Raw genomic sequence first — 57,671 nt, forward strand, 5'->3', positions numbered from 1 at the left:
CGGTCCAACTCTCGATGAGCCACCACTGCGCCGGTGCTCTAACAGCCGCCGTCCAAGTCTCGATGAGATGCCACTCAGCAGGTGCTTGGACAGTTCCACTCCAAGTTTCGATCAGGTTCCAGGCGGTCGGGGCTCGAACCGTCCCCGTCCACGATTCGATTAAGTTCCACTGCGCTGGAGCACGGACCGTTCCGGTCCAACTCTCGATGAGCCACCACTGCGCCGGTGCCTGCACAGTAGCCATCCATGTTTCAATTAGATGCCACTGGGCTGTGGCCCGTGCTGTCCCCGTCCACGATTCGATTAAGTTCCACTGCGCTGGAGCACGGACCGTTCCGGTCCAACTCTCGATGAGCCACCACTGCGCCGGTGCTCTAACAGCCGCCGTCCAAGTCTCGATGAGTTGCCACTGTGTCAGTATGTATTGTATTTGCACGTTTTCTATTTTAGGTCCGTTTCCCCCGCTCAGGATCTCATTCTCGCTCCAAAGGTAGACCACGTATCTGATGTATTGGCCTTCGGGTATGTTTTCGAGGCTGGCTGGTGATGAGGTGAAATAAGTGTTTGGGGTGCCATCCGGACCTAAGTTGTCCGTCCAAGTTAAGTTATCTTGGCTCACCCGGATCTGAAGCTTGATCTCAGAATTGAAGAAGATGTTTTCTTCGATAACCACCCAATCTAAATGCAAAGTTGTTTGATCTTTGTCCGTGTTATCCCAGTCTTGATACTTTATATACACGCAGTTTCCGACGACATAGTTTCCAATGTTCTCTAGGATCTTGGTTATGGTTCTTTCGGTTGAGGTCAGATTTTCAACAAACTCCCAAGTGTTGTTTGAGTTTTTCCATACATAAACTCCGATATTTTCGAGGTCTCCGCTTGTTTTGCCTTTTATTTTCAGCGTGTAGTTGTCATTATTGTTGTCATATGTTGTACGCACGTTTTCGATGTTTTGCTGCCATGCTAGGGAGTATCTAGGCCTCGAACCCGCGGTGAACTGTACTAAGTCGACCTTCAGGTCAAACGGAGTGCTGGTGGCCTTCACCCCCGTTATCCTAACCTTCCAGTTGTTATCGGCGTCGCGGAAGTTTTCTGGGTTGACCGTTACGGACAGGATTTTGTTTTCGTCGGTGTTGGCAGCGCCGGAAGTGTAGCTCAGGTAGCCGTTCTCACCGCTGAGCGCATACCTTCCAAGCGCATAGTTGTAGAGCTGGATGGTGACGTTCACGTTTGCTTGCGTCCACTGGCTGTCGACGTTCACGTCGACGTAGTCCCAAATTTCAGCGTTCGCCTTGCCGGTGAACTCCACAATTTGCGTGAACTCGGTTGGGGCACCGAACAGGTTGTACCTCAAGAAGCTCGGTTGCCAAGTTGCACTTAAGGTGTTGTTGGAAAAGGTATTGTCGCCTATCACAACGGGTGCTCCAGTTGTGCCCGCCCTTACTGCCCCGAGCTTATAGCTAGCGTCCTCAGCGACGGAGGCCAAGAACATATTATCGTCGGTGATGTTTCTGGGATTGCCCATCATGACAAACCAGGGGTGAGTGTAGGTGCCCATCACCACTGAGGATGCGGTGCCCCATGCGCCTGCGGAGAATTGTTTATAACTAATCTGGCCGGCAGTGGTCCCCCAGAGAAGCAGTCCACTTTGTCCCGTTGGATTCCAAGCGAAATAAGCACAGCGGAAGGTCGAATAGTCAATGGCTGCGTCATGCGATGTGTACGGTCCCCAAGCTGTACCGCTCCAAAGCATGGTGTCGAGGCCGGGGCGGGTATCAATTATCGTGAGCATAATTGCGTCAGATGTAGGGTTGGAATTGAGAAGAATGTATCTGGCCTGTACATTTCCAGTAGCTACGAAAGCCGTGGTTGTTGGCGCGCTCCAAGAAACACCATTGAACTCGGTCCAGATCATCGATTTGTTTGTTGTAACTCCGGAAACCGCTAGCACGTGTTTGGAGTTAGTCTCGTAAGCGATGCCTATCGCTTCGTAAGTGCCTGTCGAGTTAGTTTGCGTGAGAACGTTAAAGTTACCCCAACTTGAACCGTTCCAGATGGCTACGAGGGAGTCAGAGTTTGTTTCGTCTAAGACAATCATCGCGATGTTGTCAGATGTGTTATCAGGGAAGCTGGCTAACCTGATAAAGGAGAAGTTCGGGTTTGTCGAAGCCAGCCCGGTCAGGTCGATGTAATATTCTTCGGACCAGCTCGAGCCGTTCCATATTCTGTACGCTAGGTCTTTTGTGGCGTCGTTTATGTTGACATCGTACACCAGCAATGCGCGACCGCTTTTCATCTCATAGGCGATGTCAAATGGCCTTATGTTTACGGTGGGGTAGCTGGCCCTCACCGGCGATGAGTTTATGTTGTGGTTCTCCACCCAGGTACTGCCGTTCCACACATACACGTCCAAGTAGAGGTCGGCGCTGAGGGTGACCACGATGTTCTCGTACGACAATTTGCTCACTGGGTTTACCGCGACCCTGATCTCCCTGATTTCGGAGCCAGCTGAGGGCAGCTCAACCTCCGCGCCCCACGCGTAGCCGTCCCAAGACCTAACCTTTGGTGATTGGATTCCAAATGTGCCCGTGTTCGAGCGGTACGCGATGAAAGCGCGGCTGCGGCTGCTGGTGTTTTCTCCGGAGATAAAGCTTCTCAAGCTCAGGTAAAGATCATCATTGCTGATCACATTTTGAATGGTCCCGCTCACGTATCTGGTGTTATCTATCAGGGTGAAAGCGGTTGGTGTGTAAGAGTTGGAGGTGGCACCCGCGGAAAATTCCGCAATGTTTTCATAAATACTATCAGCGGCTCGTGTATTGGTAAGTGAGCCTCCGGTGACGGTACCTTTTCTGGAGCTGCCATCAGCCAACGTCGTCGGCTCGCTCCCCACATTGTCGTATTTCTGCAGGAGAAGTGTTGGAGCAGTGGGTGTCCAGATGAGATTTTCTAAGATGGAAGTGCTTTCTAGGTCAAAGACTCGAGAGGTAAAGCGACCTCGGGTATAGCCCGCGATCAACCTCACGGCGTTGCCCACGTTTTCCGTGTTTTCATGAATTCCTTGCGCGAAGTCAGCGTCGATGGTATCCGAGACGGTGGGGTCAGCGACTATTACCCTCCAGCCCTCCCCCACAGCGTCCCCACCGCTGTAGCGTAGCTCAGAATAAAAGTAATAATCTGTCGGAGGCGTCGTCAGCTGGGGTGATTTTAACACATACGATACGGACGCAGAGTCAGTGATGGGGCCGATGCTCCATTCAATTTTGTTGTACCGCTCGTCATGGGTGGTCACGCTGCCGCCGTTTGCATCAAGCACCATCCAATCGGAGGGGAAATAATCGACGAGAACAGCGTTTTCAACGGTTGAGGAAACGCTGGCAGTGATTTGAATATTAACCGGGGAAATAGGCGGCACCTTGTGCTGACCAACGCGGTCCCCTGATAAGCGCCGATCGAAGGCCACGCTGGTGCCATTGATGGTTATTTGAAAAGGTGCAGCCGCGGCAAGGAGTCCACCAATGATTTCACACAAGAAAAATAATGAGATTAATTTGAGTACGGTGTGTTTGGATCTCGTTAGGTCTCTAAAATCCACCCGCAGTTTTAGTTTTTGGGAAATTTTTGCCTTGTTTTTTCGTGCCTTTCGAATTTTCTTCTTCAAAACAACTCTGGCACAAAGGGGTTTGGATCTGGTGAAAATTTTCATTGATCTTTTGGTTCCCCAGCGGAAACAATTTGAAAGTTGTGTAGGAAGGAGTCCCCAGGCTAGAGATGGCTTTGTCACTAAAAGCCTTCCCTCCAATGGGGACTCCCCGATTGCCTCGGACGGTCTATGCAAGGGTGCGCACCCTGAGATCCGCTTCCTACACAGAAACTCTGTAGTGGTTTTTCTCGACGGAATCGGAGAACGAAGTTCTTTCGAGTATAAACGAAAGGATAATAAAGAAGCCATATCATGGGCTTAAATTTTTTCTTTCATTTCTTGAAACTCGAATCGGCTTCGAAAGCGATATATCTTGGCCAATGAAACCTTTAATGGTTTCGATTCAGTAGCACGGGGGATGTTGGGATGGGTGGAAAGCAAGCGGGAAAAAAGCCGATTGGGCCCTTTCAAGAAACAGAGTGGTTAAAGTTAGGAATTCCTGGATTCAATGATTTGCTTGAGGAGGGGATTCCAAAAGGCATCAACATCTTGGTTTCAGGTGGCCCGGGAACAGGAAAGACCATTTTCTGTCTTCAGTCTCTTTACCATGCCGCTAGAGAGGGGCGTGACTGTCTTTACATCACCTTTGAAGAGAGCCCTAGAAAGTTGCAGCGGCATATGCAGCGCTTCGGTTGGGATACCCAGGTGGTTGAGGAAAAGGAAGGTCTTCTTCACCTGAGGGCGGGAGGGACAGAAAAAGGAGGTTCTATTTTCATCCGAATGGTCGACCCATTTAGGATTACTCGAGCAGTCGAGGGGCTGGTGGAAAAAGCCGCAGGCAGGATTTCTATTGAAATGAAGGGGATACCCGATCTTATCCCAGCAAACCTATCACCATACTTCATTGCTATAGACTCCCTTTCCGCCTTAGAGTCGGCTTTCATTCATAAGCCGGAGGGTTATCGTATCTACGTGGAGCAGATTTTCAGGGCCTTTGAGAAGTCGGGCGCGACCACATTTCTGATAACCGAGACTGAAGAATCCCCCACAAGGTTCTCTCGGTCTGGCATTGAAGAGTTCCTTGCCGATGGGGTCATCGTGCTTTACAATACTAAGGTGAGAGGCCAGCGGGTTCAGGGAATTGAGATTCTCAAGATGAGAGGGGTTAAGCACGAGAGGAAGATCGCTCCTATTCAGATTACCGCCGAGGGTATCAAGGTATTCCCGAGAGAAACTATTTATGGGACGGATGAACTGAAATGAAAGGCGCAGTGCTGAAAAAACCAATGGTTAAAGCTGGCTGGGATGAATGTGTTTCGACATTTTAGGGACCTAGGCACGATTAGGTGGGCAAGTTGAAGCTGGCGATGTTCACAGTAGGTTTATTAGTGATCCTAATCTTCTTGAGTACAGTTCCTCTGGTGTCAGCGGGATCGTTCACGAAATATGCCACGACCGCAGATGGTGAGGGCTTTGCCAGTCCGGTAAACGCTATTGGACCGCCAAATGAGGCCCGCTCGGAGAGCTGGATGGGTAACGAGGGCTATCTCTGGGGCGGTGGTTTTGCTGCCGAAAGTGGGACCATTATAAAAGTTGTGATCAATGTGGTTTACAAAGTGGATAAGCCGGCGGTGGACGACATCACGACGTTGAAATATTCACTTGATGGTGGCGCTTCCTTTGGCGTTGCTCAACTCACTTGGGTTCCGCAGGACACTTATTGGACTTTGAAATCTCTGGATATAACCTCAGATACCTCGGTCAATGGTGGCTCTTGGGACTGGACGGATATCAGCAATCTTAGAATATACGTGCAGAATACGGTGAAGGGTGAAGGGGATTGGCCCGTAGATGACACAACGGTAATGGTGGATGCTTTTTATGTGGAGATAATTACTTCAGAGACAACCTCACCAACCACACCGTTAACACCACTACCTCAAGCATTTGACTTTTCGATGAGCGCGTCTCCAGAAACTCTAACTGTCCAGCGGTCGGATTCGGTTTCGACCACGGTGAGCGTTAAGCTGGTTTCAGGTCTTCCTCAAGCAGTATTGCTCAGCGGTCTCTGGGTTGGCACTTCTCCTTCTGGGGTTACTCCTTTTATGGGCCCGCTTTCAGGCACCCCCAGCTTCAACAGCACTCTGACTTTTACCGCCGATCTCAGTGCAACCACGGGGACATTTACCTATCAAGTGAAGGGCATCAGCGGTAACCTCGCCCGCACCGTCAATGTCCAGATAACGGTAGCAGAACTGAAGCTTCCGTCTGCCCCGCTGCCGCTGTTTCCAGACGATGGAGCAGTACTTGACACCATCACTCCGACTTTTGATTGGACTGATGTCGTCGCCTCGACCTACACGCTAGAGATAGCCACCGACAATAACTTTTACCACGTTGTACTCACCAAGACCACCGTTGAGTCGATCGCGTCCCTTTCTCAGCTCGAGGCTCTCACGTACGGCACCAAATACTATTGGAGGGTCAGGGGAACCAATTCTGCCGGGGCAGGGGAGTGGTCCTTGGTTAGATCGTTTACCGCCAAGGTTGGAGCCCCAAAGGTGACTGAGTTACTAATCAACTGGGGTGCCAACTATGTGAATTCAATAAATGTTCTGCTGTCGATAAGTGCCATCAACGCGGTGCAGATGTCCTTTTCCACAGACGGAATAAATTGGAGCAGCTGGGAAGAATTTCAACCCACAAAGACGTTCGAGCTGCCGCCCCCTGATGGACCTAAAAATGTTTACGTTCGTGTGAGGGATGCCGCCGGAGATGTTGGACAATCTGTATTGGCGACGGTGGTGATGGACAGCACACCTCCGACCACGAGGCACTTCATCACTGGAAATCTACAGGGTGATGTCTATCAAGGTTCAGTGGTGGTCACGTTGGTTGCGGAGGATCAGACCTCAGGGGTCTTAGAGACAAGGTACCGGGTTGACAACGGTCTTTGGAACTCTGGGAATACCTTGGTTATAATTAAGGAGGGTGAGCACAGGGTGGAATACTACTCCACTGATCGGGCAGGTAATATCGAGGCCACCAAATTCTTTGATGTCATCATCGCTACACCTTCAACCATACCGCCGTTTATCCTGCAGTACTGGTGGGTAATGTTGTCCACCGCCGCGGCTGTGGTGATTGCTGCGGTTTTAGTTCATCGGAGGTTGAAGATAACCAGTCGGCTCAAGCAGATAAGGAGGGAGAAGGCAGAGCTGCCCAAGCTGAAGCGGAAGGCGGAGATCGAGTACTTCAAGGAAGGCAAGATTTCTAGGGAGGCTTACGATAAGCTGGTCGAGGAGTACGAGCGACGCAAAGTAGAACTCGAAAAGGAGGAGAAAATGCTGCTGGCGAAGCTGAGGAAACAGAAAAATACGGGTTAAGTTAATGAAAAATGTGAGACCTTGTGGTCATGATGAAATTTTAGTTTCAGCTTTCCCCATTAACATTTTTTAAATGAGGTGGTTAAAACATGCTCGAGGGGCTGCGGGAGGAATTTGAAAAGATTGGGTTAGAAGAACATCTGTGTTGTAATTATCAGAGTAAAAAGGAGCGGAATGTGGCCGTGGTTTCTTTTTTCAGCGCCGGGATCAAAAATAACGAGAAGTGTTTATTCGTGATGGACGAGAGCACCGAGGAGGAAGTCGTGCGAGCATTTGAAAGGGCAGGTGTCGATGTCAAGGAATACCTTAGGACGAGACAGCTGGAATTGCTGAAGTTTGAGGAGATGTACCTTAAGGATGGCTATTTCGATCCTGATAGGATTTTGGAGAGAATAAGAGGAGCTGTGAAGGCAGCGATTAAGGATGGTTACCGGGGCCTCAGGTTTGCTGTCGAGGTGAGCTGTTCGCTCAGGAAACTGCCCGACTGTGAAAGGCTTATAGAGTATGAGACTAAGATAAATAAACTCCTGTCGCAGAGCCGGATTTCCGCGCTTTGCCTTTACAACGAGAGAAAGTTTCCACCCAAGACCTTGATCGATGTTTTTTACACGCACCCCAAGGTCATTCTTCACGGTTCCGTCTACGATAACCCAGAGTTCCTTCGGCCAGAGGATTTTCTGGCGAAAGGGGAGGTAACTCAGGCGATTTATGAAAGAGTTAAGGAAACCGTTATCGAACGAATAAAACTGGAGAAGAAGCACAAGCTGGCTCAAGAGCAGACAAAACGGGATCAGGAGTATCTCCAGCTGCTCATCAACCGAATGCCCATCGGGCTGATCGTTTTGGATCGCGATTTCAAGGTCAGAACTTGGAACCCAGCGGCGACGAAGATACTGGGTTTCACACCTGAGGAGACGTTGGGAAAGCATCCCTACAACTTCTTGGTGCCAAAGGAGGTTCAGCCGCGGACAGACGAGATCTGGCGCCGGCTTCTTGCGGGGGACTTAACCGCACACAGCATCAACGAGAACATAACTAAAGATGGCCGGAGAATCGTTTGCGAATGGATGAACACGCCGCTGAGGGGTCCCGACGGCGGGATTTTAGGCGTTCTTTCCATGTTTCAGGATATAACCGAGCGCCAGCGGGCTGAGGAGGCTCTCAGGTCAAGCGAGGAACGTTACCGGACGCTGGTCGAGACGATGAATGAAGGGTTGGGTTACTTGGACGAAAACGGCGTCATCCTGCATGTCAATCAGAAGTACTGCGAGATGGTGGGGTACTCAAGGGATGAGATAATTGGCCGGCGCTTGACCGACTTTCTCGACGATGAAAATAGAAAGATCTTTGAAGAAAACTTCAAAAAGGCGCTGAGGGGGGAGAGGTGCGTTTACGAGCTCGTGAGGCTCAGAAAGGACGGAGGGAAGGTGTACACCCTTACCTCCACAGCACCTATGATTATTGACGGCAAGATTAAGGGCACGTTCGCCGTTATCACGGACATCACCCGGCTGAAAAAGATTGAATCGAGTTTAAGGGAAAGTGAATTGAAATACTCAACCATCGTGGAAAAGGGGCCAGAGGGCGTTGTTATCATCCAGGATGGAATAATAAAATTTGTCAACAGAAGGTTGTCCGAGATCACTGGAATAAAAGTGGAGGAGTATCTTGGCAATTCATATCTTAATTTTATCGCCCCGGAATACCAGGAACTCGCCGCTGAGCGATACACAAAGAGAATGTCCGGAGTTAAAGTTCCAGATCGTTATGAGATCGAGCTCATTGGCCGAGACGGTCGCCGCATCCCATTTGAGATAATAGCCACGGTGATAGACTACGAGGGTCGGCCCGCGGACATGGTGATACTTCGAGACATCACCGAGCGCAAAAACATGGAGAAAAAGGCGAGGGAAATGATATATGCGCTGTACGGAATTTCTATTGGAGAGTGCTACCTCGTTCCATCTATTGATATGGCTGTTAGGATTTTTGTCCAATTAGTGATTCATGACGTCCCCGGATTGTGCATTTCTCGTGAAAAGCCGGAGAATTTGATTCAAAAAGGTGTTCCTGAGGATAAAATATTGGTCCTCTCTTCAGTGCCGGTAAAGGGATTTGAAAGCATTGACGGTCTGCAGGAGGTCAGCATGAAGATATCTGACTTCATTCAGAAAAATCTTAGATCAGTGGTCCTGCTAGGTGGACTGGAATATCTGATTAGCCGCTCGGGTTTTGACGCCGTTTACAGATTCCTCCAAGAGAAACGCTTTAGTTTCATGGAGGCCAGCGCAAATCTTTTGATACCTCTGGACCTGAACACGTTGTCGGAGAAAGAGCGGGCTCAGTTGACCGCCGAGATCAAACTGTTGGGTCGCTAGTTATTTTAATCATGTGTTCGTCAAGCTTTCGAGATGTACCCCATGACAAAGGGACAAGTTGGAGATCTGGCCGTGGATTAAGATACGTTCGGTTCAGATGTCCGATGATTTGTATTGTTTTGATAACTTGATCAACGTTTTCTGGATCTGAGAGTCAGTTTACTATTGGCGGAGACATCTAGGATGTTCGCGGGCTGTAATCCCATTCGTTTTTAACATGGCTTGGGCTCGACCCTTTTCGCCAATCTTCGAAAGTCTATTTAAAAACGGCTGCCTTAGTTTTCTCTGGACCGGCATGAGAAAGATCGACCGCGTTTACCGGGAAATTCTAAACCGCTTTTACGCTAAGGGGGAACGCTTCTTCAACCAGAAGCAGCTTTCTCAGACCTGCAGGATCTCGCTTGGCACGATAAATCCGTTCATCAACAAGCTCGAGACCTTTGGAGCGATCGAGCGCAAGCCGCAGGGATTTCGCCTCATCGACCCCAAACGGGCCCTGATCAGCTGGGCTGTCACCCGTGACTTGGCCAAGGACATCACCTACGCTACTTTCGTCCCGACCAGCCACATAGAGCTGGAGACCAAGCTGCCGCGCGGCTCGATCCTTACAGCCTATTCCGGTTTCCGTGCTAGGATTGGCTCGGTCCCAGGAGAGTACAACCAAGTCTTCGTCTACGCGGACGAGGAGGAGATGCGGCGGGCCTTCAAGCCCACGATGAGGGAGCGGAAGAACTTAGTTGTGCTACAACCGGACGAGCACCTGAAGCGGCTGAGCAGCGACGGCGTGGCGCCCCTGGTTCAGATCTATGTTGACCTCTGGCAACTGGGGAAGCCGGCGAGCCGGTTTGTGGAGGAGCTGGAGAAGGAACTTTCACCAGCGCCCACCCGAGCGTTGGGTGAGGTGGCTAAGGCGCTCAGAATCAAATAGAATCAATAGCCAATGAACCCCAAGGAGGCTAGATTTTTTCCAATCTATTGATATCACGAACCGTGTCGAAACCTCTATCAAAGGAAATTATTTGCCGGATATCGCGGTCCTTCATCACGGCCACGCTCGTTGCGTCAGCGAAGCTAAGTTCTGGATATTTCTCAAACATGTGATATGCGGCGTTGAAAATATTCTCGTCGATGAAGATGATTTTAACATGCTCTGAATCCATGATTAATCTTGCCGCTTCCACAGATTGTTTCTTGCCGATTTTTTTCCTGATATAGGTGGTTACCTCGCTGAAGATCAGATCAGTAATAATGGCTTTCCCGTGAGCGCCAGACAATATTGATTTTAATATCGGCACCGCCTCTCGATGGTGTTTGTCCTTAGGATTGGAGGCCGCAATCCAGACACCAGAATCAACGAGATACATTATGTTCCTCCATAAACGACAGTATCTATCTCGGCGGTTGCGTCTGTTTTCGTCCTTGTCGGAAAAGCGCCAATTAGTTTCAATAGCGGGTCGGGGCCACCTTTTTTCCGGACTCTCACGTAAATTTCATCACCGATTAGAGTCCAGATAACAGTATCTCCAGGGCCGATACCAAACTTTTCGCGTATTTCTGCAGGCAAAACTGTTTGAAAACCGCTTGATATTTTAGTCTCTATTTTCGCGGCCATATCCATTCCTCAAAATGAATTAGCATTTTTCAAAGTATTTATACTTTTTTCATATTTTTAGCCAATACCGCTAGTACATCGTCGGCGATTGTTTTGGGCAGCTTCTCCCTGTTCTTTGGAGATATCTCGTAAATTTTGACATCGGCGCGCCCCTTGACTTCACCGATGAAGCCCGTTGTGGTTCTCTGGTGGATTACAGCTAGCAGAGGCTTCAGCGAGTCCAGCGCGCAGAGAACCGCCCGCTTAAAATCCACACTGTAGAGCTCCATCGGCGCGATCTCGTCGATCACAACGAAGTCGGCCTCCTTTAGGGCTCGCTCGATTGCCGCCTGGCTCAGCGCATCCACGTTGTCCACGTTGACTCGGTATTTACTGACTTGTGGGCCGTGGGGCTGATTCACGTGCGCCAGGATGCGCTCCTCTCCCGTCATCAGGTCGATTATCTTGAAGCCGACCCTAGTGCCCCTTTCCCTAATTTCTGGGCAGTAGATACCACCTGCTTTGAAGCCGCGCTCGCGCAAGATCGACACGGTCCGCTCCAGAACGGTGGTCTTGCCGCTGCCGGGAGGCCCGGTGATGAGAAAGTTGTTAGGCATGGGTGTATCAATTCTAGTTGAGGTAGAACTTAGTTAACACGGTTGCGGTTTGTTTGTTGTGCCCGGCTGTGAATAGTGTCGTCATGTAATTAAAGTGATTATTTGCGCGTTGACCATCATCTTGCTTTTTCGTTTTTTATGCGGCCTCAGTCCCAACTCTCTTGGGTGACATAGGTATGTCATACCTTATTGTTTACGACATAGTGGAGCTGGAAAACGCTATTAGGCTGAGGGTAAGCCGGCGACTGCGGAAGCTGCGGGCCTCGAGATTACAGCAGTCAGTATGGGAACTTGATGGATTAGCAGATCTCTAAGACCTCGCTATCTTGATAAAGTCAGCGGGTAAGTCCTTGTTGTAGAAAAGAGAATCGCGTATGAATGACACAGCTATGTCAAACTAATTAAAGCGACAGAATTCTGTCTGCGAGCGACCATGCCGCTCAATCTGTGCATGTGATATAGCTATGTCATGCCAAAACTGAGTTCTATACAAAACAATTTTTCTTTTTCGGCAAGCGAGCGCTGACAAACTCTAGCCACAGCAGATTAAGCCTTCCGTAGACAAATGACTTCCAGCGCAATTGTTTTTTGAATGCACGACCGTGAACTGTTTAGAGCAGTTGGTTTTGGGAACGGCACGAAAGAGTTCTGACCGACTAAACTCTGGCCACCAGAATGACGTCCTTCACTGAACTCTCCTGGAACTCATACTGCGCAATCAGCCGCCCGATCTCGTCAGGGACTTCGATCACATAGATCACCTGAAGGGGGTAGTGGCCGAGGTTGGCTTCGAGGCCGCGCTGCACGACCTCAGCCCCGTAGTCCTCCAAGTCGATGTTTTCCACCCCCTCGCTACCTGCGGAGAGCGCCTTCAGCGCCTCCCACACGTCGGTCGAGTAGGACTCCATCGTCGCCCCCTCAGAAAGTACCCAGGCGATGCGGGCGATGTCGGTCTGCGAGTAAATCACGGCGCGAACCACCGCGTTGAACCAAAGGTTCTCCATGATCCCGGTGGCAACATCATACACGTAGATGTTGACCTTCATCCCGGCTCTGAGCGTCGGCGTCCTCTGAAAGACATCCAGAACGGGTACCTCAACCGTGCCAAGCTCTTCAAACTTCAGCTCTCGCAGTCCCTCCCAGCCCAGCCCGGCGATATAGCTCCGCGCCTCCTCCTTGGTCAGGTAGCCGCCGGAGGTCGCCCCGCCGCTGAACATGGCTAAGTTGTCACCGAGTTGGCTCAGCTCCGCGCTGTGCAGGCTTCTCCAGACCACCGTTGCCTTTTCGTTGATCTCCGCTCGGCAGGCCTCAAGCTGGGTCAGGGTGGTCTTGGAGTTGACCTCAGCCACCATCGTTTGCCTGAACTCGGCCAGCTCCGCTGCGGCCATCTTCCCGGCACCCCCGTCCGCCGAGTAGTAGTTGCCCTCAGCGGCAGTGGCTACCAGATCCAAGAGCTCCCTCCTGAGCTGCTCCACCTGAATGGCCGCGTTCACCTCGACTAGGGTAGCCTGCACTTCCGCGACCGAGCCCGCCCTCTGAACCCGTGAGGAGCAGTCGAGGGCCTTGGTGGTTGCCGCCTCTGTCCCGATGGACATCAGCCCGTTGATTCGGTCGAAGGCTGCCAGCTTGACAGCGTTCAGCTCCTCGGCGGCGGGTTTGGCGATGAAAAAGTAGTAGATTCCGAGGGCTACCAGCCCTATTATCAGGAAGACCACCGCGGCCCCAACGATGGGTCTGGCATCGATTTTTCTCACGATGGAACCACCAACCAAAGGTAGTTGAAGAGAGAGGGTTATTTAAAATCTGAGTTTCAGATGGACAAACAATTCCTGCGCGAAAAGATCTGGCGGGAGCTGGAGGCCAGCGGGGCAGCGGCTTTTCCCAAGCCAATCAGGGGCCGAATTCCCAACTTCGTGGGCAGTTCGGAGGCAGCCCGCAGGCTGGGCTCGTTGCCGGCCTATCTCTCAGCCAAGTCCATTTTTGTGAACCCCGACGCCGCGCAGCTGGCCGTCAGGGAGATGGCACTGCGCGGGGGAAAACAGCTGCTGATGGCAACACCGAGGTTGAGACATGGTTTCGTCCTGATCGACCCGGCCAAGGTCGTCGATTTCAGGCAGGCAGCCAGCATCGGCGGCGCCTTCAGACACGGCAGAAAGGTGAGCCCCCGCGGTCTTAAGGTGGATTTGGTCGTGGAAGGCTCGGTGGCGGTGGACAGGATGGGTGGCAGGGTGGGAAAGGGAGGAGGTTATGGTGATTTGGAGTTCGCCATTCTGTGTGAGCTGGGCACAGTCACTGAGGAAACACCGGTGGTGACCACGGTCCACCCGCTGCAGATAGTTGCTCGGGTGCCGATGGAGGAGCATGATGTCCCCGTCGACTACATCGTGACCCCAGATCAGATCATCAAAACATCGCGCCATTATCCCAGGCCTTCTGGAATCGATTGGGATCTCCTCCCCGCCGATGCCCTTAAGCAGATACCGCTCCTTGCTGAATTGAGGAAAGAACATGATCATGGGTGCCGATGAGTCGGGCCGAGGTCCGGTGCTCGGCAACATGGTGCTCTGCGGGGCACTCTTTGACCAGAGGACTTTGGAGGAGCTCAAGGCCATCGGGGTCAGGGATTCAAAGCAGCTCAGCCCCGGCAGACGGGAAATTCTCGCCAAGGTCATCGTTGAGAAAGCTGGAGGGCTGGAAGTAGTCGAATTTACACCTGGCGAGATAGATGATTATCGCCTGGTGAAAAAGGTCAACCTTAATGAACTTGAGGCGAGGACATTTGCCGGGATGATCAACCGCCTCAAGCCAGAGCTCGTTTACTTAGACTCACCCGACCCCAACCCAAAGCTGTTCGAGCGAAGGGTCAGAAAATACCTCAATTATACTCCGAGGATAGTGGCCGAGAACTTCGCCGACCGCAAGTACACCGCCGTGGCCGCCGCCTCGATCGTCGCCAAGGTGAGACGGGACCAGCGCCTCGCCGAGCTGCGCCAGCGCTACGGGGATCTAGGTTCAGGATACCCCGCCGACCCTGTCACCATCTCCTTCCTGAAGAGGTGGGTCCAAGAGCACGGTAGCCTTCCTGATTTTGCCCGAAGATCTTGGGAAACCGCGAGGAGAATCGAGGAAGAGGTAAAGCGGGGAAAGAGCTAATATTCAATGCCCTTTCTGGCGGGTATTCCCTCTCTGGCCGGATGTTTGACGTCCTCAATCACCGAGACAAAGTCGGCCCGGTCGATCAGCGCTCTTGGTGCCCTCCTCCCGGTCAACATGACGACGGTGGACGGCGGCACTTTATCCAGCAGCTTGAGCACATCCTTGACCTTGATCAGCCCGAAGGCGGCGGCTAGGTTTATCTCATCCAGCACCAGCAGCCTTGGCTTTTTCTTCAGGGCCTTTCTCGCAAATGCCAGCCCCTTTTCCGCCAGCCGGTAATCCTCAGGGGATGGGTTCTTTGGGTCAACAAATTCCTTGCGCCCGAACTGGTAGATCTCACATTCTGGAGCCAGTCTCCGGCAGGCCTTCACCTCCCCGATATCATCCCAGCCCTTCATGAACTGAATGATGATGACCTTGTAGCCATGCCCGATGGCCCTGAGGGCAAACCCGAAGGCGTTGGTGGTCTTGCCACCGCCTTCACCCGTGTAGAGGTAGATCAAACCCCGCTTCTTTTTAGTAGCTTTCCTCGCCACCGGGATGTCCCCCTGAATAATTCAGCTCAGCTTTAACGAACTTCTCCTCAGGTGGAATCAGCGCCGATTGTGGAGAGATCGAGAGCACCTGCCTCGCCTTGCTCCCGTACCTGTAGACGGTAATTCCCTTGCACCTCAACTCGTGGGCTAGGAGGAAGGCCCGCCTCACCTCCTCAGGCGTGGCCTCAGGGGGCAGGTTTATCGTCTTTGAGACTGCGTTGTCCGTGTACTTTTGAAACACCGCCTGCATCCTCACGTGCCACTCGGGTGAAACATCGAAGGCGGTGACGAAGACCTTTCTGACATCTTCCGGGATCTCCTCAACTCCCTTTATCGAGGCCACCCGGGACAGCTTCACCATGAGCTCTCGGCTGTAGAATCCCCTCCTCGTGGCAATCCTCTGGAAGGTCTGGTTGACTTCGATCAGCTGAATGCCACTCATGACGTTCCTGATGTAGGCGACGGCGAAGAGGGGCTCGATGCCGCTGGTGGTGCCGGCGATGATGCTGATGGTTCCTGTGGGAGCGATCGTCGTCACGGTGGCGTTTCTCAGGCATTTGTAGCCGCGCTTCTCCCAGATGCTGCCGGGGAAGGCAGGGAATGAGCCCCTCTGTTCAGCCAGCTCGACGGACATCCGGCGCCCCTCCTCAGAGATGAACTTCATCACCTCGTCGGCCTTCTGCAGCGCCTCCTCAGAATTGTAGGGGATGCCCAGCTCGAGTAACATCTCGGCAAAGCCCATCACCCCTAGGCCGATCTTTCTGGTCAGCTTGGTCGCCCTTTCAATCTCCAGGATGGGATACCTGTTGACGTCAATGACATTGTCCAGAAAATGCACGGCGTTTCGAACAGTGCTTCTCAGCTTTTCCCAGTCTATTTTCCCATCCTTTATCATCTTGGAGAGGTTGATTGACCCTAGGACGCAAGACTCGTAGGGCAAGAGGGGCTGCTCCCCGCAAGGATTGGTGGCTTCGATCTGCCCTAAGTGCGGCGTCGGGTTGTGCCGGTTAATTTCATCCAGAAAGATCAGCCCCGGGTCTCCAGTTTTCCAAGCCATGTTGACGATCAGGTCAAAGACTTCTCTTGCCCTCAGCCGCCTCTCCGCAATTCCCGTTCTTGGATTGATCAGATCGTATTCCTCGTCTTTCTTGACAGCATCCATAAAGGCATCTGTTACCCCGACTGAGATGTTGAAGTTGACCAAGGCATTCTCCTTGACCTTCGCCGTGATGAACTCGAGGATGTCCGGATGGTCGACCCGCAGTATTCCCATGTTGGCACCCCGGCGTTTTCCACCCTGCTTGATCACATCGGTGGCCACGTCGAAGACCCTCATGAAGGAAACCGGACCGCTGGCTACCCCCTTGGTCGACCTGACGATGTCGCCAGCGGGCCTCAGCCTAGAGAAGGAGAAGCCGGTGCCGCCGCCCGATTGATGGATGAGCGCCATTGTTTTCAGGGAATCAAAAATTCCAGCCATAGAATCCTCAACCGGGATGACAAAGCAGGCAGCCAGTTGCCCCAGTGGCGTTCCAGCGTTCATTAGGGTTGGGCTGTTGGGGAGAAACTCCAAGTTGACCATCATACGGTAAAACTTCTCCTCGGTTTCAGCCAGAGTGGTTGAACCATAGAGTCCATCGGCCGAGGCCACTGCCTTCGCCACCCTGCGGAAGAGCTGCGAAGGAGTTTCGGTGATGTTGCCCTGCTCGTCGCGCAACAGATAGCGGCGCTGAAGGACCCGGATGGCGTTGAGGTTCAGCTTCAGGTCGTCACTCACGCCCAGCAGCGCCTTGGCGGCCCTCAGCTCCGCCCTCTGCTGCCGGTAGAGGATGTAGGCCCTGGCGACCTCAGCGTAACCGTTCTTGATCAGGACCTCCTCAACGATGTCTTGTATATCCTCAACACCCGGTATCCTGCCGGCGAACTTTCTCTCCAGGATCTGCGTTACCTGCCCAGTAAGCTGTTTGGCGATTTCTCCATCTCCGGTGCCGGTAGCGTTGAAAGCCTTGAATATGGCGTTGGCAATCTTCTCACCCTCAAAGGGAACCACCCGACCGTCCCTCTTCCTGATTTTCTCAATTCCCGCCATCAAAACAGCCTCGGAAGCCCCACACCAGATTTATCATTACTTAGCTATTAAATCCAACACCGATTGGCCCGAGAAGTTGGCCCCCGATGTCCCTGGCACAACTAACCAGCGAGCTTCATCAACTGTCGTCCCGACGCGCTTCGCTCGCCAACCCTCGATGGCAGGTTTTTCTCGGGGGCCGTGTCCACCTGTTCCGCACCAGGGTTGGCTTCAAGATCATCGCGTTAGACGATCCCGCCAATAGCTCTCTTAAGGACCCAATTTGGCGCGTCTGTCGGTGGACCCGCTCGAGTGTTGCCGCGATGATGCACCGGCGATCACGGTCTCACGCCAGCTCTCGATTCCCGCGGTCTATCCCTTCATTGCAGTTAAATATCGTCTCTCGAGGTTAAAAATTTACGTGGCGCAGAAAAGCCCATTTTTTTCGACGGGAGTTTAAAAAGATGGGTTTTTATTCGGGCTGAAGTAGAGTTAAGGGATGATAAAATATGGCGAAGAAGGCTCAGTATGTGATCATCGCCGGTGGAGGCAGGGTGGGTTCACATCTAGCCAAAATACTCGAGCCCAGCGGCAGGGACATCGTGATCATTGAAAAGAACCCTGAGATCTGCGAGAAGCTGTCCTCCGAGCTCAACGCCCTAGTCATTTGCGGTGACGCCACCGACAAGAAGACTCTGGAGGACGCCAAGATCCAGATGGCAGACGTCTTCGTTGCCACCACGGGAAGCGATAACGAGAACATAGTCGCCAGCCAGCTCGCCAAGTACACCTACAAGGTCCCTCTGGTCATGGCACGCGTGGAGGACATGGATCGGGCGAAGATGTTGCGTGGCATGGGGATAGATCTTATCGTGAGCCCCTCCCACGTTGCTTCACTTGTCTTTGAAAACGCGATAGCTCTGCCCAACACAACTTCGATACTGGTCTCGGAGACCATCACCAGAGCGGTTGAGGTCACCATTCCCGGCGACTCAAAAATTCTGGGTAAGAGGATCAGGGACCTCAATCTGCCGCTGGAATGTGTCATTGCTGTCATCTACCGGGCGGGCAAGCTGATACTGCCACATGGGGACACGGTGATGAAACCCGGTGACATCGTCGCGCTAATAGGTAAGGAGGACGCCATCAGGAAGACAGTAGAGATTTTGAAGGGATGATCGTGGGGCTGAGGGAAGTTAGCCTTCGAGAATTCTTGAAGAAGAACTTTGATTTTATCACAGGTCTGCTCAGTGAAATCGGTTTAATCGTTCTGGTTCTGCTGCTGTCCTTCGCCTTGTGCCTGCTCGCCTTCACCCTTTGGCCTTGAGGGGTGTGTGATGGTGCTAACCCCGCTGACGAAGCAGGACCTGAGGATAATCGGCTTCAACTTGAGTAAGATAAGTTATGTCACCGGCTTTGTCCTCTTCTTACCCATAATCGTGGCGGTTTCTTACAATGAGTTCGATACTATTCCTTACTTCCTCATCGGCTCCGCGGTCTCCTTCATCTTAGGCAGCGTTTTGTATCATTTTCTCTATACCCGGGAGGAAATGGAGCTTAAGCACGCCTTGGTCATGGCCGCCCTCGCTTGGCTTTTTGCACCACTTCTGGCCAGCATTTCCATCTGGCTTTCCGGCAGCATGATTTCAATACTGGACGCCTGCTTTGAGGGCATCAGCGGCTTCACCGGAACTGGCCTCACCTTGGTGCCGGACGTCGATCACATGTCCCGCAGCATCAACTTCCTTAGGCATTTCCTTCAGTTCATGGGTGATGGCATCGGAATCATCGTCATTTCGCTTTCGATCTTGGGTCGAACGGAGATGAGTTCGGTACTCGCCTTCAGGGGAGAGGCCAAGGAGGTCGGGATTAGGCCCAGCATCGTTCGCACCTCAAGAATAATCATCGGTATCGGTGTGATGTTTCTGGCGTTTGGCACGGCTTTGTTCACCATCGCCGGCATTCAAGAGGGTCTGGATCCCGGCCAAGCCTTCTTCGACGGCCTCAACCATGCCATGACAGGTTATGCCACCGGCGGCTTTACCGTTCATTCCCAGAGCCTGCTTTTTTATCACAGCCTTTGGATCGAGGTGGCCGCCATTGTGATCATGATTATCGGGGCGCTCAACTTCAACCTGCACTATGCCGTTTTGGGTGGTAAGAGAAGCGAGATTCTGAGGAATATGGAGGTTCGCATCCTCATGTTTGTGATGCTAACCTTTGGTTTCCTTGTTTCGGCGAATCTGATGACAGTTAAATTGTACCCCACAGTTGAGGCTCTGTTTAGGAAGGGATTCTTTCAGGTAATCTCCGCTCAGACCACCACTGGTTTTCAGACGGTTTCTCCCGTGCACCTGATGTTGGTTTGGCCCGTTTTTTCAATAGTGGTTCTGTCGATGGCGATGTTGCTTGGAGGTTCAGCCAACTCCACCTCAGGGGGCATTAAGATGCTCCGGCTGGGCGTGCTGTTGAAATCGTTAGTAAATGAGATCAAGCGCTCGCTGCTCCCGCGCACCGCGGTTGTGGGTGGTTCATTTCACCATGTGGAGGAAACGCCGCTCACAGACAAGATCATCCGTGGTGCAGCGGTTATCTCAATGGGCTACCTAATCCTCTTCTCTTTCGGCACGATGATCACGGTCCTTCATGGGTATAGCCTAGAGGACTCAATGTTTGAAACCGCCTCGGCGCTGGGGAATGTTGGGCTGAGTTCTGGAATAACCTCACCATCCATGCCCGCGCTGCTCAAGGTGACCTACATGTTCCTGATGTGGGCGGGTAAGCTCGAGGTGATCGCGGTGTTCGTCCTCATTGGTTTTATCCTGTTGGGGCTCAGGAGAGGCATTAAATGAAAAGGATTGTTCTTCTCATCCTCCTGCTGTTTCTGCTGGCGCCAACAGCCAGAGCGGAGACGCTGATGGAGCTCACCAATGAACCGGTTAAATTTGATGGTAGACAGGTCTCGTTCAGGGGTGAGGTCATCGGTGTGTTGATCAAGGGAGAACAAGCTTGGGTGAATGTGTACGACAACGGTTTCGCCATCGGAGTCTGGTGTAAAGCGGATGAGGCAAGGAACATTTTCTTCGTTGGCGATTACACACACCGAGGAGACACAGTCGAGGGGGTTGGGATTTATCATATGGCATGCCCAGAACATGGAGGTGACATGGATATTCACGCCATTTCTTTTCAGATAGTAGAAAAAGGTTACACGATAGAAAGACCGTTGAACATGTTGCTGGTTTTCCTCAGCGTCGTAATCACCTTGGCGGCCGTGATATTGTCTTATTATCTTTGGCACATCCGGAAAGAATTGGGGAAAAGGACGCCTTGGCCCTTTTATTAAATTTCAAAATCTTGGTTTGGTGAGCTGGGTTGGTCAAGACGCTGATAGTCTGTGAAAAGCCTGCCGCAGCGGCCAAGATAGCTGAGGCGCTGGCGAAAGGTAAAGCTAGGTCAGGTCAGCTCAACGGAGTTCCTTATTATGATTTTGAGGTTGATGGCAGACCCGTGACCGTGGTCCCGGCGCTGGGCCACCTCTTCGTTCTCAAGAACCTGAGACCGCTGCGTGAGTATCCCTTTTATGAAGTTGGCTGGGTGCCTGCCTATCTCGCCGACCGCAGGGCCAAGAGAACCAAGGCTTTCATCGAGGCCATCTGCGAGCTGGCTAAGGGAGCCACTGAGTTCATCAGTGCCTGCGACTATGATGTCGAGGGCAGCGTCATCGGGGCCAACGTTTTGAGATACATCTGCGGGGAGGAGGCGCTGAAAAGAGCGAGACGGATGAAGTTCTCAACGCTCACGGCAGAGGATCTGCGCCGGGCCTACGAGCAGCTGATGCCGCGGCTGGATTATGAGCAGATTGAGGCAGGAGAAACCAGACATATTCTTGATTGGTTCTGGGGGATGAATCTCTCGCTGGCGATGAGCATGGCGGTTAAGCTTGCCGGGCAGGGCTATGTCAAGCTGTCAGCCGGGCGCGTGCAGACGCCAACTTTAAGGATTCTGGTAGATCGCGAACGAGAGATTAAGGCCTTCAGACCTGAAACCTTCTGGGTAGTCGATCTCGTCATCAAGTTAGACGGAGCTGAAGCGGTCGCTGAACATGCCAGTGGGCGCTTCTTCGACAGGTTAGATGCCGAGCGGGTGCTGTCGGTAAGCCGCGGCAAACCAGCGAGGGTTTCTTCCGTCCAAGTGCACCGTCACCGGCGTTCACCTCCCGTTCCCTTCAGCTTGGGTGACCTGCAGTTAGAGGCCCACCGCTGTTTTGGTTTTTCCCCGCTGCGCACCCAGCAGATTGCCCAGGAGCTTTATCTGGCCGCCTTGATAAGCTACCCGAGGACGGACAGTCAGAAGCTGCCTCCTTCGATAGATTACCGGCGGATAATGGAGCAGCTCGGTTCAATCTCTGAAGATTACAAAAAGATGGCCGAGGAAATATTTTCCCTGCCTGAGCTGAAGCCAAACGAGGGCAAAAAAACCGATCCAGCCCATCCGGCTATTTATCCCACCGGGCAGAGGCCGGAGAACCTCACGGCACCGCAGCGAAAGCTCTACGATCTGATTGTGCGGAGATTCTTCTCCGTGTTTGGAATGCCATCGCTGGTGGAGAGCCTGAGGGTTGAGGTTGAAGTCGGTGGGGAGAAGTTTATCCTGCGCGGGCGCAGAGTTCTGGAGGAGGGGTGGCTGAAATTTTACGGTGGTTACAGTCCCGCTGAGGAAATCATGCTTCCTGAATTGCGGGAGGGCCAGCTCTTGGAGGTCAAGGAGGTGAGATTGGAGGAAGGACAGACCCAACCCCCTCCCAGGTACAACCCGGCATCAATAGTGAAGAAGATGGAGGAAATCGGAATTGGAACCAAAGGCACCCGTGCGCAGATAGTTCAAAGCCTCTACGAGCGTGGATACATTACCGGCAGACAGATTACCGTCACTGATCTTGGGATGCAGGTGATAGATTCTCTCACCGAGTATTGTCCTGAGATTACCAGCGAGGAACTCACCGCAGAATTCGAACGAGAGATGGATGCCATTCTGGAAGGAAAGAGAACTAAAGAGGAGGTCGCTAAAAGGGCGCGCGCTGAACTCGATCGGATCCTTTCCAAATTCAAGCAGCATCAGTTGGAGATAGGAAAGAAGCTGGCTGAGGCTTATCATGCTGCCCGCCTAAAGCAGCGAAAGCTGGGCAGGTGCCCCAGCTGCGGCGGTGATCTGATGGTGGTGGTTTCGCGTGCCACTCATAAGCGATTTGTCGGTTGCTCCAATTACCCCAAGTGTCTCAATTCGTTTCCACTACCGCAGGTCGGGACGATCCTCCCGCTGGGAGAAACCTGTAAAATCTGCGGGGCTCCTATGGCTCAGGTCGATCGTACCGGATCCAAGTCTTACCGGATATGCTTGAATCCAAAGTGTCCATCAAAGGTAGTCAAGTAATTTGGATTATTACTCCTGGTTTTCCCGTTTCTCGCGAGCCCGAGTTGCGGAAAGTTTTTGTTGAAAGAGAACAAAATACTAAACAATGAATGAAATTTCATTGTGCGTGAGCTCTCAGACCCCCTTGGTGAGGTTCAGCACCGATTACGAGGAAATTCTGAGAAAGCGCGGCCTTAAAGGTGGACCGTTAGATATTTCCAACTTTACCGAAGGCGAGGATTACACCTTCACAGCCGGTGGAGTGACTAGAATGGTCTTCCCGCTGCTCAGACAGATGGTTGGTCAGGGTCTTCTAAGGGACCCACATTGGATTTCTCTCAATCCAATAGCTCCAGAAACGCTCACCGTGGGCAAGATAACGCTGAAACACGTGCGAATTGAAAGGGAAAGAATGAGCGGTTATAGTCAAGCGAAAGAAATTATCTGGAAGGCTCTGCACGGTATCCAGAGGGAACCGGTAAATTCGCTCTTCTGGCAGGAGGAATTTGTTGATTACAACTACTACAACAGGGTCTGCAGTGAACTCATCAACAAGCTGGATGAAAAAAATGATTTTGACCTGTTTTACATTCATGATTTTCAACAACTCCCCTTGGCCCAAATGCTTCACACACTGAAGCCGAAGATTTTTAGATGGCATGTGCCCTTTGATGAGTCTTTGATCCCTGAAGCTTGGAGGCAGTCGCTGGCATCATGGTTTAACGAGTACGATGTGGTGGTTGTTAGCTGCAAAAGATATCTGGAGTCGCTGAGAAAGTTTGGATACGGTGGAGAGGCACATTATATCTATCCCTATCTTGACCTCAGCGCCTACAGGAAGCCAAGCCCTGAGGAGGTTGAGAACTTTGATAAAAAGTATGGGATAAATCGGGAGGACAGGGTCTTACTGGTGGTAGCTAGGATGGACCCCATGAAAGGTCAGGACCGTGCGATATCAGGATTTGCTGAGGTGGCAAGATGTTATCCTAACTTGAAGCTGGTTTTAGTTGGCGATGGAAGTTTCTCCAGTTCCAAGCAGGGACTCGGGCTTTCCAAGGCGGAGAAGTGGCTGGCTGAGCTGAGGGAATTGGCCAAGAGCTTGGGTCTGGAGAATAGAGTTATCTTCACCGGCCATTTGACCCATGCTGAGCTTCAGGCAGCTTATGAGAGATGTGAGCTGACTATTTTGCCATCAGTTCTAGAGGGATTTGGTTTAGTGGTCATCGAGAGCTGGCTCTACAAGAAACCACCGATCGTCAGCGCTAATGCAGGAATTTCCGAGCTGATAAAACACGGAGAAAATGGTTTGCTCTTTAATCCAAATGATCCAGCAGATCTCGCAGATAAGCTTTTTTACTTGCTATCAGACCAGAACCTTTCGCGAATTCTCGGCGAAAATGGTTATAATTCTTCAAGAAAATGTTCTCTTGAGGAAGGGGTAAAAGCAGAGTTTGAGTTGATGCGAAAATTGGTTGGATTTGAGGAAAATATGGTGCTTGGAAATGAACCTAAATGACCTGATATTGGAGTTAGCTATTTTTGTTGCCATCTTGCTGGGTACCTTTTTGGCCGCTAAAATTTTCAGCCTAGTGGTCCGTGGCGTGTTTAGAAATTGGGTGCCAGCAGTGAGGTCCCATTTTCAAAGGTTGGTCTCCATCACCATCTGGGTCATCGGCCTGATCTTCGCCTTCCAGCAGCTGGGTCTTCGGCTGGATTTTCTGCTTTTAATCCTAGGATTGATCGGAATTGGCGTGCTGATAGCGGTTAAGGACACTCTTATGAATATCGGTGCTAAATATTTTTCTGACGTCTATGTGCCGTTTAAGGTTGGGGACATCATCAAAGTTGCTGGTAGCACCGGAAAGGTCATTGAAATAAATCCAATAACGACAGTTCTGTTGACAAAAAATGAAGAGCTGGTGTCCATCCCTAATTCACTTTTTCTCAAGGAAAAAATGAGGAACATCACACCCCACGTCTGGAAGGAGATATTGGTTCCGATAACTATCGGCAGCGGCATCGATTTGCCCCAGTTCGAAAGCGAGGTGCTGAAGGCATGTAATAAAATCAGAAAATATCTTGATGAACGCTTTCCACCGGTTTTAACGGTTAAGAGCAGGAACCAAAGATCGGTGAGCTTAGTTTTGGCCTTGATGGTGAAGGAACCAGATAAGAAGAACGAGATCATCGATGAGATCAACAGGAAAATTTCCGAGATAGAACAGAAAATGGCACGAAAAACATAACCTTTGTCCAAAAAACATCGATTAATATAGCTGGCCGAGTTGGGCTCAGCCCTGTGTTTTATCCTTCAAGTATACTGTCCTTATTGGGAAAGGTATCACGATGCCCTCTTCTCGATATCTTTTGTGAAGGGCCTTGATGAACTCGTGTGTTATCAAGTGTCTATCCGTGTATTCCTTGGCCCGAAGTATCACCGTGAAGTTTATGCTGAAGTCGCTGAAGGTGTGGTATCGAATAAAAGGTTCGAATTCAGGCACTCCTCCCTTTACGTTTTTCATGATTTCCCTGGCTACCTCGATAGTTACCCTTTCCACTTTTTCTAGATCGCTGTTATAGCTCACCCCCACCTGAACTAGGACCGACATTTCCGGTGTTGGTTGATAATAATCGACGACAATGGATCCTGCCATTTTAGAGTTGGGCACGGTGATAATGTTGTTCGAGAGTTCCCTGATCTTGGTGCTTCTCCAGCCGATGTCGACCACGTAGCCCTCTTGACCGGTTTCAAGCTTGACGTAATCTCCGGCCCTGAAGGGTTTATCCGTCATCAGGTACATCCCGGAGAAAAATTGTGACAGGGTTTCTTGGAGAGCAAAGGCGATTGCTATGCCGCCAATGCCCAAGCCAGCAACAAGGGCGGTAACGTCTATGCCCAGCCCGTTAAGGATGAGGATGAAGGCGATAAAGTATACCACGGCGGCCGCTGTTTTTGACAGAATTGGAACCAAGCTTTTCAAGTTGGGTCGGGTTACCCCATAATGCTTCATTATCCCGGTTATTACTCTAACAGCCGCAATTGTCGCGATTAGTACTATGAGCACGTAGCTGATGATCGGAAGATACTGCTCGATCGTTTCTCGATAAAATGGAACCCGAGTTGAGGCGAACCTTATCCCGACAATCAGAAATATCAGGACGATGGGCGTTTTGATGGCGCCGAGGATAATATCATCCAACTCAGTCTTTGTTCTCCGCGCCAACCTAGCAATATAGAAGCTGAGAATGATTCTCAAGACATATCCGCAGGCGAACACGCCCACTAAAATCAGGAGGGGTTCCAGAATCTGCCAGATTTCTTCCAAGGCCATCGAGGCACCTTTTTCACCGATGCAAAATAAATTATAGTTTGCAAGATATAATCTTAATGGCGTGCTGTTCGATATGAGACATCTATGGAATATTTTGGACTCTTTGAAGAAAAATTCTGACTTGTTTTGGTTTCTGGACTACGATGGTGTCTTAACTCCGATTGTTTCGGAGCCGGAAAAGGCGATCCTAGATCTGGAGATGAGAAAGTTTTTGGAAGCCTTGGCTGAGAAATTCAAAGTCGTGGTTATAAGCGGCAGAAGGCTTCAGGAGTTAAAGAAACTGGTCTCGGTTGGAAAGATATGTTACGCAGGCAATCATGGCCTTGAGATAAGCGGGCTGGGGGTAAGTTTAGTTTTGCCCAGGGCCAAACGTGTTCGCCCCGTAGTTTTAAAAATGTGTCGGGAACTTCAGAAAAGGCTGCAAGGCACAGCCGGCGTGATCGTCGAAAACAAGGGATTAACGGCTAGCCTCCATTACCGTAATGTGGCACCAAAGGAGTTTGCCAAGGTTAAGAAAATTTTTGAAAGCGTCGTCCATTCCTATGTTAAATCCGGTTCGTTCAGGATAACCAAGGGTAAAAAGGTCTGGGAAATAAGGCCTAATCTCGATTGGAATAAGGGGATGGCGGTTGATTGGATAATTAAAAATTTTGATCCAGAAGGGAAACTTTTACCCATCTATCTCGGTGATGATAAGACCGATGAGGATGCATTCCGGACGCTCAGGGGAAGGGGAATAACCGTTATGGTGGGGAAATGTTGTCAGAGGTCAAATGCTGAATTTTATTTGCGGGGAGTCCAAGAGGTTAAAATTCTTTTGAGAAATTTCGCCCGCGGCAACTCGAAATTTGCGTCGGTTTTCACGCGTTTGTAGCCTTCCAGCAGTAGAGTTTATTTCATTTTTTCACCGATGAGACCGAAGTGCGCCAGCATCGCCTCAAGCTGAATCCTCTCGTTGGCCCCTTGCACCAGTCTGAAGGAGAACTCCCCGATCTTGTCCAGAATTTCCACCTTGATGTTCTCTGGCAGCTTTAGATTGAAGACCTCCCGATGAACCTGTTCAATGACATCCTCGCCGGCCAGCCCCCTGTCGATGAGCAGCTCCTGCAGCTTTGTTCTAGCCTCTTCAAATTTTCCAGAGAGAGCCAGCTCCAGCATCTGTCTGACTTCCTCGGGCTTCGCTGCCGCGCTGACCTCATAGACGGTCTTCTCAGTTACCTTCTTGCTCAATGCCGCGGCAGCCTGGAGGATGTTTATGGCTTTCCTGAGATCACCCTCGCTCAGGTAAGCTATCGCTTGGACGGCCTCCGGTGCTATCGTGAGCTTTTCCTCTTTGGCTATTCGCTTGAACATCTGCTCGATATCCTTTTCTGTGAGGCGCCTGAACCTGAAGACGGCGCAGCGGGATTGTATGGGCTCGATGATACGGCTGGAGTAATTGCAGTCTAGGATGAAGCGCGTCGTTTGGGTGAACATCTCCATCGTTCGGCGCAGGGCATTCTGGGCATCGGCCGTGAGGGCATCGCTTTCATCCAGCAGGATTATCTTGTAGGGGAAGTCGCCGATGGGCCTCGTTCTGGCATAATCTTTTACTTTGGTTCGAATGGTGTCAATCCCGCGTTCATCACTAGCATTAAGCTCCAACATGTTCTGGCGCCAGCCATCACCAAAAAGTTCCCGGGCAATGCAGAGGGCAGCCGTAGTTTTTCCGGTGCCAGCAGGACCGGCAAAAAGCAAGTTGGGCAGCGACTTTTTTTCCACAAAGCTCTTCAACCTAGTGACTATTTCCTCCTGCCCCACGATTTCATCAAGCTTTTTCGGTCGATATTTTTCCACCCAGATCTCGTCCACCTCAGCCATAAGAGTCATCCCGGTTTGATTTTTTCACCTTTTTCGTTAAATCACTTTGGGGAAGGGACAAAGAAAAAGATTTTTACCATGGCTAAACAAAACCATAACTTTCAGCGAGATTTTTAGGACCCAATCATAATTACTTTCAGGTTGATGGCATGATTCAGCCGGCAGCAAAGGTCTATGATGCCAAGAAGGCCGAGCGCGAGGTGCGAGAGTGGTGGCTTTCTGCAGGGATCTATGACAAGGTGAAGAAGTCGCGAGATGGGGCAAACCTTTGGTACTTCTTGGATGGTCCCCCCTACGCCAGCGGTAGCATCCACTTAGGGACAGCCTGGAACAAGATAATCAAGGACGCGGTCATCAGGTACAAGACCATGTGCGGCCTGAACGTCCGCCGTCAACCAGGATGGGATTGTCATGGTCTGCCGATAGAGGTCAAGGTCGAGGAGCTGTTAGGAATCAGATCCAAGAAGGAAATCGAGCAGAAGATTGGGGTCGAGGCTTTCGTAGAACAGTGCAAGAAGTGGGCCAGCGACCACGTCAGGCTCATGACCGAGCAGTTTAAGGAACTTGGAGTCTGGATGGATTGGGATGCTCCCTACATAACCTTCGATAGAGATTACATTGAGTCCGCTTGGTGGACGCTCAAGAAAACCTACGAGCAAGGTTTGATTAGAAAGGACTTGAGGGTAATCCACTGGTGTCCTCGCTGCGAGACGGCGCTGGCCGAGCATGAGGTCAGGGGTGAGTACCAGAACGTTAGCGACCCTTCTCTCTATGTTAGGTTCAGGCTTCGTGACCGTCCCAATGAATACCTGCTGGTCTGGACGACAACTCCATGGACCCTCCCCGCCGACCTCGCCGTTTGCGTTAACCCCGACTATGATTACTCAGAGGTGGAGGTCGGCGGTGACATCTACATCTTGGCCACGGCGCTCGTGGAAAAGGTGATGAGGGATTTGGGAATTAGCAACTACCGGGAAATTGGCTCGGTCAAAGGGGTCACTCTAGAGGGAATTCAGTATGAGCACCCGTTGCTGGAGGAAGTTCCCAAGCAGAAGGGGTTCACGGAGCACCATCGCGTCATTCTCGGTAACCATGTTACGCTGGATGAAGGAACCGGCTGCGTTCACACGGCCCCGGGGCACGGTGAGGAGGACTTTGAGGTGGGATTAAGATATGGGTTGCCGGTATTCAGCCCGGTGGGTCCGGACGGCAGATTTACTGAGGAGGCGGGAAAATACGCTGGAGTTTTTGTGAAAGAAGCCGATCGCTTAATTTTGGAAGATCTCCAGAAAAAAGGTTTACTTGTGAAATACGGCACTGTGGTGCACCAGTATCCTCACTGCTGGAGGTGCCAGTCACCGCTGCTCTTCCGGGCCACCGAGCAATGGTTCTTGAAGGTGGGTGAGATAAAGTCGACAATAATTCAGAAAAACGCGGAAAAGGTGAAATGGTTCCCGAGCTGGGCGACGATTCGTTATGCGAATGGGGTGGAGTCGGTCGGTGACTGGTGCATCTCTCGCCAGCGCTACTGGGGCATTCCACTGCCCATTTGGGTCTGTGATCAATGCAAGGATACGATTGTGGTGGGAAGTCTGGAGGAGCTATCCACCCTCTCGCTCCACCCGCTCGGTGATATCGATCTCCATCGCCCCCACGTTGACCGTGTGGAACTCAAGTGTCCCAAATGTGGTGGAACTTCAAGAAGGGTGCCGGACGTTCTTGATGTCTGGTTTGACTCCGGCATAGCCTCGTGGGCCAGCTTAGGCTATCCTAAGAGAAAGGAACTTTTTGAACAGATCTGGCCCAGCGACTTTGTTACTGAAGGCGAGGATCAGGTGACTAAATGGTTCTACAGCCAGCAGGTTGTTTCCATTGCGGCCTTTGGAGACGTTCCCTATAAGAGAGTGCTGATGCACGGCTTTGCTCTCGATGAAAAGGGACGAAAGATGTCAAAGTCTCTGGGAAACGTGGTTAATCCTGATGACGTTATCAAGAAAAATGGAGTCGACGTCCTCCGACTCTATATCATCGGAGCCAACCCGCCTTGGGAGGACCTGAAGTTCAGCTGGAAGAGCCTTGAGGTGGTCCAAAAGATGATGGGGGTGCTCTGGAACGTCCATGTCTTTGCCACGACTTACATGTCCCTCGATGAATTTGATCCCAGGAAAATTGACCTAAACAGGGTGAGCGCCAGTCTGATGCCGGAGGACCTTTGGATGATCTCCAGAATCAACAGCGTCGCCCGGGAGGTGACCCAGGCAATGGAGGACCTCAACCTTCACATTGCGGTCAGGTCCATTTCCAACTTCGTTCTTGAAGACCTCAGCCGGTGGTACGTTCGCTCCGTCCGTGAAAGAGTTTGGATTGAGAAGGAGGATCCCAAGAAGCTCGCGGCCTATGTGGTGCTCTATCAGGCTATGCACGTGCTGGTGAGGCTGCTGGCCCCCTTTGCTCCACACATCAGTGAGGTGATTTACCGCGATCTGGTCAAGTCCGCCGATCCTAACAGCCCAGAAAGCGTTCACATGTTACCTTGGCCGTCAGTGGATGAGGGCGCGATAAATATAAGGCTCGAGGAGGGTATGAGGATAGTTCGGGCCTTTGTGGAAGCTGGAGCCTCAGCCAGACAACAGCATCGACTTAAGCTCAGGTGGCCGGTGAAAAAGGTTTCAATTCAGGTTGCTTCGGATGAAGTTCTCGACAAGATCAAGGATCTTCGTGAGCTGCTGCAGAATCAGTTGAACTGTAAGGAGCTGCTTCTCTTGTCTCCACATGAGAGACCTAGCGAGCTGGAGTTGGGCGTCAAGGTTGATGAGGAACAGTTCAGGCAGAGGTTCGGTGGGCTCGCTGAGAGGGCGATGGACCAGATTAGAGGCATGGATGCTGGGAGGTTGTCTGAAGAATTGGACCTTCACGGCTTCGTCGGCCTGCAGTTCGACGGGTACAAGTTGAGCGTTCCTAAGGACCTGATAGGATTTGAGGAGAAGCCGGCGGAGGGAATCGCCTTCATTCAGACGGATTTTGGAAAGTTGCTCATGGATACTAGGATGACTCCCGAGCTGGAGGCGGAGTCGATGGCGCGCGAGCTGGTCAGAAGGCTGCAGATGATGCGCAAGGAGATGGAGTTAGGGATGGAGGAAAGAGTTGACGTCGTTATCGGGCTGTCTACTCAAGAAGATCTGGAAAGGTTGAGCACGCAGCAGGAGTACATCTGTAGGGAGGTCCGCGTGAGAAATCTACGCCTTTGTCTCTTGAATGATGTGGCTGGCGAGGGTTATCTGAAGGACTGGAGCATTGACGGGGAAAACTTCAGGATGCTGGTGAGGCGGGTTACTTAATTTTCCCGGAATGCGCCCAAGCCGCCGTGGTCTATCAATATAAGTTAGTAGCTGCCAAGTGTGATGGGGGTCAGATTTGCCGAGATCAGACATCTCCGGATTCTACCGATTGAGCCCGGAGGAGAGGCTGAAGCTGGTGAAGGAGTTTGCCGGGCTTGACGATGCCGAGGCTGAGCTCCTACAAAGGTCCGGGGCCCTAAGTCTTCAGCAGGCCGACCGCATGATCGAAAATGTGATCGGGGTCACCTCATTCCCTGTAGGAATAGCCACCAACTTTCTCATCAACGGAAAGGACTATCTCATCCCGATGGTCATTGAGGAGCCTTCGGTGGTGGCGGCTGCTTCTAACGCGGCCAAGATGGCTCGGGTCAGGGGAGGCTTTCGAACCGAGAGCACCCTGCCGGTGATGATCGGCCAGATACAGCTCGTCGATGTCGAAGATCCGATGGTTGCCAAGGAGAGGATCATTAAGGAGACGAGCCGAATTTTGGCCAAGGCCAACGAGCAGGACCCGGTCCTAGTGAAGCTGGGCGGAGGGGCCGTGGGACTGGATGTCCGGATTCTTAGCTCCTCGATCGGACCGATGGTAATAATTCACCTGCTGGTGGATGTCAGGGACGCCATGGGGGCCAACGTTATCAACACGATGTGTGAGGCGGTCGCTCCGATGATCGAGCAGATCACCGGTGGCAGGGTCTTCCTGAGGATAGTTTCCAACCTCGCGATTCATCGACTGGCGCGGGCGCGGGCGGTTTTCGCTAAGGAGGCGCTCGGTGGCGAGGAGGTAGTGGATGGAATTCTGAAAGCATATGAGTTTGCCGCCGCTGATCCCTTTCGGTGTGCTACTCACAACAAGGGAATAATGAACGGTGTTATCGCTGTGGCACTGGCCACGCTGAACGATACTAGGGCGCTTGAGGCCGGAGCCCACGCTTACGCCGCGATGGGGGGCAGTTACCGGCCGTTGAGCCACTGGTACCGGACTCCGGAAGGAGATCTTGCTGGCAGCATAGAGCTACCGGTTGCGGTGGGCGTTATCGGCGGTGCCACGGCGGTTCACCCCATCGCCAAGATCTGTCGCAAGATACTCGGCATGCCCTCAGCTAGGCAGCTGGGGGAGATCATGGCAGCGGTCGGTCTGGCCAATAACCTAGCAGCGATGCGGGCGCTGGCGACGGAGGGCATTCAGGCCGGCCACCTTAAGCTGCACGCCAAAAACATCGCGGTAACGGCCGGGGCCGAGGGCGAGCTCATCGATATCGTGGCCCGACGGATGATTGAGGAGAAAAAGGTTAGTTATGACCGGGCACTGGCAATTCTCAGGGAACTAAAGTCACAGCCATAGTTCACATCCCACCAGCCCGCTTTGGGTGGTTGTTTAAATTCCGGTGACGTTCAATTCCAAGGTGGAGACCTGTGGCTCCTGTTTTCAAAAATCTCTATAAGTTGGGAGGAAGAGTTCTTTCGGGGCTGGGCGTGGAGAGGACTTTTGAGCAGATGGTTCAGAGCATCTTGGAGGCGACGGGGTTGAGCCGCGATGAGGTGATGTCCCGAATTCGCGGCAAGCAGGAGGAACTCGGCGGCTTTGTGACTTTGGAAGGAGCGGCGAATATCGTCGCCCGTGAGCTCGGGGTCATTTTCGAGCGTAAGGAACCAGAGGTCAGACCGCTTCGCATCGAGGACCTGCTGCCCGGGATGTCCAAGGTTGACATTCTGGCCCGAGTGGTTAGGATCCAGGAGCCTAGGGAGTTTCAAAGGCCAGGCGGCAAGCCAGGGCAGGTGGGAAGCTTAGTCCTTCAGGATGCAACAGGTGAGATAAGGCTGGTCCTGTGGAATGATAAGGCCTCAATCCTGAAGCAGGGAGGACTGAAGAAGGGAGATATCATCAAGGTTCAGGGCGCTTATGTCAGGGAAGGTTGGGATAAGCGACCTGAACTTAGCCTCGGCGCCCGCGGTACCATCTCTTTGTGCCCCGATCACCCGCTGGCCACGGAGTTGCCGTCTCTTTCCAGCTCACGGACGAAGATAGCTGATTTGGGTTCACATTTGCTTGAGGTTGATGTGGTGGGACGGGTGGTCACGTCTAGCGAAGTTAAGTTTTTTGACCGGCCTGATGGAACCACAGGAAAGGTGGCCGCGCTAATTCTCATGGATGATACTGGACAGGTGAGGGTCTCGCTCTGGGACGATTGGGCTGAGGCGGCAAAGGAGATCAGCCGAGGAGATGTGGTGATGCTGGAAAATGCCACGGTTCGACAGGGTCTGGGTGGTCGGGTTGAGTTGAGCCTCGGCGCAGGCGGACGGTTGGTGAAAAATCCACCGGGCATTTTAGAACTTCCTGAGCCGGTGGAGAGGCCGCTGAAGCTAGGTGAAGTTGAACCCGATATGCGATCCCTTGACGTGGCAGCAATTGTGAAGCGCAAATTACCCTTGCGCGAGTTCAAACGCAGTGACGGATCCACAGGCAGGGTCTTAAGCGTGATTCTGGCGGATGACACCGGAGCCGTGCGGGCATCGTTCTGGGACCTAGCAGCGGATCTAGCTCAGCATCTGCAGGTCAATGACAGAGTTCTGCTGAAGAATGCCTACACTCGTGTTGGCTTGAGCGGCAAGCCCGAGATTCATGTAGGCAGAACAACTCAGGTTGAGATAAATCCACCCGGGGTCATCGTGGCTGAGCCAAAGCCGCAGCCTATTAAGATAGCTGAGCTTGAACCTAATCTTGACGCCGTGGAGGTGGCCGGCAGGGTTGTGGAGGTATCCGAGAAACGCGAGTTCACCCGCCCGGATGGAAAAAAAGGAACGGTGGCGTCGGTAGTCTTGAGTGACGATTCGGGGACGATCAGGGTTTCACTCTGGCAGGAGCACGCGGAAAGTGTTGGGCAGCTTAAGGTTGGTGACGTGGTGAGGCTGGTTGATGCTTATACCACTCTTAGCAATCTGGGCCAGGTGGAGCTTCATCTGGGCAGCCAAGGAAAGCTGGAGCTGAATCCGGCTTTGGAGGTGCCGCAGGTGGCAGCAGTGGAGCCAGCCGTGCAGGAGCCTGAGCGCGTGGATATTTCCAAGATCGACCGGGAGGGGATGAGGGTGGAGGTTCGAGGGACGGTGATACAGGTTTTTCATCGCCGGCCAATATTCGATGTCTGCCCCAGCTGCGGCCGGAGCATCGTGGGCTCAGAAACCAGCTTGATCTGTGAGGAATGTGGCAAATCAGTCACTCCGGACCACCGAATGGTGATCAGCTTTCTAGTGGATGATGGCACCGGGAACATTCGTGTGGTCCTTTTCGGAAGAGTGGCGGAGAAGCTGTTAGGGATGAGTGCCCAGCAGGTTTTTGATTACCTCAAGTCAAATCCAGATCTAGCCGCGTTCTATCATGGACTGGGACTAGTCGGGAGGGAGTTGATAGTTTTTGGGATCACGAGGCGGGACAGATATCTTGATCAGCTGGAGATTCGGGCCCAGGAGTTTAGGGTGGCCGGCCCGCTGGAAGAGGCCAGGTTGCTTCTCAAAAGGCTAAAAGAAATGACGTGAAAGTATAAAGGGGAGAGATTGTTGTCCGAGGTCACCAAAAAAACGATAGAAAACCTTCCCGGGGTCGGCGAGGCCACGGCGGAGAAGCTTCGGGAGGCTGGTTACCGGACTATTGAGTCAATAGCAGCAGCGACCGTCGCCGAGCTGCGGGAGGCCGCCGAGCTTGGGGAGGCACAGGCCAAGAAGATTATCGCTGCGGCTAGGGAGGCCGCTGATTTCTGCTCCTTTGTCACCGCGGACAAGGTGCTGGAAAAAAGGGAGAAGGTGGGCCTGATAACGACGGGCAGCGCCTCTCTCGACGACCTGCTGGGCGGCGGGGTGGAGACCCAAGCGGTCACCGAGGCCTTCGGGGAGTTCGGCTCGGGCAAGACGCAGCTGGCCCACCAGCTTTGTGTTAATGTCCAGCTGCCCAAGGAGCAGAAGGGTCTTGACGGCAAGGCAATTTTCATCGACACCGAGAACACCTTCAGGCCGGAGAGGATTAGGGACATGTCATTGGGCGTGGGTCTCGATCCCGTGAAGGTCCTGCAGAATATCTACTATGTAAGATCCTACAACACTGACCAGCAGGTTCTGATAGCAGAGAAGGCCGAGGAGGTCGTTGAGCGGGAGAACATTCGCCTCATCGTTGTCGACTCAGTCACTGCTCAGTTCAGGGCCGAGTTCACCGGAAGGGAGACACTGGCTCTGAGACAGCAGAAGCTGAACCGACACCTAATGACGCTGCACCGGATCGCCGACCTGCATGATTTGGCCGTCTTCGTGACCAACCAGGTGCAGGCGAGGCCGGATATTTTCTTTGGTGACCCTACCAAGCCCATCGGCGGGCACATCCTTGCCCACTCTGCGACGACCCGCATCTACCTCAGAAAATCCAAGGAACAGAGGAGGATCGCCAGAATATTTGACAGCCCCAACCTTCCCGAGCGTGAGGCGGTTTTCCGGATTACTGAGCAAGGGATAAAGGACTGAAGGTGTCTTTTTGATCAGGCTTCTGGCCGTGGACATCGACGGCACCATGACCTACCGGGACAGACGGCTTGATCTAGTGGCTGTCGAGGCCATTAGGAGGGCTGAGGCCGCAGGAATTTCGGTCGTGATCGCCACCGGCAACATCTTCAGGTTTGCTGAGGCCGCCTCTGTTCTCATCGGCACCTCGGGACCCCTAATAGCTGAAGATGGCGGCATTGTCTTTGATTTTAATACTGAGAAGATGCACGTGCTTGGCGACAGGGTGGATGCGGACCATGCCTTCGCCGAACTCATGAAGGCCTTTGGAAACATCGAGACCACTAGGAGCAACCCGGACCGGCTCACCGGCGTCGTCATCAGGAAGACGGTTCCACTGGAGGAGGTGAGGAAGGTCATCCGGGAAAGGAACCTTCCCGTCATCGCGGTAGATTCAGGGTGGGCCATTCATCTGCGTAGACCTGAGGTCAATAAGGGAAATGCATTGAAAAAGGTGTCTATGATTACCAAAGTTCCACTGGACGAGATCGCCGCGATAGGAGACGGTTACAATGATGTTGAGATGTTGCAGTTGGCTGGGCTGAGCTTCGCGGTGGCCAACTCGGTTGAGGAAGCAAAGAGGGCATCGCAGCGGGTGACCCGTTCCCCTCACGGAAGGGGTGTTGCCGAGGCGGTTGAAGAGATCCTCAAGCTTACCGCCCGCAGCTAGTTTGGCGTTGTCCAAGGTAATAGGCCTTGCATTAAATTGTCGTGTGAAAAATGCTTTTCATAAATGAGTAGGGAATCTGCCGGTGTTATTTTTTGCTTGAAAGGGCCTAGTACCGGTACTCTACACCAAGGTCGCGCAGTTCGTTTTTGATCTTTCGATAAAGGTCCAAATATTCCTGAGTCGGCTTCTTCCTTTCCACGTCGTAGCATTCCCTAAAGGTTTTTCCCAGCGGTGCGTCCTTTATCCGGTGCTCGTATTTTTTCAAAAGTTCTTTGACGATCTCGTTGGCGTCTTCCCTCTTCATTCTACTTTCAACTGCGGAGAGTCCGGACTCACAGGCGAACCTCGCTTCCATCGGCGTGGTTCTTTCCTTGTGCTTGTTAGAAGCGGTGGCAATTTCCCAGAGGATGCTGGTACCAGACACGGCGCTGGTTATTCCGTGAGCGGCAGCCTCATATAGGACCATGTCGGTGCATGGGCCCGCGACGGCAAACCCGTTGGACCCTGAGATGAACTTTGAGTTTCTGGCGATCGCCTGATAGGTGCCGCTCACCACCCAGAGCATCTCCCTCATCGTGTTGCAGAAGTAAATCTTGTCGATGGGGAAATAGCAGGTGAAATATCCTTGGTTGACCATCAGCCCTTGGATGTGGGAGGCAACACCGATTATTGCCGTCCCCTCGGCGCCGGCGTATGCGCCCAGCATCGGGCTTGTCAGCGTTCCGCAGAGGTGACCGTTCTGGTGGAAGTGTAGCATCTTGGTCAGCAGGTCGTTGTCAATTTTGAGCTCGCTTATTATCGAGACCAACCTGATATCGGTTTTTCTGGCTCCCCACTCTTGTTCGCTGGTGGCGATCTGGGCAGCCGCTTGCAGTGCTGTTCCGGTGAGAACTATGGCTATCCCGGGTCTACCGGCCCTCTTGGCGGCCTCTCTCGCCAGCATCGCGTGGACCATTCCTCCCTGGGTTTCGGAGGGTGCCCCAGTTTTCAATGGCATTCCCTCAATCTCCTCCAAAATGGGTGATGATACTGCGTCTGCCAGCGGTTCCTTGATGTAGGCCATTTCAATCGGGATGAACAAGTCCTCAGAGCATCTAACGCCAACCGGTGTGAAAAGGCATCCCGGTGGCTTTGTGTCCTCCACTTTTCTCGGCGACCATTTCCTTGAGTCCTGTCCTTCACCCACGGTAATTTCGTTTCTCATGCTGAACATGGCTTCCTTAATTTCCTCCTCGCTGAAAAGTATTCTGCGGTAGGTGCTGGTACAGTAGGTTCCGACGGAGAGGTAGAAATCCCAAGCGGCTTTCCAGAGGTCGTCGGCCAGGGAGTCGTCGGAGAAGACGATCTGCTCCGGATCGAACCTGATGTCGTACTCCTTGATCACCCGCTTCAGGTTGGGGAAGAGGATCTTGGTGTCGAATTCCTTCTCGGTGCAGATGGGACCGGTCTCGGCGCGCTCCAGGACCTCGTTGATCCGCCACGGTGGCGCCGGCATCTATCTCCTCTCCGCGACCAGCTTCTTGGCCAGCTCGACGGCCTCGGCGGCGTTCTCGGTCCAGCCGTCGGCCCTCGTCCTGCGGAACCAATCCTCGTCCACCGAGCCGCCCCCGATCATGACGATGAAGTTCTTGCGGTGGCCCATGCCCTCGAGCAGGTCGATGACCTCCTTCTGGGCGCCCCGAGTGGTGGACATCAGGGCCGAGAGGGCGATGATGTCGGCCTTGACCTCGTTGGCCTTCTGGATGATGGCCATCGAGTCAACATCGCGCCCCAGGTCGTGGACCTCGAAGTTGTTGACCTCGAGCAGCAGGGCCAGGATCGTCTTGCCGATGTCGTGGATGTCGCCCTTGACGGTGGCGATGACCACCTTGCCCAGTCGCTTGCTCTCGATCTCCTCCCGGGCTTTGGAGCTTGACTTGGCCAGCAGGATGTCGACCGCGGCCTTCATCGCCTCGCTGGCCAGCAGCACCTCGGGCAGGAAGTACTCTCCCTTCTCGAACTTGTCCCCGACGATCTTGGCCGCCGGGGCGATGCCCTCGTTCACGGCCCTGATGGGGTCAACTCCGGCCTTGACCATCTCCTCAGCAATCCTCTTGGCAGAATCAACGTCATATTCGATTATGCTCCGCTTCAAATCCTCTATCATTAAATTACCGATTTTTCTTGTTGAGAATTGTATAAGTATTTTGTGGTAGACTTGGCTTTTTAGAATGGTCATCGATTTATTAAGTTTGAGGAAATTAGATCTAGTACAAATTTTTCGATTTTCATCAGTGAAGACTTAAATAATTAAATCAAAATAACTAAACTGATAGAATGGTCTCCCTCGAGATGCTAATTGGAACTGCAGTAATTGGTTTGCTGGTGGGTTGTATCTACGCGTTAGGTGGTCTGGGATTAGCTTTCATTTATGGAATATTGGATTTTGTAAACTTCGGACACGGCGACTTTCCCCTGATGCTCTCCATGTATGTAACCTTTTGGCTCTTTGTAATTTTTGGATTGGACCCGATTTTTTCACCAATTTTGGCCGTCCCCTTGTTTTTCCTTTTAGGGATATTGGTTTACAAGAGCATAGCTAGACGCACCCTCAAAGGCCCAGCACTTTCCCAAATCGCGGCAACGATAGGTCTGATGATAATGGTCCGTGGTCTGGCACAGGTGGCTTGGTCCTCTGACCCGAGAAGTATACCCTTCACAATTGTCCGCGGGTCAATAGAGATCGGTGGGCTGTTACTACCTCAGTCACGCATAGTCGGTGCTCTGATAAGCATCGGTGCTTTTATCTTGATTCATTATTTCTTGAATAGGACATATACTGGTCTCTGTATTCGGGCTATAACCGATGATCGGGTGGCAACGGAAGTGTTGGGCATCAACACCGAGCGGCTCTACATGTTGTCGTTCGGAATCGGGATAGGCCTGACCTCGATAGCCGGAGCAGTAATGATGACTTATTCCTTTGTCGATCCAACCATTGGCCTTAGATATGGTTTGTTGCTTTTTGTTATCTTGTGTCTGGCCGGGCTGGGTACAATCAAAGGGGTGATTTTTGCCGGTTGTATTCTAGGAGTTATCGAGGCGCTCACCACAGTTATCTGGGAATCCCGAGCCGCCATGCTAGTGGTTTTCATTATTTTCATCTTGATGCTTTGGTTGCGGCCTAAGGGACTCTGGGGGAGGAGATAGCTTGAATAAAAAGTTTATCTCCGAAAAAATCCTTTTAACAGCAATACTGTTTTTATTCATAGCCCTAATCCCTGCTTTCTTTGGCTTCAATGAGTACTATACTTTCACTTTCAGCGTCATTCTGGTCTACGCCTGTGCCAGCTCAGCATGGAATATAATCGGTGGTATGGCCGGCCAGTTCGACTTAGCGGCAGCATCCTATGTTGGGCTCGGGATGTTCACCTCAGGAACTCTCTACACGAGATTTGGAATACCCTTTTGGATGGGGATGCCCCTCGGTGGCGTGGTGGCCATGGGCTTTGCCCTGCTACTTGGTTATCCAACCTTCAGGTTCAAACTGAGGGAATTCTGGTATGCACTTTCTTCGATTGCCAGTGTGCCGATTTTGAGAATTTTGTTTCTCGTATGGGAGGACGTGGGTGGTCCTATCGAAAGATGGCTAGGCAAGCCGAATCCCATCCTCATGCGTTTTGACTCATTCTTGCCATATTTTTACATTTTGGTCGGTGCGCTGGCAGTTATCATATATGTCAACTACAGGATAAAGAACTCAAAGACGGGTTATTATCTGTTTGCCATAGGGGCTGATGAAGAAGCAGCAGCTTCGCTGGGAATTGATGTTCGGAGATATAAGCTTAAAGCTCTCATGATTTACGCTTTCATTCTCGGCATGCTGGGAGCCATTTACGTGAACTTACTCGGCAACTATCATCCAGATCATTTCGATACCTTTTTCACCATCACAATTGCCTCGATAGGAATCATCGGCGGGCTCGGTGTGATCTACGGAGCACCAATCGTGGCTTTCATCTTGGTGGGCATAAGTGAGGTCGCGAGATTCACCGTCGGTACCATGGGAGGCCTGCCTTGGGTGATTTATGGACTGGCCATGCTGGTCATTGTCTTGTTCCGACCGCAAGGGGTAGGTCCCATGTTCAAGGAAGCTTATATTCGGGCCAAAGGACTGTTCAAAAGGAGGGGCTAAAAAGTGTCAACTGCCTTGCTCGAAACGGTTAATCTGACAAAAAGATTTGGGGGATTGGTTGCGGTCAATAAGGTGAACCTCAAAATCACCCCGGGTGAAACACTCGGAATAATCGGTCCCAATGGAGCGGGCAAGACAACTTTATTTAACCTGATTGCCGGGTTGCTGTCCCCTGATGAAGGCAAAGTATATTTCAAGGGTAAAGATATCACAAACCTGCTGCCTCACAAGAGAAATGAAATCGGTATAGCTAGGACATTTCAAATTCCGAGACCTTTTGCCAACATGACGGTCTGGGATTCGGTCAAGGTAGGTGCCTATCGCCTCACCAACGACCAGAAAGAACTGGAGAGAAAGGTCGGTGAAATTCTTGAATTTTTCGACTTAACTCGACTCGCTCAGCAGAGTTGTTCTTCTTTAAACGTTTCCCAGTTGAAGTTGGTTGAACTAGCAAGGGCAGTAGCCACCGGACCTGAACTTTTGCTGATCGATGAGGTCGGTGCTGGTTTAACACCAAGTGAGCTGGATGATCTTGGTGCCATGATTCAAAAGCTAAAAAGAAAAATGAAGATCACCATTTGTTTGGTCGAGCATGTGATGAGGATAATCTGGCAGCTTTGTCCTAGGATAGTGGTTATGGATTTCGGTAGCATTATTTCAACAGGGACGCCGAAAAGTGTCGCGAGAGATCCTAAGGTGATTGAGGCCTATTTGGGTAGAGGGTTGATCTGATGAAAGTTTTGCTTTCGGTGAAAAACATTAACGTTTCTTATGGCAAAATTCCGGTTCTTTATGACGTTTCGCTTCAGGTTGGAGAGAAAGAGGTGGTAACTGTCGTGGGACCGAACGGGGCCGGTAAAACGACGCTGCTGAGAGCGATATCCGGATTGGTGCCGATATCATCCGGATCAATAACTTTTAAAGGAATGGAAATTAGCAGGCTTCGCCCTCACGAAATATCAAAGTTGGGCATCTCGCACGTGTTGGAGGGCAAGAGGATCTTTCCCAATCTTACCGTGAAGGAAAATCTTTATTTAGGGGCCTTTAAAGCCCGGGAGAGGATTGAAGAAGGGCTAAAGCTGGTCTATGATCTTTTTCCTCGCCTGAAGGAAAGGGAAAACCAGAGGGCCGGGACGCTGAGTGGGGGCGAGCGACAGATGTTGGTGGTGGGACAGGGACTTATGTCGAATCCTTCCCTTCTCATGCTGGATGAACCCTCGTTGGGAATAGCCCCTAAGCTGATCGAGGAAATATTTGAAGTTCTTAAAATGCTGAAGAAACAGGGCGTCACGATACTCTTGGTGGAACAATTCGTTGCTCAGGCGTTAGCTCTTGCAGATAGAGGCTATGTTTTAGAAAATGGGAGAATCTGTCTCAGCGGCTCGGGAAAGGGATTGTGTAAGAATAGACACGTTAAAACCGTTTATTTGGGTGGCAAATAGCTCAATTTTTTAATTAAGAAAATTTTAAGACGCATTCGTCGTGCGTTCTAGCTGGTTCCAATTTTCAGGCACCAAAAGAGATTTGAAATCTGGGTCTACCTGTTTTAGCGAAAAAAGAAAAAATAAAAAGTTTGCTATTGCGTGTTTACGAGTAGTCAGGCCTTGGAATAATCATATCCCCGTCGGCCACGTCGAAGGGCCACACCGTCACGGATTTTCCGTTTTGTACCTGCATCACATGAATACCTGGATATTTTGTTTCGCCTCTTTCGTCGAAGGCTATCTTTGTGCCCGGATAGGTTTCAATTGCTGGTCCGGAAGTTACTTCAATTGTTCTCAGAATTTCCGCGAGATGATTGACGTTCAGCGGGTCCTGTGGGTATCTCTTGCCTGCCAACTCCAGAGCTTCTTTTATCACCCAGATAGAGAAGTAAGCCTCACCAGCGGCATCGGCTGGATCCTCTCCGGTGAGCGCTCTGAAGTCAGCGAGGAACTTCTTGTTCCAAGTGGTGTCTTTTCTCGGGTTGTACACATAGGAGTTGGTGAAGTACTCAACGGCTTCTCCACCTTCCCTTATTGAAGCTGAGTCAACCCAGCCACAGGCTCCTCCACCTGCCCAGATCTTGGCCGGTGATCCCAGCTCATGGACCGCTCTGGCGAACAACATGGCGTCGTTGAAGTATGGGCAGTGGAACACAGCGTCCGGCTTTATCGACTGAAGCTCCGTCATGATTGAGCTAACGTCAGTGATCAAGTAGTAGTATTCCTTCTCATAAACAACACTGACTCCCCTTCTCATCAGCTCCTCTAGCATTCCAATGCGTACGTATCTCCCGAACACGGAGTCCTCGTTAAGCACGGCTGCGGTCGAAATTTCTACTCCTTTTTTCCCTGCCCAGTCCAGCACTCCCGCTACAGCTCCTCTGCCAAAGTAGGAAGCAGGTGAGGTCGCCCTGAACACCGTCGTGAATCCCTGCTCCATAATGTAGTCAGACAGACCGTCTATCATCACTATTGCTTTTCCATCCAACACCTCACACATGGCCAAGGTTTGCTTGCTGATATAGGCGCCGAAGACAATAGGAACTTTATGAACCCCAGCCATTCTTTCGGCGGCCGACTTGGTTTTGTCAACACTTTCGCCGGCGTCCTCTTCCACGAGTTCTATCTTAGCACCACCGAGCGATTGGATGCCGCCTGAGTCATTGATGTGTTGAACAGCTATTCTAACTCCATTAGCGGCTTCGATACCAAAGACCGAAGCCCAGCCAGACATTGGTTCGACGAGACCAATCTTGACCTTTTCAATTTTTGGTGTCGTTGGCGTAGGTGTGGTGGGTGTCGTAGTTGGTGTAGGTGTGGTCGTTGGAGTGGTGGGCGTCGTGGTCGTCGGTGGCGGCATGGAAATAACGTACGCTGAGGCAATTGCAATGGCTACTATCACTACCGCGACAATTGCTATATACTCCTTTTTCATTTATCCCCCATTATAAACTAACTCCTGCGATCTATTTATAACTGTTTTTAAGATTTTCGTCAGGATAGATTTCTAAAATACCGTTCCTCAAAAAATTCTGATCTTAAGCAGCACATTGGTTTGAGTTCTGGGCTTTTGGAAGATTAGTTTGGAAATTCATTATATCAAAATTCGCCGCAAAATTGAACCAATATTCTAAAATTAGTAGCGCTGGAATTGAGTTTGGTAAAAAAGTTTGGTGACGGGGATGAAGATCGGTTTGATATCTGACATCCACTCCAACCTTGCGGCCTTCAAGGCAGTCTTGAGCGACATGCCGAAGGTTGATGGGATTATCTGCATCGGCGATTTGGTGGGTTACGGGGCCGAGCCCAATGAGGTGGTGAAGCTGGCCAGATCAAAAGAAGTCCGGGCGGTGATGGGAAATCACGATTACGCGGCGGTCACGAAGGACGTGCGGGGAATGAACGACCGCGCGGCAACAGCGGCGCTGTGGACGGCGGATGTGTTGAGCCAGGAAAACCTAGATTATCTCGCTTCTTTGCCCCATCATCTTGAGTTCAATGTCAGAGGACAGAGGATTTACGCCGTTCATGGCAGTCCACGCGACCCCCTTAGTGAGTACGTGTTTCCAGATTTTTCCAACCGGGATCTGGCCGAGGTGGTGAGGGAGGTGGAGGCTGATGTAATTGTTTTAGGCCACACCCATATCCCAATGAACAGAATGGTGTTAGGAAAAGCCATCATTAATCCCGGTGGTGTCGGGCAGCCCCGCGATAGAGACCCTAGGGCGAGTTATGCGGTGTTAGATCTGAGCAGGGAAGTGAAGATTCTTTTTCGGCGCGTGGAGTACGATGTCGAAGCTGCCGCGGAGAAAATAAAGGCGGCAGGACTTCCGGAGGAGCTGGCCACAAGGCTATTCTTTGGGTGGTAGAGGCGGCAAAGCAGGTGGCAGCGTTTGTGGTGCGGTTTTTGGCTGGGCCTTCAGCTGCTGTATAGCGAGGACCCTTTCGTTGACAACCACATAGTCGCGGATTGACATCACCGCGCTGAAGGGCACCAGAGCATTCCCGCTCTCATCCCGCTGAATGGTCCCGAGCACTTCCCTTGAAGTCGGCTTAACTATGAGCGAGATGATTCTTCCGTCTTTCTCATCAAAGATAATGTCGCTAACCCTCCCCAACTGAAGACCTCGGTCAGTAATCACTCCTACGGACCTCAACTTGCTCGCTAGGATTTGCACAACTTCGACCTCCGCCATAAGTTCTCTTCGGACCCTTAAAAGGTTTAATAGTGCATGGTGGTGGCCTCTTCGACCGCCCTCTTGCTGAGCCGGTTGGCGAATGATTCGTAGGTTTTTATCATCTCCGGGGTGATCGATGGCCTGACGGTTTCCATAGCTTCGCGGAAATCCTGCATACTGACCTCTTTACCCTTGATGTCCTTTCTCAGTACCAGCATCGCCGCCTCACGACAGAGGGAGGCCAAGTCAGAGCCCGAGTAGCCCTCTGTTTCCTTAGCGATCTGATTGAGGTCCACGTCCTTTGCCAGCGGCATCTTTTTGGTGTGGATCTTCAGGATTTCTAGTCGCGATTTCAGGTCAGGGGCCGGAACCAGCACCAGCCGGTCAAAGCGCCCGGGACGGAGTAGCGCCGGGTCAATCAGGTCAGGACGGTTGGTGGCACCGATGACGACAACCTTTTCAAGCTTTTCCAGTCCATCGAGTTCGGTGAGCAGCTGGCTGATGACTCTCTCAGTCACGTGGGAGTCACCGAAGCCGGAACCTCGCCTAGGCACCAGGGCGTCGATCTCGTCGAAGAAGATCACTGCCGGAGCTGCCATCTTCGCCTTGCGGAAGGTTTCCCTGACCCCCCGCTCAGATTCTCCCACCCATTTTGACAGCAGCTCGGGTCCCTTGATGGAGATGAAGTTGGCCTCGCTCTCTGTAGCCACCGCGCGCGCCAGCATCGTTTTTCCAGTTCCTGGGGGCCCGTAGAGCAGAATGCCGCGTGGTGGTTCAATGCCCAGTCGCTTGAAGGCCTCAGGATACTTCAGCGGCCACTCCACGGCCTCACGGAGTTCCTGTTTGGCCTTTTCCAGACCGCCGATGTCATCCCAGTGTACATCGGGAACCTCCACCAGAACCTCGCGCATCGCGGATGGTTCAACTATCTTCAGGGCATTGTCGAAATCACTTTTGGTCACTTGGAGCTTCTCGAGCACCTCGGTGGGAATTGTTTTCTCATCAAGCTTGATTTCGGGCAGGATTCGGCGCAGGGCGCTCATGGCCGCCTCCTTGCAGAGAGCCTCGAGGTCGGCGCCGACAAAGCCGTGGGTGATGCTGGCATAGTAATCTAGGTCCACATCCTTCGCCAGCGGCATGCCTCGGGTGTGTATCTGGAGAATTTCCTTTCTCCCCTCTCGATCCGGAACACCTATTTCTATTTCCCGGTCAAACCTTCCCGGCCGGCGAATGGCGGGATCAAGAGCATTGGGCCTGTTGGTGGCGCCGATGACGATGACTCTGCCCCGGGATTTCAGCCCATCGAGCGCGGTGTTCAAGGTAGCGACCACTCGCCTTTCAACCTCTCCCGTGACTTCCTCTCGCTTGGGAGCGATGGCATCGAGTTCGTCGATGAAGACGATAGAAGGAGCGTTTTTCTCGGCCTGCTCGAAGATTTCACGCAGACGGGCCTCAGATTCCCCGTACCACTTGGACATTATCTCCGGACCGTTGATGGAGATGAAGTTGGCACCTGACTCGTTGGCTACGGCCTTCGCGATCAGCGTCTTGCCGGTGCCAGGTGGCCCGTGAAGCAGCACGCCTTTCGGAGGATCTATCCCAAGCCGGTCGAAAAGCTCTGGGTGCTTGAGGGGAAGTTCTATCATCTCCCGCACGCGTTCGAGTTCTACCTTCAGTCCCCCGATATCCTCGTAGGTGACGGGTGGTACCTTGAGTTCCTTCAGCTCTACTGCTTCGGGAAGTACTTCCACGTTGGTCATATCGGTGACGAGGACAATCCCGGTGGGGTTGGTATTGGTGACGACGAACTTCACCTCGCCAAGTCCAAAGGGTAGAGCCATGCTGCCGAAGATGCTCCCGAAGAAGTCGTCCATTACCTCCGCCTCAGGCGGAGTTGGCGCAATTAAGTCACCCTTTGCCACCGGTCTGCCGATGAGGTTGCGCTTGATCACGTCGCCCGGTCCCATGAGCCTGACGTTGGGCTCTGTCGGGGCGACCGTCACTGATTTAGCCTCCTTTATCGATGCCTTTCGAACGGTGACTTTTTCTCCTATTGATGTGCCGGCGTTGTGCCTGATCATGCCGTCGATCCTGATTATCTCTAGTCCCCTGTCCTCGGGAGCCCCTTTGATCGCGATGGCCCCGGTTGACCTGGTTCCAGTGATTTCGATGTAGTCGCCCTGCCTGAGGCCGATTTTTCTCATGATGCCTTCGTCGATCAGGGCAAAACCGCGATTTACGTAGTTCTGGTAGCGGTTCTCCGCCACTACCAGCTTCAGCTCAGTTTCAGCCATAATCTCACTCCTCCTCCACCACGAATTTGTACCAAACCAAATGTTCGGCGAATTCCTTAAAGATGCGCTCCACCATCTTAGCGTACTCTTCCTCGATCAATAGGGTGCTGCGGTTGATGAACTCCCAGACATCCTCGGGGATCTCATCCAGGATGCCTGGCGAGTGGTTGCGGCCGGATTTGGTTTCATAGTCATAGCCGCAGAGCGCCCGGTAGAATAGGGTGGCCGGTGAGCCCCGCGACTTGACGTCCCATACAAGTAATATTTTTCTCATGATGCTCACTTGTTATATTTATAACAAACGACCCTATATAAATCTTTTGTTATATATATAACAAATCCGCAGCCTCTAATTATTATCAAGAACATATTGTTGAGAGGTGGAAAAATGAGGCTGGCTTTCATCGACTGCAGCATTGCTGGCGTATCCGGGGACATGCTCACGGCAGCTTTCATTGATGCTGGTGCCTCAGCCGAAAAGGTAAAACGGGCCATGGTCTCCGCAGGAAGCTGCATTAGCCCGGTCGAGGTGAAGATTAAACGCGCGGAGGTCAATGGCGTCAAGGCAACGCGCGTAGAGGTTGAGACGGAGGACCTAGGTGGCAGAGGCTATCAAGAAATCGTGACTAGGCTAAAAAAGATCAGCATGCCGGAAAGAGTTCGCGGCAAGGTATTCGCAGCACTGAGAACACTTGCTGAGGCAGAGTCAAGGGTTCACGGCAGACCGTTGGGAAAGCTTCACCTTCACGAGGTCGGAGCCGCCGATGCCGTTGCCGATATCGTCGGGGCATGCACCGCCGCCGATGACTTGGGTTTGTTTGATGGCGAGATCATCTCAAGCGAAATCGCGGTCGGCAAAGGCATTACCAAGTTTACCCACGGCAGATTACCCATTCCCCCGCCCGCGGTTCTCGAAATACTCAAGGGAAAACCGATCGTGGGCATCGACACCAGGAATGAGCTGACGACCCCCACCGGCGCCGCGCTGATCACCACTCTGGCCAATCGTTATGTGGATGCTTTCCCGCCGATGCGCGTCAGCTCGGTCGGTTACGGGGCCGGCAGTAGGAATTTTCCTTCACCTAACTTTACCCGAGTGTGCGTTGGTGAATCATTGGAAACCCAAGAGATCAAAAAGATCGACGTGCTCGAGACTAACTTAGATAATGTTTCGGGCGAGGTCATCGGTTACACCATTCAAAAGTTGCTGGATGAGGGCGCTTTGGATGCCAACGCCGCCCCGATTATCATGAAGAAGGGAAGACCCGGATTTCTGCTGAGGGTGCTGGCGAGACCCAACGACTCGGAGCGATTGGGTAAGATTCTGATGCAGGAGACGGGGACTTTGGGCGTTCGCTTGATGCCCGCAGTTCATCGGTTAACTCTTGAGCGTGAGATAGGAAAGATTGATGTCAAGCTCGCTGGCTTAAAGTTCAGGCCTCGGGTAAAGGTTTCACGGGAGGGCAACAAAATCGTCAACTGGAGAGTAGAATATGAGGATGCCAAGGCCATCGCGCAGCGTACCGGAGTACCTCTTCGAGAGGTCATCAGGGCAGTGGAGGAAGCCGCCAGGAACAAGCTGAAGTGAAATTTCTGCTCTTTTTTACGAACTACGTCCAAAGATTTTGCGGGAGAGCGCTGAAAAAGTGGATAATTGCAGTAATGCTTGTCCTGCTTTTATTGTTGGGGGAGAGTTTAAACAGCCAGAACTTTACCCCTGACCCATATTTTCAGGAACAGCCGATTATCGAGCGGACCGCGGTGGTCTCCCGTGTAATCGATGGCGACACTATAGAGCTGGAAGGCGGGGAGAAGGTAAGATTGGTAGGCGTTGATGCCCCGGAGCTGCGTTCGAGCGATCCAGTTGAAAGAGAGCTGGCCGAGAAAGCCAAGGAATTTGTTGATAACCTTTGTCCCGAGGGATCCGAGATCGGGCTTAACGTTGACGATTTGGAGCCGAGGGACCGCTACGGGCGCACGCTGGCGCTGGTCTATGTTAGTATCGACAATAGCTGGATAACCCTCAACGTCGAACTGCTTCGATTCGGTTTTGCTGAAATATTATACCTACCGCCATCGGAGTTCAACCCCTATAGATGGTAATAGTTCTCGCCTGCTGTGATGGCGACCGTGGGTGGGTGTGGGGCCTGTTTTGTAGAGAGATTACTTTCGGTGGCCCCTCCTCAAAATTTGCTTAAAAAATCTCAGCTGATTTTCAGTTGATCCAAAAGGCGGCTTCGAGGCAATTTGGAGGTGTGTCATGAGTTTATCAGTACAGTCGGTCGGTACTTTCGCCGGCAGTTTATCACTTGAGCAGGCGTTGGAGAAGGCGATCAAGCGCATGATTGACCAAGAAATGAAGAGGAAAAAAATTGGTGAAGCACTTGCCAATTTAAGAGAGGTAGATTTGGATGTGATGAGGGGCGTTGCCGAAAAAACTCTTTTCAAGGAAGTGGGGATGGATCCCCTTGTTGATGTTCGTGTTTGCGGTGTCGATGGCAGCTTGCTTTATCAGCAGCTGCATGGATTTGACCTCATCTTGGTCAGGGCCTTGGCAGCGATATTTCATTATCGCGGTGCTGTTTTGGAGGGGGTCGAGTATTCGCCGAGTGAGTTGCCGCCGCCGAAGCTGATAGATGTTGTGGAGCCCCTTGATTCTTGGGAGTTTCAGTCATTAGCAGGAATGGAGCGCCAGCTGGCTGAAATCGAAACTGCGGCACAAGTTGCTGAGAGAGGCGGCGTCGAGTCAATATTGCTTGATGGTTCAATTGTTCCCCAGTATGTCGAGCGCTTTCCGAGAAGCCCAATTTTGCTGGAGAAGTATCAAAATTTGATCCGGGCGTACACGAGGCTTTACCAGGTCTGCGCGGAGGCCGGCATTGTCCTTGCCGGAGCGGTTAAGGACAGCCGCGGCACCAGATTAGTTGAAATTCTGAAGGCTGCTTTTGACAAGTTTAACTTGGAGAAAGAAGATTTATTAATCTTGGATAAAACGAGGGACACGGTTCTTCTGAATCACGTGCTCGGAGTTGGCGAGCGCACTTCGGCCTTCACCTATGTGGAGAAGCCCGCGAGCTATGTGCTCAGCGACCTAGGGAGCTGGGGTGCGAGGATTTATGGGTTTTACATCAGGACAGTTCCCTATGACAGGCCGCTCCGAATAGAGTTTTTAAAAGGCGTAGAAAATGTTGCAGAAACAGCCGATCGGGTAGCTTCGTTGGTCTATGCGTTGTCCTCCTATCATGAGGGATTTGGGTTGCCCTCCGTCATTATCGAAGCCGATGCTTGTGCTAGATTGGCGGAAGAGGAACTCAGTTGGGTGAGAGACATCATTTCCGCGCGTTTGGATCCAGACTTTGCCCCCGATCTGAGGCGCGAGAGAAAGCCCTTTTGAGGTGTTGGTTTGGAAATCGGAACTATAATTGTGGATGAAGATTCGCCTTCGCCGGGCAGCTTCAGTTTTGTTGTCACATGCGGCGAGAGCGATATTCCTGTCCGTCAGGGTCAGTTTGTCAGGGTTGAAACTGAGGAGGGCTTGGTGATGGCCTTCGTGACTAATCTTATCAAGACCAACAGGTACTTTGTGCGTGCGGAATCCGTCAGGGAGTATGAACGAAGGGGTAAACCGCTGACGTCGATATTTCCCGCCGATCGCTGGGAGTATTTGGTGGCGAGGGCTCAGGTGCTGGGAGTCCTGAGGGATCAGGGATTAGAGAGGTGCACCTTCCCTCCCTCTCCGGGACAAAGGGTTTTGACGGTGGAAAATGAAATGCTGGCGCAGTTTCTAGGGCTGAGGCTAAGCGGCGGAGTGGAGATTGGGAGGCTTCGGCACCACGATGTTCCGGTAAAACTTGACCTCACCAAGCTGCTGAGAAAACACTTGGCAGTGCTTGCCATGTCCGGTTCGGGTAAGAGCAATTTTGCCACGGTGATTGTGGAAGAGCTGCTTGGCCGTTCAGCAGAGCAAGGTCGACCCGCCGTGATAATAGTTGATGTCCATGGGGAATACGGGGAGCTGGCGAGCCGGACCGCTTATTCCGGTAAAGCGGCCGTGGTGAAGGGAAATGATATTCGCATCGGTGTTCCAAACCTGAGCGCTTATCAGCTAAAGGAGTTCCTGCCTGACGTCTCAGGAGTTCAGCTGCGAGAACTTCAGAGGGTTCTTGAGGAGCTGCGTTTAGAAATGAGGAATGGTAAGGGCCCTTTTGATCTAGATGATGTTATTTCAAGAGTTGAGGCTGAGGAAGGCCTGAATAAACAGCTTCAGCAGGCTTTAGTCGGGTGGCTCAACGACCTGCAGTTCCTCGGGATATTCGATTATGCTGACAACCCCTGCTGGGAACATGCGGTATTGCCGGGGAGGGCGCTGGTCTTGGATTTGAGCGAAATGACCAGCCTCCGCCGCAAGCAGATGATCGTGGCCCACGTTGCCCGAAGACTGTTTCACGCCCGGAAGCGGAATCAGGTGCCCCCCTTTGTGTTTTGCTTGGAGGAGGCGCAGCAGTTCTGCCCCTCTAAGGAGTCCAAGGAAGCGGCGATCTCAAGGCCGGCTCTCGAGACGATTGCGAGGGAGGGGCGCAAGTTCTATGCCTCGCTGATGCTCATCTCCCAGCGCCCGGTTAGGCTGTCGACAACGGTACTCTCGCAGGCCAGCACCAACGTGATACTACGCATAACCAATCCCTATGATCTGGAACACATCAAGCAGTCATCAGAGGCCATAACCAAGGAAGTTGCTGAGATGGTTTCCACTTTGCCGGTGGGCGAGGCTCTTATACTCGGCGAGGCGGTGAACTATCCCATCTTCGTGAGGATCAGGAAGAAGCACACGCAGATATCCAAACATGGGCTCAGCATGGAGGATGCTGTGAGGGAATTTGAAACAATGAATTCAGGGGAAGAAGAGGACGCAAAAGCCTTTATGTGACGGTTCTCAAGCTGGCGCAATTGACTCCGGTTCAACTGCGGGGCGTCTATATTTTTTCAAATGCAGATTTATCCGCCCCGCAGATCGGGCAGACCCAATTTTCCGGCAGCTCCTCGAACGGAGTCCCGGGTTTAATGCCTGAGTCGGGATCGCCCTTTTCTGGGTCGTAGATGTATCCGCAAATCGTGCACTTGTATTTTTGAAATACCAGGGGTTTGGTCGGCTTTTCCTCCTTTATGTATGTCGGAGCCGTAGGTGGAGAGACCCCCCGCTTTATCTCGTGGTAGTAGGCGTAAGTCATCGGTTCCGTGGTACTTAACGTCTGAGCTTCCACAATCTTTCCGATGAAAATGGTGTGAGTGCCTACATCTAGGCTGTTGATGACTTCGGCCTCGAGATAACCCACAGCGTTGTCTAGGACGATGGGGGCACCGGTGACGCCAATTTTGTACTTAACATCTTTGAACTTGTCCGTTTCCCTTCCCGTTTTGAAGCCAAAGTCACCTATAAAATTAAGGGGAGCATCCTTTGCCAAGATCGAGACAGTGAAGACATTGCTTTTTTGGATGATCTCATGGGTCAGGTTTTTTTTATTCAGGCAGACGGCTATCGTCGGTGGATCGGAGGTGGTCTGAAAAACGGTGTTGGCAATTTGTCCGTTCATTTTGTCCTCATATTTAGAACTCACCACATATAGGCCGTAACTAATTTTGTAAAGAGTTTTCAAGTCCATTTTATCGATTCTCCAGGTTTGTATTCATTTTTCTTATAAAAACAATTTTGGTATGCGGTTTTTTTATAATAACGTTGTAATGGATGGCTGACCAATATCTGGGATCGGTATGCGGCTAAAGGACTAGGCGTTGATCCCGACCGAAGATGTCCGTTTTCAGGCTGGCACGAGGCGTGACCTGTGCTCCAACGTGGAGAGGGACCCGGTGAAAGCCACTACGCTGTATTGGCGCACATTGAGTCTAAGGGAAAGAAGCTGGGAATCTAAGGCATGGAAATCAGTCCTCGAGGCAGGCAATCAGCAGCAGCGATTTTTCATAAAGTTTTCTCGCCGCTTCAGGTTGAATTATGTGCTGCTCCAGATATTCACGCATGAATGTGGTGATATCCAACCCGATATAGACAAGGTTTAGCCTTTCGGAGTTTGACTGGTGTGGGCGGCTTTTCGATATTTGTGATGTTTTGGTTCTGAGGTTGTCCAGCTTCAACCTCTTGATTTCTTCCACCAAAGCTTCAAACTCATCGCCGTTATTTTGGTGGCGGGCCAAGTATCCACCTAGCTCTGAGGCTAGCTCCCAGTAGAGGTCGATTGCCGCGAGCATTGATCCATGGTTAGGAAGAACATTCAGCTGCCAGATAGTCCTAGCTCCCAGATGGTCGCTCAGGCGCTCGGTGAACTGGCTGCTGAATGTCAGGATCGGCATTTTTAAATGGGCCGCCAGCATGGATGCCCTTAAATCCGTAAGAGGTATCTCGCGATCAGCCCCGTAAAGCAGCCGTCTGGAGATTTCATCCAGCAGCTCGGGCAGATAAACCACGATCAGTTCACCATCACGCACAAATTGGTTGATCAAGCTATATCCAACTATCAGGTTTCTTACTGATATCAGCTTGTCGCGCGCCAGCCAGCTGTAAGTCGCTGAGGGCAGATAAAGTCCGCCGGCGGCAACGATTCGTTTTGCCGTTTCGAAGCTATCACGATTAATTAGCACGCTTACATCACAGACCGCGCCGAAGTCCTTGATTTTCGCTCCGTTCAGGTGAATTTTGCTATCGGGTGTGATTGATAAATCTGCTTTTTCAACGTTGAACCTTTTCCCAGCATCTTGCAAAGTTCCCGGTGAGTGTTTGGGTGTCAACTATTTATAAAAGGGCAAACGGGGGCCGACAAATTTAGGCTTGAGCCAGTTGCTCTCGCAAGGCCTGAATCCTACGTTCCAGCGAGATGATGGTGGCCGAGTTGTCGTAGGGCTCCAGCTTTCCCTTGCATCTGGAGCACTTAAAATCATTTTCCGCAGCTTCCTCCAGCGTCATCTTCGGACAACCGTTGCTGCAGGAAAAGTAGATAGTGTTTTTCTCTTTCTCCAGTTGTTCCTCCAGCTTTTGTAAGAGGAGCTGGCGGTTAGTTTTCACATAAGCTAGGGCGCGCTCGGGATCGACCTTCCAGTAATAGATGTACCAGCCGCTGTTCTCGTCCCGGACCCTGCGGTAGCTGACCACCCGATTATCGTAGAGGTCATACAGGATCCTCCGGACGAGGTTGAGCCTGATTCCGGTTCTCTTGGCAATTTCCTCGTCGGTCAGCTCTTCTGAGACGATAGCCTTGGCCACAGTATAGCCGTGTTCTCCGGCTATTTGGTGGAGAAGCTCATAAATGGTGGGATTTTCCAGCGAGATGGGAGCCGCCTTTTCCGGCTCAACCTTTACTTTTTTTGCTGAGGCAGCAGTTTTTTTGCCTTGCTTTTTGGCCGTTGTTTTTTTCTTGGTTTTCTCTATTTTTTTAGAAGTCGCTTTTGCCATGGCATCACCATTTTACAACATTTAAATTTTTTTGTTTCTTTTTGTAAATATAATTAACGGGAATCAAAACAAAATAATTGTATTTTTATGACTTTATTTCAATTTTTTTGCCTTTTTCTGTCGGTATTATCTTCATTTTGCTGTTTTTAAACTCCTTTTTTAGTTCAGAACCATGAAAAATCCTATCAAGGAAAATGGCTAGAGCTGCTATCTCAGAATGTGGTTGATTGCCAATAGCAACGTTAAAATCAGCGATTTCAAATACTTCTCTAGGCATTTTTTCGCCGCCAACGATGACGAGGATGTCCTTACCTTTAAGTTTAGGTATGACCTCGTCGACAGGAATTCCATACATGGTCAGGTGTACAATCACACCACCCATGTGGCGCCAAGTCTCCACAACTGCCCTCCAAGATTTACCGCTTTCCACAAAGAAATCTCCGCCCCAGTTCTGAACCACCTTTCTGATGCTCTCCTCGACGGTTTTATCGCTGACATCGGAAATGATCATCCCGTCTGCGCCGAAAGCCCTTGCGACCAGCCCCACGTGGGTGGTCACCCGCTTATCACGGAAGATCCTGTGTCCCATTCGCAAGACTACAACTTTAACCATCATCTGATAATGGGACCACAAGGGCTAAAGGCTGTTAGGTGTTGGCACGAATTGATTCCAAAAGCGCATCTAGGTTGGTGCCTTGGGTAGCTGATATCGGTACTAGGGTTGACGTCATGCTGTGGAGCACTTCCATCTTGCGCTCGAGATCTTCCTCAGTTATTAGATCGATTTTATTGAGCGCGGTGATGGTCTTAACGGAGTACTCGGCTAGGATTTTCTGCGATGTCCTAAGTTTTCTTATTATTTCCGGCACAGGGTCCGACGCGTCCACCAACAACACCACTAAGTCCGCCAGATAGATTTCCTCGAGCGTGGCCTTGAAGGCCTCGAAAAGCCAAGGAGGCAGGTCGTCTATGAAGCCGACGGTATCGGTGAGGAGGATCATCTTGCTCGCCTTTAGCGCCCTGGTTCTGGGCATCAGGGTGGTGAAGTACATGTTGTCCACCTCGGCCTTAGCATCGGTCAGGGCGTTTAGCAGCGTTGACTTTCCTGAGTTGGTGTAGCCGGCCAGCGCCACCAATTTGAACCCCCTTTTTCTTCTGAACTTGCGTCGTTCCTCCCGCGTTTTTTCGATGGACTTCAGCTTTCTGCGCAGGGTGGCGAGCTTGCGCTTAACCATATCATACCTCACGTTGACTTCGTACTCACCACCACCCCGGAAACCGGGCTGTTCCACCGAAAGAAGTGCCTTAATTTGTTCCCGAATTTTGGGTAGTTCGTATTTCAGCCTGGCATATTCTATTTGGAGCTTGGCTTCCGGCGACCCGGCCCTCATGGCGAATATTTCTAACACGATTTGAAATCTGTCGACCACCTCCACGCCGAGAAGACGAGAAAGCTTGTGAGCCTGGGATGGGGTCAGCTGGTTGCGAAAAACAACTCTTTCCGCTTTGGTTGTTTTTACCAATTCTGCCAGTTCTTTCGCCTTTCCCTTCCCGATTTGGTAAGCTGGGTCTGGGTTTCGGACCTGCTGTAGCTTGGCCACGACTTCGTAGTTTAGCGTTTCTACCAAAGCCTGCAGCTCGTTCAAGCGAGACTGTTCGCCAGACAGTAAACGTTCGACGAGGATAACGCGCATGTCCCCTCAATTAAAGCTCGTTGTTCGGACAAAAAATTATGGGTAGAACTGTTCATTCCGGCATGCCAATTTTTGAGCGACCTAAACTTCCACTGAAAGTTTATTAAGGTCTTACAATAGTATTCAACGGGATTAAAGTTGTCCGATTCTACAAAATCTAAGCCCAACTCCAGCGATGAGTCCTACGTGGCGGACTATATCCAGGGGCTCGAGCGCCGAATTCGCGACCTCGAGCACGAGAAGCGCGTTATTGAAAGCCAGTATCTGAAGATGGAGCGGGAGTTGCAGAGCCTGCGCGCCGAGTTTGACCGGATGAGGGCTCCGCCACTTGTCGCTGCGACGCTTATCGATGTGCTGGAAGATGGCCGAGCCATCGTTCGCAGTAGCGCTGGGCCTCACTTTGTGGTCACGGCCTCACAGTTCATCAAACCCGAGGATCTCAAACCCGGCGTCAGGGTGGCGCTTAACCAGCGAAATCTCAGCATCATGGAGATTTTGCCCTCGAAGAAGGATCCTCTCGTGCTGGGGATGGAAGTAGATGAAGCGCCATCGGTGACCTACTCTGATGTTGGTGGGCTTGAGGAACAGATCCGGGAAATCAGGGAGACTGTGGAGCTACCCCTGCTGAGGAAGGATCTGTTCACAAAAGTGGGCATAGACCCTCCCAAGGGCGTGTTGCTCTACGGGGCCTCGGGTACTGGAAAGACGCTGCTGGCTAGGGCGGTGGCGCACGAAACCCGGGCGACTTTCATCAGGGTGGTGGGTTCCGAGCTGGTTCACAAGTACATCGGTGAGGGCGCTAGGATAGTAAGGGAAATGTTTGAGCTGGCCCGGGAGCGGGCCCCTTCGATCGTTTTCATAGATGAGCTTGATGCGATAGGAGCGAGGCGCATGGACGTTTCGACCAGTGGCGACAGGGAGGTCCACAGAACCCTGATGCAGCTTCTAGCGGAAATAGACGGCTTCGATCCGAGGGGCGATGTGAGAATTCTTGCCGCGACTAACCGACCCGATATTCTTGATCCGGCACTGTTACGTCCGGGAAGATTCGACAGGTTGATTTATTTCCCGCTACCGAATGAGTCGGCCAGGTATGCGATATTCAAGATTCACACAGCGAAGATGAATCTAGCCAAAGATGTTGATCTCAAGGCCCTAGCCAAGGCAACCGAGAAGGCCACCGGCGCCGACATAAAGTCGATTTGCACTGAGGCGGGCATGTTCGCAATCAGAGGTGGACGCGATCAAGTGACGCAGGCTGATTTCAACTTGGCCGTGGCAAAGGTTTTACCGCCGAGTCGAATCCATGAGGACTTTGAATTTTCGACCAAACCGGAGAAGATGTACGGTTACTGAGTT

Annotated in this window: 49 protein-coding genes and 1 pseudogene; 30 read left to right on the forward strand and 20 right to left on the reverse strand. The window is 51.8% G+C overall.

The window, feature by feature from the left end; all coding sequences use genetic code 11:
• On the reverse strand, nt 1-3,532 hold a 3,532-nt coding region (locus QXT02_RS05130; protein WP_342812334.1), incomplete at its 3' end, for a hypothetical protein.
• A 537-nt stretch (nt 3,533-4,069) separates the two neighbouring features.
• Here QXT02_RS05130 and QXT02_RS05135 point away from each other — a divergent pair.
• The 4 genes from QXT02_RS05135 to QXT02_RS05150 all read left to right on the forward strand — a co-directional run bounded on the left by QXT02_RS05135 (nt 4,070) and on the right by QXT02_RS05150 (nt 10,335).
• Nucleotides 4,070-4,906: an RAD55 family ATPase gene (locus QXT02_RS05135; protein ID WP_342812335.1), complete on the forward strand. Its 837-nt coding sequence runs from the start codon at nt 4,070-4,072 to the stop codon at nt 4,904-4,906.
• 92 nt (nt 4,907-4,998) lie between these two features.
• Nucleotides 4,999-7,029, forward strand: a complete 2,031-nt coding sequence (locus tag QXT02_RS05140; protein WP_342812336.1) for an OmpL47-type beta-barrel domain-containing protein — start codon at nt 4,999-5,001, stop codon at nt 7,027-7,029.
• 89 nt (nt 7,030-7,118) lie between these two features.
• Nucleotides 7,119-9,407 (forward strand): PAS domain S-box protein, encoded by a 2,289-nt coding sequence (locus tag QXT02_RS05145; protein WP_342812337.1) that lies wholly within the window; start codon nt 7,119-7,121, stop codon nt 9,405-9,407.
• A 295-nt stretch (nt 9,408-9,702) separates the two neighbouring features.
• Nucleotides 9,703-10,335: a hypothetical protein gene (locus QXT02_RS05150; protein WP_342812338.1), complete on the forward strand. Its 633-nt coding sequence runs from the start codon at nt 9,703-9,705 to the stop codon at nt 10,333-10,335.
• Between the two features lie 28 nt (nt 10,336-10,363).
• Here QXT02_RS05150 and QXT02_RS05155 read toward each other — a convergent pair whose 3' ends face one another.
• The 3 genes from QXT02_RS05155 to QXT02_RS05165 are packed head-to-tail and all read right to left on the reverse strand — an operon-like array spanning nt 10,364 to nt 11,615.
• Nucleotides 10,364-10,771 (reverse strand): type II toxin-antitoxin system VapC family toxin, encoded by a 408-nt coding sequence (locus tag QXT02_RS05155; protein ID WP_342812339.1) that lies wholly within the window; start codon nt 10,769-10,771, stop codon nt 10,364-10,366.
• Entirely contained in the window at nt 10,771-11,019 is a 249-nt protein-coding gene (locus QXT02_RS05160; RefSeq protein ID WP_342812340.1) for an AbrB/MazE/SpoVT family DNA-binding domain-containing protein, read from the reverse strand. Before QXT02_RS05160 ends, QXT02_RS05155 begins: the two co-directional genes overlap by 1 nt.
• A gap of 38 nt (nt 11,020-11,057) precedes the next feature.
• On the reverse strand, nt 11,058-11,615 hold the full coding sequence (locus tag QXT02_RS05165; RefSeq protein ID WP_342812341.1) for an NTPase: 558 nt from the start codon (nt 11,613-11,615) through the stop codon (nt 11,058-11,060).
• 176 nt (nt 11,616-11,791) lie between these two features.
• Here QXT02_RS05165 and QXT02_RS05170 point away from each other — a divergent pair, with 176 nt between their 5' ends.
• Nucleotides 11,792-11,929 carry a hypothetical protein gene (locus tag QXT02_RS05170; protein WP_342812342.1) on the forward strand — a complete coding sequence of 46 codons (138 nt, stop codon included), beginning with the start codon at nt 11,792-11,794 and terminating at the stop codon, nt 11,927-11,929.
• Between the two features lie 342 nt (nt 11,930-12,271).
• Here the strand turns inward: QXT02_RS05170 and QXT02_RS05175 are convergent, their stop codons facing one another.
• A complete protein-coding gene (locus QXT02_RS05175; RefSeq protein ID WP_342812343.1) occupies nt 12,272-13,369 on the reverse strand; it encodes a hypothetical protein in 1,098 nt (365 codons plus the stop codon).
• A 60-nt stretch (nt 13,370-13,429) separates the two neighbouring features.
• Here QXT02_RS05175 and QXT02_RS05180 point away from each other — a divergent pair, with 60 nt between their 5' ends.
• Complete coding sequence (locus QXT02_RS05180) at nt 13,430-14,143, forward strand: 5-formyltetrahydrofolate cyclo-ligase (RefSeq protein WP_342812344.1); 714 nt, start codon at nt 13,430-13,432, stop codon at nt 14,141-14,143.
• A complete protein-coding gene (gene rnhB, locus QXT02_RS05185) occupies nt 14,124-14,768 on the forward strand; it encodes a ribonuclease HII (protein ID WP_342812345.1) in 645 nt (214 codons plus the stop codon). The genes QXT02_RS05180 and rnhB overlap by 20 nt, the downstream gene beginning before the upstream one ends.
• Here the strand turns inward: rnhB and QXT02_RS05190 are convergent.
• Together QXT02_RS05190 and QXT02_RS05195 are read right to left on the reverse strand one after the other, a co-directional pair.
• Complete coding sequence (locus QXT02_RS05190) at nt 14,765-15,307, reverse strand: cob(I)yrinic acid a,c-diamide adenosyltransferase (protein WP_342812346.1); 543 nt, start codon at nt 15,305-15,307, stop codon at nt 14,765-14,767. The genes rnhB and QXT02_RS05190 overlap by 4 nt on opposite strands.
• Complete coding sequence (locus QXT02_RS05195; RefSeq protein WP_342812347.1) at nt 15,288-17,396, reverse strand: vitamin B12-dependent ribonucleotide reductase; 2,109 nt, start codon at nt 17,394-17,396, stop codon at nt 15,288-15,290. The genes QXT02_RS05190 and QXT02_RS05195 overlap by 20 nt, the downstream gene beginning before the upstream one ends.
• Before the next feature lie 488 nt (nt 17,397-17,884).
• Between QXT02_RS05195 and QXT02_RS05200 the strand changes: the two genes are divergently transcribed.
• From QXT02_RS05200 to QXT02_RS05230, 7 genes are all read left to right on the forward strand, one after another.
• A complete protein-coding gene (locus tag QXT02_RS05200; protein ID WP_342812348.1) occupies nt 17,885-18,553 on the forward strand; it encodes a TrkA family potassium uptake protein in 669 nt (222 codons plus the stop codon).
• Complete coding sequence (locus tag QXT02_RS05205; protein ID WP_342812349.1) at nt 18,550-18,702, forward strand: hypothetical protein; 153 nt, start codon at nt 18,550-18,552, stop codon at nt 18,700-18,702. Before QXT02_RS05200 ends, QXT02_RS05205 begins: the two co-directional genes overlap by 4 nt.
• A 10-nt stretch (nt 18,703-18,712) precedes the next feature.
• On the forward strand, nt 18,713-20,227 hold the full coding sequence (locus QXT02_RS05210) for a TrkH family potassium uptake protein (RefSeq protein WP_342812350.1): 1,515 nt from the start codon (nt 18,713-18,715) through the stop codon (nt 20,225-20,227).
• Nucleotides 20,224-20,721: a hypothetical protein gene (locus tag QXT02_RS05215; RefSeq protein ID WP_342812351.1), complete on the forward strand. Its 498-nt coding sequence runs from the start codon at nt 20,224-20,226 to the stop codon at nt 20,719-20,721. Before QXT02_RS05210 ends, QXT02_RS05215 begins: the two co-directional genes overlap by 4 nt.
• Before the next feature lie 29 nt (nt 20,722-20,750).
• Nucleotides 20,751-22,808, forward strand: coding sequence for a DNA topoisomerase I (topA, locus tag QXT02_RS05220; RefSeq protein WP_342812353.1), 2,058 nt, complete (start codon nt 20,751-20,753; stop codon nt 22,806-22,808).
• 106 nt (nt 22,809-22,914) lie between these two features.
• A complete protein-coding gene (locus tag QXT02_RS05225) occupies nt 22,915-24,303 on the forward strand; it encodes a glycosyltransferase family 4 protein (RefSeq protein WP_342812354.1) in 1,389 nt (462 codons plus the stop codon).
• Nucleotides 24,290-25,033: a mechanosensitive ion channel family protein gene (locus QXT02_RS05230; protein ID WP_342812355.1), complete on the forward strand. Its 744-nt coding sequence runs from the start codon at nt 24,290-24,292 to the stop codon at nt 25,031-25,033. Before QXT02_RS05225 ends, QXT02_RS05230 begins: the two co-directional genes overlap by 14 nt.
• Before the next feature lie 45 nt (nt 25,034-25,078).
• On the opposite strand, the gene QXT02_RS05235 is transcribed toward QXT02_RS05230, so the two are convergent.
• Complete coding sequence (locus QXT02_RS05235) at nt 25,079-26,119, reverse strand: mechanosensitive ion channel family protein (protein WP_342812356.1); 1,041 nt, start codon at nt 26,117-26,119, stop codon at nt 25,079-25,081.
• Nucleotides 26,120-26,192: 73 nt separating this feature from the next.
• Here QXT02_RS05235 and otsB point away from each other — a divergent pair, with 73 nt between their 5' ends.
• Nucleotides 26,193-26,993 (forward strand): trehalose-phosphatase, encoded by an 801-nt coding sequence (gene otsB, locus QXT02_RS05240; RefSeq protein WP_342812357.1) that lies wholly within the window; start codon nt 26,193-26,195, stop codon nt 26,991-26,993.
• A gap of 17 nt (nt 26,994-27,010) precedes the next feature.
• Here otsB and QXT02_RS05245 read toward each other — a convergent pair whose 3' ends face one another.
• A complete protein-coding gene (locus QXT02_RS05245) occupies nt 27,011-27,979 on the reverse strand; it encodes a replication factor C small subunit (protein WP_342812358.1) in 969 nt (322 codons plus the stop codon).
• Between the two features lie 149 nt (nt 27,980-28,128).
• On the opposite strand from QXT02_RS05245, the gene ileS reads away from it, so the two are divergent.
• The 5 genes and pseudogenes from ileS (at nt 28,129) to QXT02_RS05270 (ending at nt 36,529) form a co-directional block, all read left to right on the forward strand.
• Nucleotides 28,129-31,317, forward strand: a complete 3,189-nt coding sequence (gene ileS / locus QXT02_RS05250; protein ID WP_342812360.1) for an isoleucine--tRNA ligase — start codon at nt 28,129-28,131, stop codon at nt 31,315-31,317.
• Nucleotides 31,318-31,393: 76 nt separating this feature from the next.
• A complete protein-coding gene (locus QXT02_RS05255; RefSeq protein ID WP_342812361.1) occupies nt 31,394-32,662 on the forward strand; it encodes a hydroxymethylglutaryl-CoA reductase, degradative in 1,269 nt (422 codons plus the stop codon).
• 71 nt (nt 32,663-32,733) lie between these two features.
• Nucleotides 32,734-34,851 (forward strand): DUF2240 family protein, encoded by a 2,118-nt coding sequence (locus QXT02_RS05260; protein WP_342812362.1) that lies wholly within the window; start codon nt 32,734-32,736, stop codon nt 34,849-34,851.
• Nucleotides 34,852-35,823, forward strand: a pseudogene (radA, locus tag QXT02_RS05265) (DNA repair and recombination protein RadA); the annotation flags it as partial.
• A 10-nt stretch (nt 35,824-35,833) separates the two neighbouring features.
• The gene (locus tag QXT02_RS05270; RefSeq protein WP_342812364.1) at nt 35,834-36,529 is read left to right on the forward strand and encodes a phosphoglycolate phosphatase; all 696 of its coding nucleotides are present in this window, start codon (nt 35,834-35,836) and stop codon (nt 36,527-36,529) included.
• A 106-nt stretch (nt 36,530-36,635) separates the two neighbouring features.
• Here the strand turns inward: QXT02_RS05270 and QXT02_RS05275 are convergent, their stop codons facing one another.
• Nucleotides 36,636-38,024 (reverse strand): monomethylamine:corrinoid methyltransferase, encoded by a 1,389-nt coding sequence (locus QXT02_RS05275; protein ID WP_342812366.1) that lies wholly within the window; start codon nt 38,022-38,024, stop codon nt 36,636-36,638.
• Nucleotides 38,025-38,675, reverse strand: coding sequence for a B12-binding domain-containing protein (locus tag QXT02_RS05280; RefSeq protein WP_342812367.1), 651 nt, complete (start codon nt 38,673-38,675; stop codon nt 38,025-38,027). It abuts the gene before it with no gap.
• A 170-nt stretch (nt 38,676-38,845) separates the two neighbouring features.
• Here QXT02_RS05280 and QXT02_RS05285 point away from each other — a divergent pair, with 170 nt between their 5' ends.
• Genes QXT02_RS05285 through QXT02_RS05300 form a run of 4 tightly spaced genes read left to right on the forward strand, consistent with a single transcriptional unit; the run spans nt 38,846 to nt 42,145 of the window.
• Nucleotides 38,846-39,718 (forward strand): branched-chain amino acid ABC transporter permease, encoded by an 873-nt coding sequence (locus QXT02_RS05285; protein WP_342812369.1) that lies wholly within the window; start codon nt 38,846-38,848, stop codon nt 39,716-39,718.
• Nucleotide 39,719: 1 nt separating this feature from the next.
• Nucleotides 39,720-40,703, forward strand: a complete 984-nt coding sequence (locus tag QXT02_RS05290; RefSeq protein WP_342812370.1) for a branched-chain amino acid ABC transporter permease — start codon at nt 39,720-39,722, stop codon at nt 40,701-40,703.
• 3 nt (nt 40,704-40,706) lie between these two features.
• Entirely contained in the window at nt 40,707-41,435 is a 729-nt protein-coding gene (locus QXT02_RS05295; RefSeq protein ID WP_342812371.1) for an ABC transporter ATP-binding protein, read from the forward strand.
• Nucleotides 41,435-42,145, forward strand: a complete 711-nt coding sequence (locus QXT02_RS05300; RefSeq protein WP_342812372.1) for an ABC transporter ATP-binding protein — start codon at nt 41,435-41,437, stop codon at nt 42,143-42,145. Before QXT02_RS05295 ends, QXT02_RS05300 begins: the two co-directional genes overlap by 1 nt.
• Nucleotides 42,146-42,290: 145 nt before the next feature.
• Here QXT02_RS05300 and QXT02_RS05305 read toward each other — a convergent pair whose 3' ends face one another.
• Nucleotides 42,291-43,622: an ABC transporter substrate-binding protein gene (locus QXT02_RS05305; protein WP_342812373.1), complete on the reverse strand. Its 1,332-nt coding sequence runs from the start codon at nt 43,620-43,622 to the stop codon at nt 42,291-42,293.
• 247 nt (nt 43,623-43,869) lie between these two features.
• Between QXT02_RS05305 and QXT02_RS05310 the strand changes: the two genes are divergently transcribed.
• Nucleotides 43,870-44,556 (forward strand): metallophosphoesterase family protein, encoded by a 687-nt coding sequence (locus QXT02_RS05310; protein ID WP_342812374.1) that lies wholly within the window; start codon nt 43,870-43,872, stop codon nt 44,554-44,556.
• Here the strand turns inward: QXT02_RS05310 and QXT02_RS05315 are convergent.
• From QXT02_RS05315 to QXT02_RS05325, 3 genes are read right to left on the reverse strand one after another with little or no spacing between them, the layout of a single operon-like run.
• Nucleotides 44,539-44,883 carry a PRC-barrel domain-containing protein gene (locus QXT02_RS05315; protein WP_342812375.1) on the reverse strand — a complete coding sequence of 115 codons (345 nt, stop codon included), beginning with the start codon at nt 44,881-44,883 and terminating at the stop codon, nt 44,539-44,541. The genes QXT02_RS05310 and QXT02_RS05315 overlap by 18 nt on opposite strands.
• A gap of 26 nt (nt 44,884-44,909) precedes the next feature.
• A complete protein-coding gene (locus QXT02_RS05320; RefSeq protein WP_342812376.1) occupies nt 44,910-47,159 on the reverse strand; it encodes a CDC48 family AAA ATPase in 2,250 nt (749 codons plus the stop codon).
• A 4-nt stretch (nt 47,160-47,163) separates the two neighbouring features.
• Nucleotides 47,164-47,433, reverse strand: coding sequence for a hypothetical protein (locus QXT02_RS05325; protein ID WP_342812377.1), 270 nt, complete (start codon nt 47,431-47,433; stop codon nt 47,164-47,166).
• A 114-nt stretch (nt 47,434-47,547) separates the two neighbouring features.
• Between QXT02_RS05325 and larC the strand changes: the two genes are divergently transcribed.
• The 4 genes from larC to QXT02_RS05345 all read left to right on the forward strand — a co-directional run bounded on the left by larC (nt 47,548) and on the right by QXT02_RS05345 (nt 52,086).
• Nucleotides 47,548-48,747: a nickel pincer cofactor biosynthesis protein LarC gene (gene larC, locus QXT02_RS05330; RefSeq protein ID WP_342812378.1), complete on the forward strand. Its 1,200-nt coding sequence runs from the start codon at nt 47,548-47,550 to the stop codon at nt 48,745-48,747.
• Nucleotides 48,748-48,821: 74 nt separating this feature from the next.
• Nucleotides 48,822-49,262 (forward strand): thermonuclease family protein, encoded by a 441-nt coding sequence (locus QXT02_RS05335; protein WP_342812380.1) that lies wholly within the window; start codon nt 48,822-48,824, stop codon nt 49,260-49,262.
• A gap of 157 nt (nt 49,263-49,419) precedes the next feature.
• The gene (locus tag QXT02_RS05340) at nt 49,420-50,553 is read left to right on the forward strand and encodes a DNA double-strand break repair nuclease NurA (RefSeq protein WP_342812381.1); all 1,134 of its coding nucleotides are present in this window, start codon (nt 49,420-49,422) and stop codon (nt 50,551-50,553) included.
• 9 nt (nt 50,554-50,562) lie between these two features.
• Nucleotides 50,563-52,086: an ATP-binding protein gene (locus QXT02_RS05345; protein WP_342812382.1), complete on the forward strand. Its 1,524-nt coding sequence runs from the start codon at nt 50,563-50,565 to the stop codon at nt 52,084-52,086.
• A gap of 46 nt (nt 52,087-52,132) precedes the next feature.
• Here the strand turns inward: QXT02_RS05345 and rd are convergent, their stop codons facing one another.
• The 5 genes from rd to hflX all read right to left on the reverse strand — a co-directional run bounded on the left by rd (nt 52,133) and on the right by hflX (nt 56,312).
• Nucleotides 52,133-52,819 carry a rubredoxin gene (gene rd, locus QXT02_RS05350; RefSeq protein WP_342812383.1) on the reverse strand — a complete coding sequence of 229 codons (687 nt, stop codon included), beginning with the start codon at nt 52,817-52,819 and terminating at the stop codon, nt 52,133-52,135.
• Nucleotides 52,820-53,096: 277 nt separating this feature from the next.
• A complete protein-coding gene (locus QXT02_RS05355; RefSeq protein ID WP_342812384.1) occupies nt 53,097-53,930 on the reverse strand; it encodes a hypothetical protein in 834 nt (277 codons plus the stop codon).
• Nucleotides 53,931-53,991: 61 nt separating this feature from the next.
• Complete coding sequence (gene tfe / locus QXT02_RS05360) at nt 53,992-54,618, reverse strand: transcription factor E (protein WP_342812385.1); 627 nt, start codon at nt 54,616-54,618, stop codon at nt 53,992-53,994.
• Nucleotides 54,619-54,703: 85 nt separating this feature from the next.
• Nucleotides 54,704-55,234, reverse strand: coding sequence for a tRNA (cytidine(56)-2'-O)-methyltransferase (locus tag QXT02_RS05365; RefSeq protein WP_342812386.1), 531 nt, complete (start codon nt 55,232-55,234; stop codon nt 54,704-54,706).
• A 31-nt stretch (nt 55,235-55,265) separates the two neighbouring features.
• Nucleotides 55,266-56,312, reverse strand: a complete 1,047-nt coding sequence (hflX, locus tag QXT02_RS05370; protein ID WP_342812387.1) for a GTPase HflX — start codon at nt 56,310-56,312, stop codon at nt 55,266-55,268.
• A 186-nt stretch (nt 56,313-56,498) separates the two neighbouring features.
• Here hflX and QXT02_RS05375 point away from each other — a divergent pair, with 186 nt between their 5' ends.
• Complete coding sequence (locus QXT02_RS05375; protein WP_342812399.1) at nt 56,499-57,668, forward strand: proteasome-activating nucleotidase; 1,170 nt, start codon at nt 56,499-56,501, stop codon at nt 57,666-57,668.
• Nucleotides 57,669-57,671: the final 3 nt, after the last annotated feature.

It is taken from the genome of Hadarchaeum sp. (SeqCode), from assembly GCF_038871235.1.
Taxonomy (GTDB): Archaea; Hadarchaeota; Hadarchaeia; order Hadarchaeales; family Hadarchaeaceae; genus Hadarchaeum.

What these genes read in the sequence shown, in the direction of transcription:
- larC (WP_342812378.1), top strand. Translation starts at nt 47,548, where the DNA reads ATGAGGCTGGCTTTCATCGACTGCAGCATTGCTGGCGTATCCGGGGAC.
- QXT02_RS05235 (WP_342812356.1), bottom strand. Translation starts at nt 26,119, where the DNA reads ATGGCCTTGGAAGAAATCTGGCAGATTCTGGAACCCCTCCTGATTTTA.
- QXT02_RS05195 (WP_342812347.1), bottom strand. Translation starts at nt 17,396, where the DNA reads ATGGCGGGAATTGAGAAAATCAGGAAGAGGGACGGTCGGGTGGTTCCC.
- ileS (WP_342812360.1), top strand. Translation starts at nt 28,129, where the DNA reads ATGATTCAGCCGGCAGCAAAGGTCTATGATGCCAAGAAGGCCGAGCGC.
- QXT02_RS05320 (WP_342812376.1), bottom strand. Translation starts at nt 47,159, where the DNA reads ATGGCTGAAACTGAGCTGAAGCTGGTAGTGGCGGAGAACCGCTACCAG.
- QXT02_RS05280 (WP_342812367.1), bottom strand. Translation starts at nt 38,675, where the DNA reads ATGATAGAGGATTTGAAGCGGAGCATAATCGAATATGACGTTGATTCT.
- QXT02_RS05335 (WP_342812380.1), top strand. Translation starts at nt 48,822, where the DNA reads ATGCTTGTCCTGCTTTTATTGTTGGGGGAGAGTTTAAACAGCCAGAAC.
- rnhB (WP_342812345.1), top strand. Translation starts at nt 14,124, where the DNA reads ATGATCATGGGTGCCGATGAGTCGGGCCGAGGTCCGGTGCTCGGCAAC.
- QXT02_RS05165 (WP_342812341.1), bottom strand. Translation starts at nt 11,615, where the DNA reads ATGCCTAACAACTTTCTCATCACCGGGCCTCCCGGCAGCGGCAAGACC.
- hflX (WP_342812387.1), bottom strand. Translation starts at nt 56,312, where the DNA reads ATGCGCGTTATCCTCGTCGAACGTTTACTGTCTGGCGAACAGTCTCGC.
- QXT02_RS05200 (WP_342812348.1), top strand. Translation starts at nt 17,885, where the DNA reads ATGGCGAAGAAGGCTCAGTATGTGATCATCGCCGGTGGAGGCAGGGTG.
- QXT02_RS05180 (WP_342812344.1), top strand. Translation starts at nt 13,430, where the DNA reads ATGGACAAACAATTCCTGCGCGAAAAGATCTGGCGGGAGCTGGAGGCC.
- QXT02_RS05285 (WP_342812369.1), top strand. Translation starts at nt 38,846, where the DNA reads ATGGTCTCCCTCGAGATGCTAATTGGAACTGCAGTAATTGGTTTGCTG.
- rd (WP_342812383.1), bottom strand. Translation starts at nt 52,819, where the DNA reads ATGGACTTGAAAACTCTTTACAAAATTAGTTACGGCCTATATGTGGTG.
- QXT02_RS05150 (WP_342812338.1), top strand. Translation starts at nt 9,703, where the DNA reads ATGAGAAAGATCGACCGCGTTTACCGGGAAATTCTAAACCGCTTTTAC.
- QXT02_RS05145 (WP_342812337.1), top strand. Translation starts at nt 7,119, where the DNA reads ATGCTCGAGGGGCTGCGGGAGGAATTTGAAAAGATTGGGTTAGAAGAA.
- otsB (WP_342812357.1), top strand. Translation starts at nt 26,193, where the DNA reads ATGAGACATCTATGGAATATTTTGGACTCTTTGAAGAAAAATTCTGAC.
- QXT02_RS05305 (WP_342812373.1), bottom strand. Translation starts at nt 43,622, where the DNA reads ATGAAAAAGGAGTATATAGCAATTGTCGCGGTAGTGATAGTAGCCATT.
- QXT02_RS05365 (WP_342812386.1), bottom strand. Translation starts at nt 55,234, where the DNA reads ATGATGGTTAAAGTTGTAGTCTTGCGAATGGGACACAGGATCTTCCGT.
- QXT02_RS05340 (WP_342812381.1), top strand. Translation starts at nt 49,420, where the DNA reads ATGAGTTTATCAGTACAGTCGGTCGGTACTTTCGCCGGCAGTTTATCA.
- QXT02_RS05275 (WP_342812366.1), bottom strand. Translation starts at nt 38,024, where the DNA reads ATGCCGGCGCCACCGTGGCGGATCAACGAGGTCCTGGAGCGCGCCGAG.
- QXT02_RS05205 (WP_342812349.1), top strand. Translation starts at nt 18,550, where the DNA reads ATGATCGTGGGGCTGAGGGAAGTTAGCCTTCGAGAATTCTTGAAGAAG.
- QXT02_RS05210 (WP_342812350.1), top strand. Translation starts at nt 18,713, where the DNA reads ATGGTGCTAACCCCGCTGACGAAGCAGGACCTGAGGATAATCGGCTTC.
- QXT02_RS05245 (WP_342812358.1), bottom strand. Translation starts at nt 27,979, where the DNA reads ATGGCTGAGGTGGACGAGATCTGGGTGGAAAAATATCGACCGAAAAAG.
- tfe (WP_342812385.1), bottom strand. Translation starts at nt 54,618, where the DNA reads ATGGCAAAAGCGACTTCTAAAAAAATAGAGAAAACCAAGAAAAAAACA.
- QXT02_RS05300 (WP_342812372.1), top strand. Translation starts at nt 41,435, where the DNA reads ATGAAAGTTTTGCTTTCGGTGAAAAACATTAACGTTTCTTATGGCAAA.
- QXT02_RS05315 (WP_342812375.1), bottom strand. Translation starts at nt 44,883, where the DNA reads ATGGCGGAGGTCGAAGTTGTGCAAATCCTAGCGAGCAAGTTGAGGTCC.
- QXT02_RS05230 (WP_342812355.1), top strand. Translation starts at nt 24,290, where the DNA reads ATGAACCTAAATGACCTGATATTGGAGTTAGCTATTTTTGTTGCCATC.
- QXT02_RS05170 (WP_342812342.1), top strand. Translation starts at nt 11,792, where the DNA reads ATGTCATACCTTATTGTTTACGACATAGTGGAGCTGGAAAACGCTATT.
- QXT02_RS05215 (WP_342812351.1), top strand. Translation starts at nt 20,224, where the DNA reads ATGAAAAGGATTGTTCTTCTCATCCTCCTGCTGTTTCTGCTGGCGCCA.
- QXT02_RS05310 (WP_342812374.1), top strand. Translation starts at nt 43,870, where the DNA reads ATGAAGATCGGTTTGATATCTGACATCCACTCCAACCTTGCGGCCTTC.
- QXT02_RS05155 (WP_342812339.1), bottom strand. Translation starts at nt 10,771, where the DNA reads ATGTATCTCGTTGATTCTGGTGTCTGGATTGCGGCCTCCAATCCTAAG.
- QXT02_RS05160 (WP_342812340.1), bottom strand. Translation starts at nt 11,019, where the DNA reads ATGGCCGCGAAAATAGAGACTAAAATATCAAGCGGTTTTCAAACAGTT.
- QXT02_RS05325 (WP_342812377.1), bottom strand. Translation starts at nt 47,433, where the DNA reads ATGAGAAAAATATTACTTGTATGGGACGTCAAGTCGCGGGGCTCACCG.
- QXT02_RS05135 (WP_342812335.1), top strand. Translation starts at nt 4,070, where the DNA reads ATGGGTGGAAAGCAAGCGGGAAAAAAGCCGATTGGGCCCTTTCAAGAA.